Origin of the sequence: Rosenbergiella metrosideri, from assembly GCF_022602565.1 — a bacterium.
Taxonomy (GTDB): Bacteria; Pseudomonadota; Gammaproteobacteria; order Enterobacterales; family Enterobacteriaceae; genus Rosenbergiella; species Rosenbergiella metrosideri.
The window spans coordinates 181,193-238,863 of record NZ_JALBCV010000001.1; the positions used below are offsets into that span (position 1 = coordinate 181,193).

General features: G+C 48.0%; 53 protein-coding genes and 2 pseudogenes (1 of these 55 cut by a window edge). 32 read left to right on the forward strand and 23 right to left on the reverse strand.

Annotation, left to right across the window (positions count from 1 at the left end; translation table 11 throughout):
* Positions 1–131: 131 nt before the first annotated feature.
* Together MKR94_RS00875 and MKR94_RS00880 are read right to left on the reverse strand one after the other, a co-directional pair.
* Positions 132–1,073 (reverse strand): LysR substrate-binding domain-containing protein, encoded by a 942-nt coding sequence (locus tag MKR94_RS00875; RefSeq protein WP_241645030.1) that lies wholly within the window; start codon positions 1,071–1,073, stop codon positions 132–134.
* Positions 1,074–1,180: 107 nt separating this feature from the next.
* Positions 1,181–2,383, reverse strand: a complete 1,203-nt coding sequence (locus MKR94_RS00880; protein ID WP_241645031.1) for a sugar transporter — start codon at positions 2,381–2,383, stop codon at positions 1,181–1,183.
* Positions 2,384–2,725: 342 nt separating this feature from the next.
* Here MKR94_RS00880 and bioD point away from each other — a divergent pair, with 342 nt between their 5' ends.
* The gene (bioD, locus tag MKR94_RS00885; RefSeq protein WP_241645292.1) at positions 2,726–3,406 is read left to right on the forward strand and encodes a dethiobiotin synthase; all 681 of its coding nucleotides are present in this window, start codon (positions 2,726–2,728) and stop codon (positions 3,404–3,406) included.
* A 34-nt stretch (positions 3,407–3,440) separates the two neighbouring features.
* Here the strand turns inward: bioD and MKR94_RS00890 are convergent, their stop codons facing one another.
* From MKR94_RS00890 to ydfG, 3 genes are all read right to left on the reverse strand, one after another.
* Positions 3,441–3,716, reverse strand: a complete 276-nt coding sequence (locus MKR94_RS00890) for a DUF1161 domain-containing protein (RefSeq protein ID WP_241645032.1) — start codon at positions 3,714–3,716, stop codon at positions 3,441–3,443.
* A 15-nt stretch (positions 3,717–3,731) separates the two neighbouring features.
* Complete coding sequence (locus MKR94_RS00895) at positions 3,732–4,067, reverse strand: DUF1283 family protein (protein WP_241645033.1); 336 nt, start codon at positions 4,065–4,067, stop codon at positions 3,732–3,734.
* Positions 4,068–4,146: 79 nt separating this feature from the next.
* The gene (gene ydfG, locus MKR94_RS00900) at positions 4,147–4,893 is read right to left on the reverse strand and encodes a bifunctional NADP-dependent 3-hydroxy acid dehydrogenase/3-hydroxypropionate dehydrogenase YdfG (protein ID WP_241645034.1); all 747 of its coding nucleotides are present in this window, start codon (positions 4,891–4,893) and stop codon (positions 4,147–4,149) included.
* Between the two features lie 171 nt (positions 4,894–5,064).
* Between ydfG and guaD the strand changes: the two genes are divergently transcribed.
* Positions 5,065–6,381 carry a guanine deaminase gene (guaD, locus tag MKR94_RS00905; RefSeq protein WP_241645035.1) on the forward strand — a complete coding sequence of 439 codons (1,317 nt, stop codon included), beginning with the start codon at positions 5,065–5,067 and terminating at the stop codon, positions 6,379–6,381.
* Here guaD and hpxO read toward each other — a convergent pair.
* A complete protein-coding gene (gene hpxO, locus MKR94_RS00910; protein WP_241645036.1) occupies positions 6,378–7,535 on the reverse strand; it encodes an FAD-dependent urate hydroxylase HpxO in 1,158 nt (385 codons plus the stop codon). The genes guaD and hpxO overlap by 4 nt on opposite strands.
* A 177-nt stretch (positions 7,536–7,712) precedes the next feature.
* Between hpxO and eco the strand changes: the two genes are divergently transcribed.
* Entirely contained in the window at positions 7,713–8,198 is a 486-nt protein-coding gene (gene eco, locus MKR94_RS00915) for a serine protease inhibitor ecotin (protein ID WP_241645037.1), read from the forward strand.
* A 33-nt stretch (positions 8,199–8,231) separates the two neighbouring features.
* Here the strand turns inward: eco and MKR94_RS00920 are convergent, their stop codons facing one another.
* Together MKR94_RS00920 and MKR94_RS00925 are read right to left on the reverse strand one after the other, a co-directional pair.
* Positions 8,232–9,428, reverse strand: coding sequence for a cytochrome c (locus MKR94_RS00920; RefSeq protein ID WP_241645038.1), 1,197 nt, complete (start codon positions 9,426–9,428; stop codon positions 8,232–8,234).
* On the reverse strand, positions 9,425–11,320 hold the full coding sequence (locus MKR94_RS00925; RefSeq protein WP_241645039.1) for an NAD(P)-binding protein: 1,896 nt from the start codon (positions 11,318–11,320) through the stop codon (positions 9,425–9,427). Before MKR94_RS00925 ends, MKR94_RS00920 begins: the two co-directional genes overlap by 4 nt.
* A gap of 277 nt (positions 11,321–11,597) precedes the next feature.
* On the opposite strand from MKR94_RS00925, the gene MKR94_RS00930 reads away from it, so the two are divergent.
* Positions 11,598–12,329 carry an SDR family NAD(P)-dependent oxidoreductase gene (locus MKR94_RS00930; protein WP_241645040.1) on the forward strand — a complete coding sequence of 244 codons (732 nt, stop codon included), beginning with the start codon at positions 11,598–11,600 and terminating at the stop codon, positions 12,327–12,329.
* Positions 12,330–12,383: 54 nt separating this feature from the next.
* On the opposite strand, the gene MKR94_RS00935 is transcribed toward MKR94_RS00930, so the two are convergent.
* Both MKR94_RS00935 and MKR94_RS00940 read right to left on the reverse strand, forming a co-directional pair.
* The gene (locus MKR94_RS00935) at positions 12,384–13,082 is read right to left on the reverse strand and encodes an acetolactate decarboxylase (protein WP_277755561.1); all 699 of its coding nucleotides are present in this window, start codon (positions 13,080–13,082) and stop codon (positions 12,384–12,386) included.
* Between the two features lie 16 nt (positions 13,083–13,098).
* Positions 13,099–13,836, reverse strand: a complete 738-nt coding sequence (locus MKR94_RS00940; protein ID WP_241645042.1) for an SDR family NAD(P)-dependent oxidoreductase — start codon at positions 13,834–13,836, stop codon at positions 13,099–13,101.
* Positions 13,837–13,971: 135 nt separating this feature from the next.
* Here MKR94_RS00940 and MKR94_RS00945 point away from each other — a divergent pair, with 135 nt between their 5' ends.
* Together MKR94_RS00945 and MKR94_RS17095 are read left to right on the forward strand one after the other, a co-directional pair.
* Complete coding sequence (locus MKR94_RS00945) at positions 13,972–14,844, forward strand: LysR family transcriptional regulator (protein WP_241645043.1); 873 nt, start codon at positions 13,972–13,974, stop codon at positions 14,842–14,844.
* A gap of 155 nt (positions 14,845–14,999) precedes the next feature.
* Positions 15,000–15,074 (forward strand): annotated as a pseudogene (locus tag MKR94_RS17095) (STM2901 family protein); the annotation flags it as partial.
* A gap of 733 nt (positions 15,075–15,807) precedes the next feature.
* Here the strand turns inward: MKR94_RS17095 and yjjJ are convergent.
* The 4 genes from yjjJ to rutR all read right to left on the reverse strand — a co-directional run bounded on the left by yjjJ (position 15,808) and on the right by rutR (position 20,580).
* Positions 15,808–17,112 (reverse strand): type II toxin-antitoxin system HipA family toxin YjjJ, encoded by a 1,305-nt coding sequence (yjjJ, locus tag MKR94_RS00950; protein ID WP_241645044.1) that lies wholly within the window; start codon positions 17,110–17,112, stop codon positions 15,808–15,810.
* 603 nt (positions 17,113–17,715) lie between these two features.
* Positions 17,716–18,192 carry a tetratricopeptide repeat protein gene (locus tag MKR94_RS00955; RefSeq protein WP_241645045.1) on the reverse strand — a complete coding sequence of 159 codons (477 nt, stop codon included), beginning with the start codon at positions 18,190–18,192 and terminating at the stop codon, positions 17,716–17,718.
* 85 nt (positions 18,193–18,277) lie between these two features.
* Positions 18,278–19,327 carry a glycosyltransferase family 9 protein gene (locus tag MKR94_RS00960; RefSeq protein WP_241645046.1) on the reverse strand — a complete coding sequence of 350 codons (1,050 nt, stop codon included), beginning with the start codon at positions 19,325–19,327 and terminating at the stop codon, positions 18,278–18,280.
* Between the two features lie 620 nt (positions 19,328–19,947).
* Positions 19,948–20,580 (reverse strand): HTH-type transcriptional regulator RutR, encoded by a 633-nt coding sequence (rutR, locus tag MKR94_RS00965; RefSeq protein ID WP_241645047.1) that lies wholly within the window; start codon positions 20,578–20,580, stop codon positions 19,948–19,950.
* Positions 20,581–20,826: 246 nt separating this feature from the next.
* Between rutR and rutA the strand changes: the two genes are divergently transcribed.
* The 4 genes from rutA to rutD are packed head-to-tail and all read left to right on the forward strand — an operon-like array spanning position 20,827 to position 23,898.
* Positions 20,827–21,921 carry a pyrimidine utilization protein A gene (gene rutA, locus MKR94_RS00970; protein WP_241645048.1) on the forward strand — a complete coding sequence of 365 codons (1,095 nt, stop codon included), beginning with the start codon at positions 20,827–20,829 and terminating at the stop codon, positions 21,919–21,921.
* Positions 21,922–22,674, forward strand: coding sequence for a pyrimidine utilization protein B (gene rutB, locus MKR94_RS00975; RefSeq protein ID WP_277755562.1), 753 nt, complete (start codon positions 21,922–21,924; stop codon positions 22,672–22,674).
* A 10-nt stretch (positions 22,675–22,684) separates the two neighbouring features.
* Positions 22,685–23,098, forward strand: coding sequence for a pyrimidine utilization protein C (rutC, locus tag MKR94_RS00980; protein WP_241645049.1), 414 nt, complete (start codon positions 22,685–22,687; stop codon positions 23,096–23,098).
* Positions 23,095–23,898, forward strand: a complete 804-nt coding sequence (gene rutD / locus MKR94_RS00985) for a pyrimidine utilization protein D (RefSeq protein WP_241645050.1) — start codon at positions 23,095–23,097, stop codon at positions 23,896–23,898. The genes rutC and rutD overlap by 4 nt, the downstream gene beginning before the upstream one ends.
* Here the strand turns inward: rutD and MKR94_RS00990 are convergent.
* Positions 23,895–24,809, reverse strand: coding sequence for a bestrophin family protein (locus tag MKR94_RS00990; protein ID WP_241645051.1), 915 nt, complete (start codon positions 24,807–24,809; stop codon positions 23,895–23,897). The genes rutD and MKR94_RS00990 overlap by 4 nt on opposite strands.
* 410 nt (positions 24,810–25,219) lie before the next feature.
* Between MKR94_RS00990 and MKR94_RS00995 the strand changes: the two genes are divergently transcribed.
* From MKR94_RS00995 to MKR94_RS01005, 3 genes are read left to right on the forward strand one after another with little or no spacing between them, the layout of a single operon-like run.
* The gene (locus MKR94_RS00995) at positions 25,220–25,885 is read left to right on the forward strand and encodes a metal ABC transporter ATP-binding protein (protein WP_241645052.1); all 666 of its coding nucleotides are present in this window, start codon (positions 25,220–25,222) and stop codon (positions 25,883–25,885) included.
* On the forward strand, positions 25,885–26,751 hold the full coding sequence (locus tag MKR94_RS01000; protein ID WP_241645053.1) for a metal ABC transporter permease: 867 nt from the start codon (positions 25,885–25,887) through the stop codon (positions 26,749–26,751). Before MKR94_RS00995 ends, MKR94_RS01000 begins: the two co-directional genes overlap by 1 nt.
* Positions 26,748–27,623: a metal ABC transporter substrate-binding protein gene (locus MKR94_RS01005; RefSeq protein WP_241645054.1), complete on the forward strand. Its 876-nt coding sequence runs from the start codon at positions 26,748–26,750 to the stop codon at positions 27,621–27,623. The genes MKR94_RS01000 and MKR94_RS01005 overlap by 4 nt, the downstream gene beginning before the upstream one ends.
* Here MKR94_RS01005 and budC read toward each other — a convergent pair whose 3' ends face one another.
* The gene (budC, locus tag MKR94_RS01010; protein ID WP_241645055.1) at positions 27,624–28,388 is read right to left on the reverse strand and encodes a meso-2,3-butanediol dehydrogenase; all 765 of its coding nucleotides are present in this window, start codon (positions 28,386–28,388) and stop codon (positions 27,624–27,626) included.
* Between the two features lie 177 nt (positions 28,389–28,565).
* Here budC and gloA point away from each other — a divergent pair, with 177 nt between their 5' ends.
* From gloA to MKR94_RS01045, 8 genes are all read left to right on the forward strand, one after another.
* Positions 28,566–29,093, forward strand: coding sequence for a lactoylglutathione lyase (gloA, locus tag MKR94_RS01015; RefSeq protein ID WP_241645056.1), 528 nt, complete (start codon positions 28,566–28,568; stop codon positions 29,091–29,093).
* A 26-nt stretch (positions 29,094–29,119) separates the two neighbouring features.
* Complete coding sequence (locus MKR94_RS01020; protein WP_241645057.1) at positions 29,120–30,586, forward strand: aldehyde dehydrogenase family protein; 1,467 nt, start codon at positions 29,120–29,122, stop codon at positions 30,584–30,586.
* Between the two features lie 54 nt (positions 30,587–30,640).
* Positions 30,641–31,543 (forward strand): AEC family transporter, encoded by a 903-nt coding sequence (locus MKR94_RS01025; RefSeq protein WP_241645058.1) that lies wholly within the window; start codon positions 30,641–30,643, stop codon positions 31,541–31,543.
* A 10-nt stretch (positions 31,544–31,553) separates the two neighbouring features.
* Positions 31,554–32,423 carry a LysR family transcriptional regulator gene (locus MKR94_RS01030; RefSeq protein WP_241645059.1) on the forward strand — a complete coding sequence of 290 codons (870 nt, stop codon included), beginning with the start codon at positions 31,554–31,556 and terminating at the stop codon, positions 32,421–32,423.
* 101 nt (positions 32,424–32,524) lie between these two features.
* Positions 32,525–32,647 (forward strand): hypothetical protein, encoded by a 123-nt coding sequence (locus MKR94_RS16930; RefSeq protein ID WP_277755563.1) that lies wholly within the window; start codon positions 32,525–32,527, stop codon positions 32,645–32,647.
* Positions 32,648–32,735: 88 nt separating this feature from the next.
* Positions 32,736–32,924 carry a hypothetical protein gene (locus tag MKR94_RS01035; protein WP_241645060.1) on the forward strand — a complete coding sequence of 63 codons (189 nt, stop codon included), beginning with the start codon at positions 32,736–32,738 and terminating at the stop codon, positions 32,922–32,924.
* A gap of 216 nt (positions 32,925–33,140) precedes the next feature.
* Entirely contained in the window at positions 33,141–34,064 is a 924-nt protein-coding gene (gene glsB, locus MKR94_RS01040) for a glutaminase B (RefSeq protein WP_422047481.1), read from the forward strand.
* Positions 34,065–34,145: 81 nt separating this feature from the next.
* A complete protein-coding gene (locus MKR94_RS01045) occupies positions 34,146–34,781 on the forward strand; it encodes a carbonic anhydrase (protein WP_241645062.1) in 636 nt (211 codons plus the stop codon).
* A gap of 45 nt (positions 34,782–34,826) precedes the next feature.
* On the opposite strand, the gene MKR94_RS01050 is transcribed toward MKR94_RS01045, so the two are convergent.
* From MKR94_RS01050 to MKR94_RS01060, 3 genes are read right to left on the reverse strand one after another with little or no spacing between them, the layout of a single operon-like run.
* Positions 34,827–35,456 carry an alpha/beta hydrolase gene (locus MKR94_RS01050; RefSeq protein ID WP_241645063.1) on the reverse strand — a complete coding sequence of 210 codons (630 nt, stop codon included), beginning with the start codon at positions 35,454–35,456 and terminating at the stop codon, positions 34,827–34,829.
* A gap of 13 nt (positions 35,457–35,469) precedes the next feature.
* Positions 35,470–37,098: a multidrug ABC transporter permease/ATP-binding protein gene (locus MKR94_RS01055; RefSeq protein WP_241645064.1), complete on the reverse strand. Its 1,629-nt coding sequence runs from the start codon at positions 37,096–37,098 to the stop codon at positions 35,470–35,472.
* A gap of 48 nt (positions 37,099–37,146) precedes the next feature.
* Entirely contained in the window at positions 37,147–39,369 is a 2,223-nt protein-coding gene (locus MKR94_RS01060) for a TonB-dependent receptor (RefSeq protein WP_241645065.1), read from the reverse strand.
* A 128-nt stretch (positions 39,370–39,497) separates the two neighbouring features.
* Here MKR94_RS01060 and fhuF point away from each other — a divergent pair, with 128 nt between their 5' ends.
* Genes fhuF through MKR94_RS01080 form a run of 4 tightly spaced genes read left to right on the forward strand, consistent with a single transcriptional unit; the run spans position 39,498 to position 43,793 of the window.
* A complete protein-coding gene (gene fhuF, locus MKR94_RS01065; protein WP_241645066.1) occupies positions 39,498–40,172 on the forward strand; it encodes a siderophore-iron reductase FhuF in 675 nt (224 codons plus the stop codon).
* Between the two features lie 10 nt (positions 40,173–40,182).
* Entirely contained in the window at positions 40,183–40,983 is an 801-nt protein-coding gene (locus tag MKR94_RS01070; protein ID WP_422047482.1) for an ATP-binding cassette domain-containing protein, read from the forward strand.
* Complete coding sequence (locus tag MKR94_RS01075) at positions 40,973–41,875, forward strand: ABC transporter substrate-binding protein (RefSeq protein WP_241645067.1); 903 nt, start codon at positions 40,973–40,975, stop codon at positions 41,873–41,875. The genes MKR94_RS01070 and MKR94_RS01075 overlap by 11 nt, the downstream gene beginning before the upstream one ends.
* Positions 41,868–43,793, forward strand: a complete 1,926-nt coding sequence (locus tag MKR94_RS01080) for an iron ABC transporter permease (RefSeq protein WP_241645068.1) — start codon at positions 41,868–41,870, stop codon at positions 43,791–43,793. The genes MKR94_RS01075 and MKR94_RS01080 overlap by 8 nt, the downstream gene beginning before the upstream one ends.
* Positions 43,794–43,830: 37 nt before the next feature.
* Here the strand turns inward: MKR94_RS01080 and MKR94_RS01085 are convergent, their stop codons facing one another.
* Complete coding sequence (locus MKR94_RS01085) at positions 43,831–45,180, reverse strand: carbohydrate porin (RefSeq protein WP_241645069.1); 1,350 nt, start codon at positions 45,178–45,180, stop codon at positions 43,831–43,833.
* Between the two features lie 239 nt (positions 45,181–45,419).
* On the opposite strand from MKR94_RS01085, the gene MKR94_RS01090 reads away from it, so the two are divergent.
* Together MKR94_RS01090 and mqo are read left to right on the forward strand one after the other, a co-directional pair.
* Complete coding sequence (locus MKR94_RS01090; protein WP_241645070.1) at positions 45,420–46,634, forward strand: MFS transporter; 1,215 nt, start codon at positions 45,420–45,422, stop codon at positions 46,632–46,634.
* 257 nt (positions 46,635–46,891) lie between these two features.
* Positions 46,892–48,532: a malate dehydrogenase (quinone) gene (gene mqo, locus MKR94_RS01095; RefSeq protein ID WP_241645071.1), complete on the forward strand. Its 1,641-nt coding sequence runs from the start codon at positions 46,892–46,894 to the stop codon at positions 48,530–48,532.
* Between the two features lie 39 nt (positions 48,533–48,571).
* Here the strand turns inward: mqo and MKR94_RS01100 are convergent.
* Positions 48,572–49,800 (reverse strand): annotated as a pseudogene (locus tag MKR94_RS01100) (MFS transporter).
* Positions 49,801–49,972: 172 nt separating this feature from the next.
* Between MKR94_RS01100 and MKR94_RS01105 the strand changes: the two are divergent.
* Positions 49,973–51,430 (forward strand): catalase, encoded by a 1,458-nt coding sequence (locus MKR94_RS01105; protein ID WP_241645072.1) that lies wholly within the window; start codon positions 49,973–49,975, stop codon positions 51,428–51,430.
* 55 nt (positions 51,431–51,485) lie between these two features.
* Here the strand turns inward: MKR94_RS01105 and MKR94_RS01110 are convergent, their stop codons facing one another.
* On the reverse strand, positions 51,486–52,310 hold the full coding sequence (locus MKR94_RS01110) for a sugar phosphate isomerase/epimerase family protein (protein ID WP_241645073.1): 825 nt from the start codon (positions 52,308–52,310) through the stop codon (positions 51,486–51,488).
* A gap of 115 nt (positions 52,311–52,425) precedes the next feature.
* Here MKR94_RS01110 and eptA point away from each other — a divergent pair, with 115 nt between their 5' ends.
* Genes eptA through pmrB form a run of 3 tightly spaced genes read left to right on the forward strand, consistent with a single transcriptional unit; the run spans position 52,426 to position 55,816 of the window.
* Positions 52,426–54,057, forward strand: a complete 1,632-nt coding sequence (gene eptA, locus MKR94_RS01115; protein ID WP_241645074.1) for a phosphoethanolamine transferase EptA — start codon at positions 52,426–52,428, stop codon at positions 54,055–54,057.
* Entirely contained in the window at positions 54,054–54,722 is a 669-nt protein-coding gene (pmrA, locus tag MKR94_RS01120; RefSeq protein ID WP_241645075.1) for a two-component system response regulator PmrA, read from the forward strand. The genes eptA and pmrA overlap by 4 nt, the downstream gene beginning before the upstream one ends.
* Entirely contained in the window at positions 54,719–55,816 is a 1,098-nt protein-coding gene (gene pmrB, locus MKR94_RS01125) for a two-component system sensor histidine kinase PmrB (RefSeq protein ID WP_241645076.1), read from the forward strand. The genes pmrA and pmrB overlap by 4 nt, the downstream gene beginning before the upstream one ends.
* A gap of 2 nt (positions 55,817–55,818) precedes the next feature.
* On the opposite strand, the gene ada is transcribed toward pmrB, so the two are convergent.
* A complete protein-coding gene (gene ada / locus MKR94_RS01130; protein ID WP_241645077.1) occupies positions 55,819–56,886 on the reverse strand; it encodes a bifunctional DNA-binding transcriptional regulator/O6-methylguanine-DNA methyltransferase Ada in 1,068 nt (355 codons plus the stop codon).
* Positions 56,887–57,101: 215 nt separating this feature from the next.
* Between ada and MKR94_RS01135 the strand changes: the two genes are divergently transcribed.
* Positions 57,102–57,671, forward strand: the 5' portion of a protein-coding gene (locus tag MKR94_RS01135) for a shikimate 5-dehydrogenase (protein WP_241645295.1). Its footprint extends 240 nt past the window's final position; the window shows 570 of its 810 coding nt (coding positions 1–570); it begins with the start codon at positions 57,102–57,104; the stop codon falls past the right edge of the window.

A 57,671-nucleotide genomic window follows, 5' to 3' on the forward strand; every position in this document is an offset into this window, starting at 1 on the left:
CTAATAGAGTATCTTATAGTCATTTTGATTAGTTTTGGTTATGTCTTATTACTTAAAGTTATTTAACATATTCCAACAATCAATGTTTTTCTATAAGTACTTAATTATGAAAGATAAAAGATATTTTTCATTTATAAAAAAGTGTTTTCGTTTAAGGTTTGAGATTGCTCTCTTATCGTAGCCCGTAACCGTTCAATAGTGGTATTGAATAGGGCATCGGTAGGGGTAATGATACCAACGGTCTCACCCGGATCGGTGAACACTAACGGTAATGGGGAGAGGGCCTGGTGAACTAAGTCTTCACGAACTGCGCCGGAGGGAACAAACCAGACATAATTGTAGTGAAGGGCTAATTGACGGGCGAGAGAGGTGGATGAAGTTTCAATACGGGTTTCGGGTAACTGACAGTCTTGACTTTCTAAGATCCGTTGGGCGATTCGCCAAGGCGCTGTTCCTTCGGGTGCAATAACCAGCGGCCAGTTCATTGCTGCAGCAAGACTGACATTCCCTTTTAACAGAGGGTGAGCGGGATTAACCACGAGTTTAATTTTCTCCGTGAACAGTAGTTCATACTCTAGTCCATCCATGAACGTTTTTTCAGCGAGTCGGCCGATGCCAAGATCATACTCCCTTGCACGGAGTGAAGCGAGTAGAACGTTATTATGCAGTGTCGACACTTGAAGCTGAACGTTGGGGTTACGATGATGAAAGGCATCGATAATCCGAGGTAATATCCCCATAGCCACCGTCGTCAGTGCGGCTAAGCGAATAACTTGAACCGGCGAGGTTTCAAAGGCGAACAAACTGTCTGTGGCATGCTGCAACGTATTGAGAATTTGTAAAGCATGAGGGAGTAACTGCTGTGCCTCTTGGGTCAATATGACGCCTTGCCCCTGACGAATAATAATGTCGTAGCCACAGAGCAGCTTTAATTCTTTGAGGGTTTTCGATAAGGCTGGCTGACTAATGGATAATGTTTTCGCTGCAGCGCTGATCGATTTTTGTTGTGCGACCGCCGCGATAGCGTGGAAATGTCTAAGACGTATCTTTTGATTAAAACGATGAATATCCACCAGCCCATCCTATGTTACATGATTGTGTTTTGTCGGTAGGCTTAATGTTATGACAGAAAAAAACCCGCCTGTAAACGCGGGTTTGATATGAAGTGGTTAGTGCTAAATTATTGATTTGAACGTAAGATTGGGTAGCGTTTTAGGCTCCATGCACACCACAGTAGGCTCACTAAGCCAAAGGCTGCCCCGGCATAACCAATCACTGATAGCCCCAGCACATTACTGATTTGCCCGCCGAGCAATGCCCCCGCACCGATACCAATGTTATAAATACCTGACATCAGCGACATGGCAACATCGGTCGCGTCGGGCGCGAGGGATAGTACCCTGATTTGCAGTGCTAGGTTAATCATCATCATCGCGATACCCCAGACCACACAGAGCGCGATAGTTTCGATATCGTGGCCTGCGGCAATGTACAGCAGTGCCATACATAAGGTGATGAGGAAAATCGCACCAAGTAGCAGTCCCGACGGAAATTTTTTACCTAATGCGCTAAACAACGTACTACCAAAGATCCCTGCACCCCCAAACAATAACAGTAATAGTGTTGTAAAGTTGGCACTCTGCAAGGCCACCGCTTGAATAAACGGCTCGATATAACTATAGGCGGTATAGTGCGCCGTCACCACAATCGTTACCAATAGGTAAAGGCAGACCAGCGGTGGGCGGCGAAAAAGTTCTGGTACGCTTTTCAATGACCCAGTGTGCTCGCTTGGCAGTTTAGGTAGTAAACGCGCCAGCATGATCATTAATATAAAAGAAGAAACACCAATCAACCCAAAAGTCGCACGCCAACCGAGATATTGGCCGATGATTCGTCCAATGGGCACGCCCAAGACCATGGCTAATGCCGTACCGGTTGCTAACATACTCAGTGCTTGCGTACGTTTACCCATTGGGGCTATACGAATGACTAATGAGGCGTTAATCGACCAGAAAATTGCATGAGTAATGGCAATGCCGACTCGAGAAGCAATTAAGGCATTAAAATCCCACGCGAACGCAGACAGAACATGGCTAATGGTGAATAAAATAAGCAGTACCACCAATAGACAGCGTCGTTCAATATTACGCGTGACTAACATTAGCGGCAACGAGAGTAAGGCTACACACCATGCGTAGATAGTCAGCATTATCCCGACATCTGCCGTCTTCATCTGATAAGAAGTGGCGATATCCGAGAGTAAGCCAACCGGCACGAATTCCGTTGTATTGAAGATAAAAGCTGATATCGCCAGCAAAAGCACTCGCAGCCAGGCCACTTTACGTGTAACTGGTGGGATATCCTCTTGATGGGATGAAGTCATTGAAGGTTCTACTATCATAGAAATCTTATTTGCCCAAAATTAACGTGATATAGATCACAGTATAGTGTGAAGGATGCAGATTCAACATCTACTGCAATCAGTATAATCAATATGACAGCAGGCGCCATCTTTCTCCCTCCGCCTGCAATAGTGACTTGTGGTAATAAGCAGAGGATCTTAATCTTTTAATACGGTAATTTCCCCGAGAAAAGCGGAGGACGCCTTTCTACACTTACTACTCGCTATCTGCTAATCAACGTAAACTTTGCGTTAACGCAATTCTTGCTTAAGAAGAACTAATTAGACTAACACCCTCTTGATTGGCATTTAGGGAAAAACATCATAGTGAATAAAGTGTTTATCACGGGGACCGATACTGCCGTAGGAAAGACCGTCGTCTCACTCGCATTACTCCGCATGCTCCGTCAACAGGGGATAGTTTGTGCTGGTTATAAACCCTTATCGCAAAATGCTCAGCTGACTGAACAGGGTTTACAGTGTGTGGATGCTCAATTGCTTCAACAAGCATCAACCATTTCGTTGCAATATGACGATGTTAACCCTTATCCGTTCACCGGAAATGAGGTCAGTACTGGAGCGATTACTGCGGTTAACGAGCAACAACTTACCAAAGGGATGTGGTTTATTGAAGAGCAGGTAGAGCGTTTAGTTGTAGAGGGCACGGGAGGTTGGCATAGCCGAATCAATACTCAGAATCCTTTATCTGACTGGGTAATCAAACAGAAAATTCCGGTTATTTTAGTCGTAGGAATTAAGTTGGGCTGTATTAACCATGCCATTTTGACGGCGGAATCCATTTTACAGCAAGGTGGGGAGCTTGTAGGGTGGGTAGCGAATCGTATTAATCCTGGCTTGGAAGAGTATCAACAAATTATCGCCTTATTGTCACAACATATCGCTGCGCCTAAAATTGGCGAGATCCCTTATGTACCGCACGCTCATCAAAAAGATCTCGGCACTTATTTTACCTCTCAACCTCTGATTGACTTCTTTACTCGCTAAAAAAAACAGGGCATTACGCCCTGTTATCGTCAGACTAGGGGGAAACCGACTGGCTGGACGAGCCGGAGTTATCATCACTAGTACGCTTGTAAACAATCTTCTGTTGATCGTTTTCACAATGTCCGACAACGAGACCGCCTTGCTGTTCAGCTTGGTCATTAGGCACAACGTCTAATGAGAAGGCTGACTCTGCGACACCATTCTGGATAATTTTCTGCTGAATGTCCGCTTTCACTGACTCGCATGACGCATAAGAGAGCGTTGGCGCCAGCACCATTACCGTCAATAATGTTAAGCCTAGTTTTTTCATGACCTTTTCCTCAGATTAAGGTTGGACAGGGCGTCCAGTTTGGCGATCTAAACAACGTAGTGTTGTCGGTTCCCAATAAGCATTGAGATTAAGACTTTGCTGACAGGCTTCTTTGGAGTCAACGGCACGGTCTAAACGGTTAAAATCTTTTTCGTTGCGAGTATTAATTTTCTTACGCAGAGAGCGAGTGTCATCCCACTGTTCTTTGTGTTCGCGGGAAAGCTCGTTACTATAGTTTGTGTGGCCATCATCAATGATAAGGTGCTCTGTCTGAGCCAGCGCTGACGGAGCCACTGAGCCTAAGCAGCTTAATAATAACGCTGCGGATAACATCCTGGTTGCAATCTTCATTGTTTTACCTTTCAGTTAATACGTTCATGCTTAGTCAATAAGTTTAGCATAATTAGTCTCAATTAAAGATGGAGCTAACTCAAGATTTGTCAACGCGTAATCCTGCGTACGATTGACTTACTGGCATCATTTCGAGGGTATTAATATTGACATGCGCTGGCAGGGTGGCGACCCAATACACCGCTTCTGTCACATCTTCAGGGGTCAGTGCCTGAGTCCCCTGATACACGTTTGCCGCTTTTTCATCGTCACCCTTAAATCGAATGTTCGAAAATTCGGTGCCGCCGACGAGTCCTGGCTCAATATTGGTGACGCGTACGGCTGTGCCGTGTAAGTCCGTGCGTAAATTTAAGCTAAATTGGCGAACGAAAGCCTTCGTCGCCCCGTAGACATTGCCGCCTTCATATGGCCAATTACCAGCGGTCGAACCAATATTAATAATATGGCCCTTATTACGTTTCACCATGGCAGGCAACACGGCACGAGCAATATACATCACACCTTTGGTATTGGTATCTACCATTGTTTCCCAATCTTTAGGGTCTGCCTCTTGTGCGTGACCTAGCCCAAGTGCTAGCCCCGCATTATTTACCACAACATCAATTTCTTGCCACGTACTAGGCAGAGACGAAAGCTGTTTTTCGATGTCGTTATAATCTCTGACATCCAGTACGATAGGGTAAAAGTCGTCACCCAACTGTTTCTTTAAGACTTGCAAACGCTCTTCACGACGGCCAGTACCAATAACTTTGTGGCCCTGTTTAATGAAATGTTTAGTAATCGCTTCACCAAAACCGGATGTGACACCTGTAACCAAAATAATCATGTGAGCTTCCTTAATAAATGAGTGATGAACTTAACATAGCATTCCTTTTGTGGCGCCGCTCTATTTTTGCTTTACAAAATATAGCGATAACGCCATGTTTAAAGCATTACCTGAGGCAGTGCAAGTGGCATAGAGCTTGCTAGACAACGTTTTATTTAATAAGGAATTTTCATGCGTTATGCAATCAGAGCCTCTTTTTTTGATTTTGCGTCCCAACCAGAGGAGGCCAGTCAGGCCAGCCAGCACGCCCGCTATCTTGAAGAAGGGCTGTTACTGATCAATCAGGGGAAAATTGATGCGCTGATTGAATGGAAAAACCGTGACCAGTTTCCTGAATGGCAGGATTACACCTTTTATGACCTGCGCGATAAGCTCATTATGCCGGGATTTGTCGATACGCATATTCATTTCCCACAGATTGGTATGGTGGGTTCATGGGGCGAGCAACTCTTGGAGTGGCTTGAAGAGTATACCTTTCCTGCTGAGAGTGAATACCACGATACCGCCTTTGCCGAACAAATGGCGTCGACCTTTCTTGATCAGTGTTTAGAGAACGGTACGACCTCGGCGCTGATCTTTGGTTCGGTACATCAAGGTTCAACAGATGCTTTATTTGCTGCTGCGGAACAACGAGGAATGCGTATCATCGCGGGTAAAGTCATGATGGATCGTTTCGTGCCGAAGGCATTATGCGAGGAGGTGTCAGAAAGCTATCAACAGACTAAACAACTTATTGAGCGCTGGCATAATAAAGGCCGCCTTCATTATGCCTTAACGCCTCGGTTTGCACCGACCTCCACACCGGCATTACTGAGCGTTGTCAGTCAACTGAAACGTGAATATCCTGATGTATGGATACAGACGCATTTAAGTGAGAATCCTCAAGAGATTGCTTGGGTCAAAGAGTTGTTTCCCGAACACCCCCATTATCTTGGGGTCTATCACCATTATGGGTTAACCGGTCCGAAGAGTGTGTTTGCTCACTGCTTACATTTGCAGGAGTCTGAATGGCAATGCCTGGCTCAAACGCACTCTTCTATCAGCTTTTGTCCCACCTCCAATCTGTTCCTAGGTAGTGGCCTGTTTAATTTAGGTAAAGCGCATCAGCACAAGGTAAAAATAGGGATGGGGACTGATATCGGTGCAGGGACCAGTTTCTCACTGTTACGCACCCTGTCGGAAGCTTATAAAGTTCAACAATTGCAGCAATATTCCTTAACCGTAGCGGAAGCGTATTATCATGCCACTTTAGGGGGGGCAGCCTCGCTATCCTTGGAAGATAAAATTGGGAGTTTTAAGCCTGGTAAAGAAGCCGATTTTATCGTTATTGATTTAGCCGTCACGCCACTACAGACGTTACGGCAATCACGGTGTCGCGATATTTGGGAAAAGCTCTTTGTATTGATGACGCTGGGGGATGAGCGAAATATCCGCCAAACTTGGGTGAATGGGCGCTGTATTTTCCAGCGCCATAAGAGTCTAGCTTAGCCTAAAGGCCCCCCTTCAATGGTTTCACAGAGACCGGCGAGAATACGTTCGCCGGTTTCCGAACGAAGTTCCTGATACCAAGCCTCCGTCTGTTGGGGATTGACGGCGTGGGTCACTGCACAACGTTTACGGGCTTTGAGGACGAGATCCCGTGTCCGTACCGTACGGCGTTGCTGATAACGCTGTAAGCTATCTTCAATACCCAACGAGTGACTGGCTAAGATATCGGCCAACACCACGGCATCTTCAATGGCCGCGCAGCCTCCTTGGCCGATATCTGGCGTGGTACTGTGTGCGGCATCGCCGAGTAGGGCCACGCGTCCTTTGACAAACTGATCAAAGGGGTCGATATCATGGATTTCGACGCGATTAGTCGTTGATGCATCAAGGGTATCGATTAATGTCTGAACGGACGGACACCAGCCCGCAAAATACCGTTTTAGATCGGTTTTTAATGTCTCTCTATTTTCGGCTAACCCTAGGGGTAACGGGACATCAAAAAAGAAGTAAAAACGTTGACCACTGACCGGCATAAGTGATACTCGTTTGCCTTCGCCAACATAAGTTGTCCATTGTGATGCGGGGGCAATCGCTTCATCGATTGCCACTAGCCCATTCCAGTTCACATACCCAGCATAGCGGCGTGGGGGCGATTTTTCTAACACGTATGGACGGGCAACAGAGTGTGTACCATCAGCGGCTATCAGAAAATCCCCGTGGGCTTGCGTACCATCTTCAAAGGTCACCGTCACACCTTCACTATCTTGATCGATAGCCACGAGCCGCATACCAAACTGGATACGGCTTTTACCGTAATGGTCAATGAGCATATTTTGTAATTCAGCGCGTACCACGGGGTAAGGTTTTTCCCCTACACGCTGGACTAAAGGCGCCATACTAAACTGAGTGAGCGGGGCAGCATTACGATAATCAAAGTATGCCATGGTGCGCATATCGCCTCCAATTGCTTTGATTTTTTCTCCCATGCCGAGTGCATTAAGACACTTCACGCCATTTGGCCAGATAGAGATCGCCGCGCCGACCGGCTTCATCTCCTTCACCGCTTCGAACACCTGGGTTGTAAATCCTTTTTTTTCGAGGGCTATCGCACTCGACATCCCACCAATACCTGCACCAATGATAATTGCTTTCATAGTAAACCCCTTACAAACAGATACTGGGGCATTGCAACTTTTGTACCAAGATTGAGATTGACGTTTCAATGGTTTCAGCGGTAAATCAACGGCCCACCTTATAATAAATGAATGGCATACTTGCACCATAAAAGGACATTGCACTATTGTAGTGATAATAATTGAGGAGACCGCATAATGAATCGAGCAATGATAGCAAGATGGGTGTTAACCGGACTAAGTGGATTTTTTGCTATGTCCGCTAGCGCAAATGACCCTATACAAGCTTATCCGTCCACACTACCGGGATTACACCGTCACGTCATTCAACTTCCGGCCACCGCCAATGAACAGGATCAACAAGTTGAATTGATCATCGGAAAAGAAGAGCAGGTCGATTGTAACGCGAGATCACTATTAGGCACATTGACTACCGAAACGGTTAAGGGATGGGGCTATGACTATTATCAGGTGGCGATAAAGCCGGGTAGGCTGTCGACTAAGATGGCCTGTTTACCGAATAGCACGAAGAAAAGGTTTATTACTTTACCGCTGAACACGGCACAACGCTTTATTCGTTACAACAGTAAGCTACCGATTGTGGTTTACGCTCCGCAGGATATAGCGATCAACTATCGTGTTTGGCAGGCCAAGTCAGCCGTGATGACTGCAGAACAGAAGTAATTGAGCGCCCTATAGTAGGGCGCTGTGCTGCGATTACTGCGTAGATAAGATAGCCTTAACTTGTGACGCTGTCACTTTTTCTTGTTTACTCGCGAAACGTCCGCGAACATAATTAGTTAGGTCAGCAAGCTGTTGTTCATCAAGCGCATGCTGATAACCTGGCATCGACCACGAAAGTTGGCCTAAGGTCTGAGGCGTGTCGGCGCCATAAGCTATCACTCGGATCAGGCTTGCTGGATTATCGGCCGCCACGATCAGATTATTTTGCAGGGAAGGGATAACATTCGGCGTACCGCGCCCCTCCTTACCATGACAGGTAGAACAATAACGCAGATAATTTTTATCCGGATCGGTCATGGTAAGCTGTGGTGTGGTAATTTGCTGATTTTTCTCTATCCGTATCGAGGTGAGATAGAGACCAATTGCCTTAGCATCACTGTCGGTTAAATACTGACTACTATGTGTGATCACAGCAGACATCGGCCCAGTCACTGCGCTGGTGGCATTATGGCCCGTCTTGAGTATCTGAGCAGTTTGTGCGGCATCGTAAGGGAGTTGACGCAGTGAGGGCACATACCAACCTTCCACTTCAGCGCCAGAAAGGTAATGTTCACTCGCGGCCGTCAGGGCCTTCTCTTGCATCATCCAGCCGCGTGGCGTGTGGCAGGCACCGCAGTGACCAGGACCCTCTACTAACCAGGCACCACGCTTAATTGGATCGCTATCATCCGGTGATGAGGGGCTACTGACGGGATCTGGAGCATTAATTGCGTTCCATAGCCGCAATGGCCAGCGAGCGGCAAGATACCAGGGAATGTCATTGTCGCGGTTAGGTTGGTCGACAGGCTTAACACCCTGCATAAAATAGGTATACAGGGCGTGGAGATCCTGATCACTCAGCTTGGCATAAGCATTGTAAGGCATGGCGGGATAGAGGCGTTTTCCCCCTTTAGCAATCCCTTCACGCACTGCACGAGAAAATTCTGCTTCGCTGTAGTCGCCAATCCCCTGTTGCTTATCTGGGCTGATATTGGTTGAGTAGAGTGTGCCAACGGGTAATTCAAATTTTACACCGCCAGCAAAAGGTTTTGCACTGTCTTGAGTATGACAAGCCATGCAATCAGCCGCCCGAGCTAAGTATTCTCCTTGGGCAATTACATCACTGCTCGATGATGCATAACTTTGTAGGGAAAACAGAAATAACCCCGCTAAGCCTAATTGACGGTTCATGATGTCGCTCCTTGGGCTGCAGTTAACTCATTGACGGCTCTCCAAGCCTGATCGATGGCGGCATGGGCGTAAGGGCTCCAATCAGAATCCGAATTGGCAATGGCCACATGACCGAAGGGCTGACGTGCAGTCTTGATGGTTTTCTCTGCTTCTTCTTCATTATCGTATAAGGTGTTAACGATGTAAGAATAGCCATGAGCCCAACGATTGACGGTAATCCCTAGAATATCTTGTTGGTGATCAAACCCAGCCTCACCCAGCATGCCTTGAAGCTGTTCACGGATCCATGTCTCAAAAGTGCTGAAAGGCGTGCCTAATAACCAGGCACGGCCTTTGCGTGACTGTTCACGATTCGATAATCCACTTCCGGCAAGCGTCGGAACATGCACCATATGCAGGCAGATGGGTTTGTTAGGATCTCGAGGATGACGGTATTCACCCATATCTACGGGGAAGTCGAGTTTTACCATACTAAATGGTGCCGCTGGGGAGTAAACATCGTGGACGCCCAGTTTCTGAAACGCGCGCCACTGGCGGATAACCACATTACAATAGACTAAAGGTGCTTTGACATTTTGATGCAGGGCCGCTTTTTGCGCCTCAGGTAATTCGGGCATTAACCAAGGAATAATCATGTTGTAGCACGCCATGACCACCTTATTGGCAGTGACTTTGTGCAACTCGCCTTGTTCGAAATAGCTAACTTCAGCCAAGTTATCCTGATTTGTCACGTTCACGACCGTACTATTCAGGCGTAGTCGTACCAAGTGGTCTTCACGATCTAATTGCGAGTAATCGAATGTCGCTGTCACGCAATCGTGCATAGTATCACCGGGTGCGACATCAGGAATTAATCGACGCACCATAATCCGTGCTAAGCCAGCATTACCATCAGGGAAGTGATAAATATAGGGGTCGGTTAATTCAGCTTGATCTTCAGGGTCGAGTGGCGGCAATCCCATTGCCTCAAAACCAGGAAGACCACAAAGTTGAGCATCATTACAGGCTGTCGCATCGATCCCCACTGCTTGGAAGTCATTGGTCATCTGCTGGAAATAGGCAATCGCAGTCTGGGATAGGCCGACCTTATCTTTTAGAAAGGTTAAATAACTATTTTTAGCGAGCCAATCGACTTTTTGTTGAGTTTCCATCCCTGCTAAATAATCTTTAGGCAGGGTATGCAATAAAATCAAGGCCTGACGATCATCTGAGGACAGAGGGAAATCATTAATATAATCGGTAATAGGGCGGCCATTACGACGATTCGGGGGGATATCATCAGCGACCACACCATCAGGATCACCACTAACTAGCTTATTTTCCCCAAAATGCGCTTTGTCGAAGTAGACTCCGCGGCTAAGGTTAAGGTCAGGGTAGAAGTTAACGTCGAAATCCTTCGCCATCTGCTGGATATCAACGTTGAGCGATTGTAATAACGCTAAGACCACCGGGCTGTAGATATGTGTAGGTGATTGAAAGGATTCGCTACCACCGTAACCAATAATGGTACCTTCTGGTGTGGAGAACTCGTTGCGCTTCGCATGGCCGCCAAAGTCATCATGGTTATCCAGTAGCAAGATTCGTTGGTCTTTACCCATTTTCTGCTGCCAGAATAGTGCGCTCGCGAGCCCACTCAATCCTGCGCCGACGATGACCAGATCGTAGTGTTCTTTCGCGGACAGCTTCTTTACCGCGGGGATAAGTCCTTCACGGCCGATTTTATGAGCCATTTCGAAAGAACCCGGATGGTTCCCCCGCATCCCCATCAATGCTGGTGGATAATAGCGAGCGTTTCCAGCGGTCATTGCCGCATAACTCAATTTAAACGGGGTTAGGCCGGCAGCTAAGGTAATCGCTGAGCCATTTAAAAAATCACGCCGAGTAATGGGCATGTCGTTCTCCATTGCTTCTTATTGTAATCGATATATTATGCTGCCTAGGGTACCGATTTTCCCTCACATCTTCCATGCCCGTCGACGATAAACGTGATGGTTAAGGAAAATATCCAGTATAAAGGTAGGGTTAAAGGTTAAATGGGCTTTCTGAGAGTTAGATGGCACGAATTACCACTTTCTCGCCGCAAAATCCTACCTAAAAATGTTACCCTTCAAAGACTTGATGGGTCACTGTTGGTGACCTATCCCTGTCCCACTGAATAAGGAGTAAATCATGACACGTAAAGTTGCACTGATTACTGGCGGAAGCCGTGGTATTGGCGCAGCCATCGCTCGCCAATTAGCTGAGCAAGGATTCGATATTGCCATTTCCTTTGCACGTAATAAAACTAAAGCTGATGAAGTTGCTGCGCAAATCACTGCGCTGGGTCGGAAGGTGGCGCTAATTCAAGCAGACGGTTCATCGGTTGAGGGTAATCAATTAGTGATCAAGGAGACGGTGAAACAATTGGGTCGCCTTGATGCTTTGGTATGTAATGCAGGGATCGGCAATCATAAACCTATTACAGAAGTGACCAGTGATGATATTGATGCGGTGCTGAACCTCAATTTGCGCGGAATGATGATTGAAACCAGCGAAGCGGCGAAAGTGATGGGTGAGGGTGGCCGGATTATATTAATGGGATCTGCGTTCGCAGGACGTGTACCTTTTGGCGGTCTATCCGTTTATGCGGCGACCAAAGCAGGACTACGTGGGTTCGCACAAGGGGTTGCACGGGATCTTGGGAAGAAAGGGATTACTATCAACGTCTTGGAACCCGGCCCAATTGATACGGATTTAAATCCGGCTGATACCGAGGAAGCGAAATACCTAAGTAGCTTTGTTGCGACGGGTGCTTATGGCCAAGTTAATGATATTGCGAATGCGGTAGGATTCTTGGTAAGTGAGAAGGCTGGCTATATTACCGGCATTGCCATGCCGGTCGATGGCGGGTTACTCGCCTAATCTTGAGACTAGGCATCCGAAGATGCCTAGTTAATTATGTTTCGATAGGGCTAATTATTTTTCAATGTGGCTAATGAGTTCGTCCAATTGTGATACATCAATATCTAAATTGATAAAGGCATCACTATGAGAGTTCGTGATCTCAATACTGTGTTTGACTTGATAATCCACGACTGCTTTTGCGGTGGAAAACGACAGAACATGCCCACTCAACTGGCGATCATCACTAATGAAATGGAAGTGGAAGCCAGGCACTGAGATCCGACCAAACAGCTCTGGAGTCCAGAATCCTATAAGTTGTCCAGATACGTCATTAAGTGTGTCTACTTGTTGGGAATCAGACATCTCATTGACAGTACGGGTCTTCGATTCCTCTCGCTGAGGTCGACGAATAACTACTTCATCGAAGCAACTTTTTACATTTACCGCTAAAAAAATATTATTGATAGGAAATTGCTCTGCCAAAAGTTGTTCAATATTTTCATCATTGATATCAGTGGCTGCTAACGTATGTTCGGCAATAAAGTCGGTAACTTGTAAAAAAGGAACTACGTGGCTTTCAAACTGATGGAGTGATTCACCCGCAGTCGCTTCCCACAATTTTCCGTCACAGACAGTAAGTTCACCATTAATTCCGCAAGAGCACCCTAAGCCAAAGAGCGTCTGACTCTTTAGGGAATTGATGGAAAAGTCACCATCAAAGTGACCTGCCATTAGGGCGCCTATAGTCGAAAACTGTGTAATTTTGCTCATAAAACCTCTAATCTAATTAGTAGCGAATTAATCCGCCATCAACATTTAATGTTACACCATTGATGTAGCCATTCTTCTCACTCACTAAAAGTAGTATTGCTTCAGCGATATCGCTAGGTTTGCCCGCTCTCTTAGCAGGGATGGCCTGAACAATATTTTTGACTTGTGTTTCACTCAGAACTTCAGTGAGAGGGGTCTCCACATAACCTGGGCAGAGCGTATTGCAACTGATCCCATACTCGCCGTACTCGCGAGCAATTCCCTTAGAGAGCGAAAGGATTGCACCTTTACTGGCGGCGTAGCAGGTGTTGCCGAGAAAGCCGCCACCCGATTGCGCAGCCACTGATGCGATATTAACGATACGTCCTGATTTTTGCTGCTGCATGATTGGGATCACGGCACGACACAGTAAAAAAGGGCCTTCGACATTTATCTTAAATACTCTTTGCCAGGCCTCTTGACTCAAGGACGTTAATTCCCCCTGACACACCACGCCTGCATTATTAATGAGAACGTCTATGTGGCCATATTGCGCCTTCACACCTTCCACGAGAGCCTTCACGGATTGTGCATCAGAAACATCACACTGCTGATAATGAATATTAGCCTGTTGAGCCGCGTCAAATTGGACGGCTGGCGCATGTAAGTCGGCAATAACAACAAAGTAATTGGCGGCGATTAAGGTTTCGACGATAGCGAACCCGATACCTTGCGAACCACCTGTAACTATTGCTAGAGATTTTTCTGCTGTCATAATTTCCTCCTGGTATCCCATGATTTTAGAAGTTACTGTCATAGAGTCCATCGCGTGTTTTTAAATAGTTGTTAAGTAAAACTTAAGGTACATGTTATGCTATAAAGATTAATCAGTAGAATCAGGGCGTTATTAATGAAAAGCGATCCAATAATACTCAGTTGTTTACCCGCCTTTGTAGCCGTGGTCAACGCGAAATCGTTCACGGAGGCAGCGAATCAATTACATCTCACGGTCAGCGCGGTAAGTCAGGCGATAAAAAAACTCGAAGCACGGTTAGGGGTTAAGTTGTTCTTAAGGAAAGCCGCTGGCGTATCTTTGACCCCTCAAGGGGAAGTCTTCGCGGATTATGCAAAGAAAAGTCTACATATTCTCAACCAAGGTATTACCAAATTAAAAGAGCAGGGCAGTAAGATTCGTATTTATACTCCACCCGGAATTTCGTCCATATTACTTAACCAACGTCTTTTAGAAGAGCTAAGTTATCACTTTGATACGATTGAAATGGTCTCTGAAGAGCGACCATTTGATGGGGAGTTGAGCGACTGGGATATTGTTGTGTATTTTCATTCACTGGCACATACCGTACCGGGAAACCACTATTTAGGCGATGACATTTACTATCCCTTTGCCTTACCAGAGATTGCTAAAAAAATAAAAACTATTGATGATTTATCACAATATACTTTGCTTTATAACCAGCATGGTCTCGCTAATTGGGATGAATTTTTTAAGGTCAATAAATTAACTACTCCCGATCATCGAAAAATTTATTATAGCCGAGCCTCGCAGTTATTTACTGCAGTAGAAAGTGGTAAAGGCATAGCGTTCGAGTCATCACGCATAATTTCTAGCAAATTATCCCAAGGCAGCTTTGAACTCTGCCAACTCGAAGGATTACTGCCGGTCGTCAAGAAGTCAATGTGGCTATATATCAATCCTGAAACGGCAATTTATCGGTTCAAGAAAGAGATAAAGGATGAGTTGATGGCAGGATTAATGGGGTAGGAAGTATCGGAAATGATTAGCGATAAGCAGTTATCTACCGTCAACGCTTAGAATAAAAATAGTGAGTATATGGATGTATGCACTAATTGAGGCCTGAAATGGGATTACTTAGGTAATCCCGAGCATTAAACTCTTTTTACGTTAGCTGCTTAAATCTGACCGCCAGCCAGTTGCTGTTTATAATTTTCTGCGAAAATGTTGCTAGCCAGCCTGGTGAACAGGATTTTGGGCGGTGGTGTCCCAGGTTACGTACTGTACTGTCAGAGATTACCATCGAAGAGGCCCAGGAATTGTTTGATGAGATTTTTACTGAGCTTACTCTCAGGCATGCAGATCTTGATTTCAGTATTTATTTTTCTGTGAAAGTATGCAGGCCGAATCTGCAAAGGATAGCCGCTGGCTGTATGACTACTTATCCATTCCAGAGTGCTATTTTTCGCTATACGCTACCTTGGTGCGCATAATGTATATTATGTTAAATTAGGTATTAGGTATCGTTTTAGCGCTTCACTCATTACTCACTTGCGAAATTTTCTTTCTGCTCCGCCCCTTTTGTCTCATTAAATAATCTGAAAGTACAAACTCTCACAACAGAACTGCGGCATTTTGAGTATTACTATTTCAACAGCCTATTTTTAAATCTGTTTCTACTTCTAGAAGATACTCAGGTTATTTTTTGCGATATGCATCAGCCACTCATCAATCAAAGTATGACAATATCTCTTGGCGCGTTCGCCATAAATAATAGAGTTATGCGCTCATTTTCATCTTACGAAAAGTGCGGTCATAAACTCTCTTACTTTCGTCGGGTCAAGCGACAATAGCCGTTAGCTTGGAAAGCCACTTTTCAACGCCAAGTCTTTTCATCTATCGGCCTCATTAAGCAATGATCAACTGAACCTATTTTCCATCTTTGTCAAAGGACTGCTGCCATGGATATTAGGGATCTTATTCTCCCTCCCCCTACCCTAAACGTCCTATACGTTGTCGAGCATCCGCCAGATGTTGGCCTAATGCCTCGAGGCAAGGTGCAAAATTTGCCGAAAACTGAGTAGAAGCCTGCGCGAGACGATAAAATTCTTCAGCCATCTCTAATGCTTGACGCCAGCATTGTTCATCGATCACATCGGTTATCGTTGCCGGCCGCAACGTGTTAACTCTTTCGCCACCAGATTTTGGCGCAAAGCCCATCGGTAGCATATCGTAGGCGGGTGCTAACTGATAAGGCCGGCCTTTTTCACTGATAAAGGATAAATTACCGTGGTGCATATCAGTATTACCGATTAACACACCAAATCCCCATAGGATGGCTGCCTCTTGTACCGCTTCGGGAACGACATGCTGTTGATCAGCGAGCAATTTCACTAAGCTTGGCCAAGGTTCGCGAGCTTTACCGATAAACTCCGCTTCTAAGGCGCGCAATGAAAAAATACCAATCCGCCCCAAGGCATGTTGACGGTCAAAACGAGGAATTTCTAGAAAACGTTGGCTACCTAAATCAATTACCGTTGTATCAACGCCGAGTACTTGTAACGCTAAATGCTCTGCTAATAGCAAATCACGCCAACGTTCACTAACCGGATTATCTTCGTGTGTGGTGAATTTGACGAGTACATGGCCACGAGCACTGAAGGTACAAAATTTAGGTTGTTCTCCCCCTGCGGAGGAACCGGGTATTTCACCCAAACTGGAAGATAACGCGAGCTGCGGATAATGCTTATCGCGGTCTATAGGTGTCGGGGTTGGCATCGCTAAAAAGTGTTCTTTCGCCTTTTCACCAATAAGCAAGTTACCAACGCTATCATGTCCGTGGCTCAACAACGCTCTGATGACATCGTCGTCCTGCCAACTTTCCGGATTCGATGATATGCCTAACTCCGAAGAAAAGGCACTTGCAAACGCGCGGCCAAGATAGCCTTGCGGGCGCATATCAAAAAGCCACCAGGGTAACCCATCGCTATGGTGGATGACGCCATCGGTCTGGCACATCACAAAGCCTTGGGGATAGACCGGGATGAGTACGCCCAATAATTTAATTTTCCCTGTCTCTGATATCCGATAGATCGGTGCGTCACGAAAGCCACGGTGAGGGTGTTTCAGTGCATAATGAATAGAAGGCCCCGCACCTATTTTAACAATATCGCTTTCCATCGTTTTAAGCACACGTGAAAATGTCGGCTGACTAACTTTAAGTTTTTCAGTTAGTTGCTTAGCTGTCATCAGTGATTGTTGAAGTTGTAGGCGTATGGCTTCGGTACGATTTGCCATCGACAGACCCTCGTTTGAATAGATTTATGAATAGCTTTCTGAATAAATAACTTACCATGCGGAAGTGCTTATGTCATCCTGCTGGCTGACTTCTACACATAAGGCGCGTGACCAATGATGAGCAGGATCCTGATGGAGACGGGCACACATCCTTGGCTTAAATCTTCCACTAGCTAGGCATGTAACACCTCTACACAATCTACGCTTCCTTCTTCTCTTCCCCAACCCTGCCACGAAATACGTCCAGGAACAGCCAGCCTTCTGTGCAAGCCGAAGCTGTCGAAATAAAGACGATACTCTGCAGATAATGTGTCGCTATCCGTATCATGTAAACCGGATTCGCGGTGTTAATGTAGTAACTTGGCCACAATGAAGAGCTGATGAATAGCAGTCAAATGCCGCAGCGCCGGGTCCCGCAACAATAACCTCGTTAGAACAAAAATTATCGCTAAAACCTGGTAAGAATTTCTTAGGCCAGTGAATGGTATTTTGCATCGTAGTAGTTGTTTCTCTAAACGTAATACCAGATAACCAAAGGCTGTCAAAAACAAAGAAAAAAGAACAATCAGCATTGCTGATAACGACTCTTAGCGCTACGGCTTTTTAGATTTTTCGCCAATACTCTACTAGGGGCGATTGGTAATCGGCTATTGCGTCGGTAGGAGGATGCGTAATCACTAATCCCATTAATAAGCGACTTGCCAGCGCTGTATCCTGTAATGCTACGGCACATAATGCATAAAAAGGAATAATTTCGGTGCGTGCCGGGTAACGGATCACTAACCGTTCGAAGTGTCTTGCCGCCTCTGCGTATCGCCCTAAACAGCGAGCCGTACAGGCCAAGCCAAATGCGGCCTCAAATTCGTCATCGGCACAAAGGGAGTATTCTAGTGCTTGCTGATAAAAATTGAGCGCCTGCGCTTCTCTGCCTTGATTATCATACGACCAGGCAATATGGAGATAGATCGGCCCCTTATCCGCGGCAGTTGTTAATAGAGAAAACAGCCTTTTTCGGCTTTGGGAGTAATGTTTATTTTTTCGTAACGCTATCGCATAGGGAAATAAGTGGGTGTCAGTCATGCTATCGGCGACTCACATCAATGAGAGTGACCGATAGCTTAGCGCTTTTATTTCTTCTTTGTCCAACAGAGTAGAACAGTAGAAATCATGGAGCGATTCGCGTGATGAGTCGTTGCAGTTTATCGCTAAACTCCCCCGCATGAAACGCACTAATTTCTCTCCCCACCACCACCGTTTCAGCTAGGGTCTGCATCGGTGGCCAGCGTGTTTTGAAATTAGAGTAGACGGCAAGAACGGGAACTTGGTAAGCACTGGCCATATGGACAATGGACGTGTCGGGAGAAATCGTCAGAACCGCATTCCGTACTACCGCGGCGGTGCGAAGGATGGAAGGTTCAAGCGATAATCGATGGACATTATGCCATTCGGCTACGCGTTTTTTTGCTTGCTCACTCATTTTCGGACTATGCACAATTACGATGGGTAATGGGCTGACCTGTTGAATAAGGGTCAGCAACTGGTCGGCTGCCTCCGGTGAAAAGGTGCGCTCTGCCACGCTCCCTTCAAGGTTTAGTGCGATATAAGGCCCGAGTGAATTGAGCTCTGACGCGACCTCTTGCAACGTCACTTCAGGGATCGGCAGCTCGAAACCAGCGTTCACAACAGGAAACCCTGCATCACGCATGAGGATAGACCATGTCATTGGTACTGGTGCGCGAAATTTTTGATCCATGCGCGATGCCACACGACAAGAAGGAGAGAAACAACGCATCTTAAGTCCTACCGCTTGTAAATTCGCCCTTGCCCGCAGCGTTTTTACAAACAATAGGGTCTTGAGATTCTTTTTACGCATAGCTTCAATACAGAGATCGGGAACCCCATGTTCAGCGCGAATTAATTTGGCTAATGCCTTAATCTCTTGATAGCGAGCGACATCTTGAAATGACGTCGTCATCACCGTTAAGCGAGTATTTGTAAGAGTGAGTGCCTCAAATACATGATGATTAAGGGTCGAAGCGATGATAATGAGATGCGCAACCTGCTGCTTTTCTAATGACCTGATTAGGGGATAAGTCGCCATGGCATCTCCGATTTGATCCGGAATGTGTAACACTACGGTTTGAATAGTATCGGCAATCAATGGCTGCGTGCTGTAGTCGAAAAAACTATAGGCTAACTTTTGCAAAATGGACATTTTTTATGTTACCAAGCTATATCATTTATATTTTTAGTATTGGAATGCTGTAATTGACCCTATAAAGCATAGAATGTTCACGATCGTAAAAAGTATAATTTTTCAGTGAATGGCACTATTGTTTGTTAAGTCCTCAAGATATCCATAATAGGTTTAGGTAGACCACTTTATACCTGCGTCCTTGCAGGCCAAATGTGTTGATTGTACTGCGCCTTGCTAAGCAGGTTGGTTCATAAAGGGCAAATGGCATTGGGGCTTTCACGAGAAATCAGGGCTAAGTCGAGTTCTCCCTGTTTAACGCGCGGCAGTAACAAGGTTGATTGTCCCCACAGCCGTCAAGTGCGAGGCAAGCCGTTTAAGGGCGGGCGTCAGGTCCCGCTAACCGCATCGGAAGAGATTCCGCAAAGCACCTTAAAGGCATTCGCTGCATCGAGGCATTTAATCCCCCTTCTAACAACCGCAATTACTCGTGAAAATGATCATCGAGTGGGTAGAAGCCGGTACCTGTTCAAGCCCCTCTATCACGGGTTCGCGATTTAGATCCTGGCAAACCGTTAATTGCAAACCATGCAGACCCAGAACGTATTGCGTTTATCGGAACACGCCGTTTTGCGGCTTAATTAACAAGTGATACCTCGAATAATGATCTTTTTGACATTATCGAAGGTTTGTTGGAAAAAGGCCTTATCATCGAGGCTTTTACCGCTGATGGCGGCAACCTGCACGCCAAAGTCAGCATAATGCTGCGTTGTTGCCCATAAGGTAAAGAGTAAATGCAGCGGATTGATCGGGGCAAGTTGTCCAGCATCTATCCAGCCCTGAATAATTGCCGATTTCTCATCGACGAGCTGTTTTAATGCGGTGTTAAGGGTGTGCATAAGTAATGGCGCCCCCTGTAACATTTCTAAGCAAAACAGTTTTGAGGCTTGCGGGTGGTCCCGCGATACGGTCAACTTTAGTAGAATATAATGCTCAATGGCGGTTATCGCATCCTGCTCCGCCGAAAAGGCTTTTAACGGCGCCAGCCACACCTCTAATAAATCTTCCAGTAGTGCAATATAGAGTGCTTCTTTCGAGGGGAAATAGTAGAGAAGATTCGTTTTTGACACATCGGCGCTTTCTGCCACCCGTTCCAACGAGGTGCCATGCAGCCCGAATTGTGAGAATAGCGGCAATGCCGCAGAGAGAATGGTCCGGCGTTTTTGATTGGCGACGCGTGAACGTCGCGAAGAACTGGCCTTAGTTTCACTCACTGACACTCTCCTCTTAGATAATCAACTGACTGCACCGCCCTTGCCTATTACTGTTCAACGATTGTGCACCAAACGGTCTACTTTAGACCATTTGCTCTAGTGCATAGCAGTATAAAGGATTAACTCTCTCATCAATAAGGCTTTTTTAAAGTTGGCACCCTGTTTGCAAATTCCTGTATACGGGACCGCTTAGCGGATCGTCCAACACTCCGTGCTCCATTGACTAGTTTGAGAGAGGTGGCAAAGATGAAAATTGGTGTCTTTATTCCCATCGGCAATAATGGTTGGCTTATCTCAGAAAATGCTCCGCAATATAAACCGACCTTCGAGTTGAATAAAATGATCGTTCAACGGGCTGAGCACTACCATTTCGATTTTGCATTATCGATGATTAAGTTGCGAGGATTTGGCGGTAAAACCGAATTTTGGGACCATAATCTCGAATCTTTTACCCTTATGGCCGGACTGGCGGCGGTAACGGAACGGATAAAACTTTATGCGACGGCAGCAACCTTAGTCATGCCTCCAGCCATTGTCGCCAGAATGGCGGCTACTATCGACTCTATCGCACCCGGGCGCTTCGGGGTAAATGTGGTGACCGGGTGGCAAAAGCCGGAATATGCCCAGATGGGACTCTGGCCAGGTGACGAATACTTCAGTCAACGCTATGCCTACTTAACCGAATATGTCTCAGTGTTACGTGACCTCTGGTCCACTGGCCGCAGCGATTATAAAGGGCAATTCTTCATAATGGATGACTGCCGAGTAAGCCCTCAACCTGAATCAAGGATGGAGATTATCTGTGCGGGACAAAGCGATGCGGGCCTGAATTTTTCTGCGCACCATGCCGACTATAACTTCTGTTTTGGCAAGGGCGTGAATACCCCATGTGCCTTCAGTCAGACGGCTCAACGAATGAGCGCGGCTGCACAACAAGCGCAGCGCGATGTCCCTTCTTTTGTTTTATTTATGATAATTGCCGAAGAGAGCGAAGCCTTAGCCCGTGAGAAGTGGGAGCACTACAAGGCTGGCGCGGACCAAGCCGCACTTAGCTGGCTAACTGACCAAACGCGGCAAGATCAACGCGCCGATGCGACCACCAATGTGCATCAAATGGCGGACCCCACATCTGCGGTGAATATCAATATGGGGACCTTGGTCGGCTCCTATACACAGATCGCCACAATGCTCGATGAAATTGCCACTGTTCCAGGTACCGGAGGCGTGTTATTAACTTTCGATGATTTTGTGACCGGTATCGAGAAGTTTGGCGAATTTATCCAACCGCTAATGACTACCCGTCAACACCTCCTTTCAACCGCCAGTCGCGAGGTCGCTTAAATGACATCTTCTATCCCCACAGCTGTTCGCCGTGATAACAGGGTCTGTGACAATGAGCTATTACTCAACGCCCGGCCTGAGCAGCTGGCCATGCCCTGTGAACAGACGGCACTAATCGTTATTGATATGCAGAACGCCTACGCGAGCCAAGGCGGTTATTTAGATTTGGCTGGTTTCGATGTTAGCCATACTGGACCTGTGATTGCCAACATCAAACAGGCGGTTAAGGCGGCACGCGCCGCAGGAATTAAGGTGATCTTCTTCCAAAATGGCTGGGACCCCCACTATCTGGAAGCTGGCGGCCCCGGCTCGCCAAACTTTCATAAATCCAATGCCCTCAAAACGATGCGTCAGCAACCCGATCTGCAAGGCAAGCTCCTGTCAAAAGGCGGCTGGGACTACGCTCTGGTTGATGAACTAACGCCACAACCCGGCGATATTGTGTTAAGTAAACCGCGTTATAGCGGGTTCTTTAACACTCAGCTCGATAGCTTATTACGTAGCGCTGGCATCCATCACCTGATCTTTACGGGGATAGCCACCAATGTGTGCGTGGAATCGACGCTAAGAGATAGTTTTTTCCTCGAATATTTTAGTGTGGTCTTGGAAGACGCTACGCACCAAGCTGGGCCAGCTTATACCCAGCAAGCAGCGCTCTATAATATTGAAACTTTTTTCGGCTGGATATCGGATGTCGACGCATTCTGTCAGGCAGCGAGTGCTTGCACTCAACCGCTGAAACAGTCGGCTTAGGAGAGACTTTATGCCTAAACAGACGATTCATTTAGCGAATAGCAGCAAGCCGATAGCCCCTTTTGTACCGGGTACGCTCGCCGACGGGGTGGTGTATGTCTCGGGCACTTTACCTTTCGATAGCGAAAATAATGTGGTACATCCCGGCGACGCGGCAGCGCAAACTCGCCATGTCTTAGACATCATTAAACAGGTGATAGAAACGGCAGGCGGCACTCTGTCGGATATCACCTTCAATTCCATTTTTATTACAGATTGGGCGAATTATGCCGCCGTTAACCAAGTCTATGCCGAATACTTTCCAGCGGATCGGCCCGCGCGCTACTGTATTCAATGTGGCTTAGTCAAGCCTGAGGCATTGATTGAAATTGCCAGTATCGCGCATATCGGTCCACCGACACGGGACAAGGGAGGCGAATCATGACCTTTCCCCTCGCTTATCGTGTATCGGGCCGAGAAGGACCTGAGGTCGCAACGGTAGTGCTCTCATCAGGCTTAGGCGGTGTCGCCAGTTATTGGCAGCCGCAACGTGCTAGCCTTGAGCGACATTATCGTGTGGTGGTTTATGATCAGCGAGGTACCGGCGGCAGTCCTGCACAACTGCCCGATGAGTACAGCATGGTAATGATGGCGCAAGAGGTTGTGCAGTTGCTCGACCATTTGGCCATTGCATCCTGTCACTTCGTCGGTCATGCCCTAGGTGGGATAATTGGCTTGGTCCTAGCCGAGCGGTATCCGCAGCGTGTACAGAGTCTAGTCGTCGTCAATGGCTGGGCTGTGCTCAACACGCATACTCGACGCTGTTTCGCGGTACGGCGTAATCTCTTATCGATTAGCGAGGAGGCCTATCTTCAGGCCCAACCCTGTTTTCTTTACCCCGCTGATTGGCTTGCCCAGCATGAACAGCAGATAGCCGAGGAAGAAGTCTTTCAGCGGCAACATTTCCAAGGCGAGCATAATCTACTACGGCGTCTCAAAGCGTTGATGGCGGTAGATCTCACGGAAAGCTTGGGACAGATTACTCAGCCTTGCTTAATTATCTGCACAAAAGATGATTTGCTGGTGCCTTGGATGTGTTCGCAGCAGCTGGCAAAAGGCTTGGTCAATAGCTGTTACATTGCGTTGCACTACGGCGGTCATGCCATGAATGTGACTGACCCTTCCCCCTTCACTGATCACCTTATTCAATGGCTAGAGAGCGTGACAACGTCACGCGCAACTTAGGTGAGATTATAATACCGGTCGACCTGTTTTAACGGCGGGAGGGGTGATTGGTCGGTCATTTCTAAAAGATTACGCTCGATACCCGTACATATGGCATCGAGCGCCAAGTTATTCGCCCCCTCGCCGAAGGGATGCTCCATCTCTTCCGCTACCGCATCCCAGGATAAAAAGGTATAGGAAATAAATACCGAGACAAAAGGCGTGAGCCAATGCAAGTCGGCAACCAGCGCTAAAGGCAACAACGTACAAAATAGATAGACGGTACGTTGCAGAATCAGGGAGTAAGCAAAAGGCACCGGCGTGTTAGCAATACGTTCACAGCCCCCTAAACAGCGTGAAAGCTCATTAAGGTTCTCATCAATGTTGCGGTAATTGAGCTCGGAGAGCTTACCTTGACGCAGAAGGTCTGCATAGAACTTCCCTATCTTTAATAGCAGCATATTTGCCATCGACTGTCGTGTAAGCAGCGCTTCTGCCTCGAGAGGATCGATCAAGCGGGATAAATCCTGACGTGCTGAGGTACCACGTAAGCTGTGCTTAAGAGTCCAGGCATAGGCAATCAGTAAGTTCGCGGCTAATTTTGGGCTTTGCCCCTCATTTACGGCACAGAGTGTTTGACGGATCAGACTACGACTCGTAATCATCATGGAACCCCAGATTTTTCTGGCCTCCAGATAACGGCTGTAACTGGCGTTGTTACGAAATCCCAGGAAGATAGCGATGGCAATACCTAACAGGCTAAAAGGCGGTAAGGTTAGATGAGCGCTGTACTGACTAAACCAGGGATAGAGTGCTAACGCAATAAGTGACATACCGAGATTAAGCAATAAACGAAAAAGAATCTGTGGCATGACCGAACCATGCCAGGTGAAAAGCCGAACAAACCAATGTTGTGGGGGACGAACGATCATCACGGGTTCCTAACACTTAAAAATCGCTGAAGGATAAGCGCTAACCGCCCTAACGCTGATCCTTTATTATTGTGCCATTAGCTTAACTGATGGCGGGCTGGTATGAAATCGAAAGATCTTGCGAAATTTCCAGCGTAAAGATATGGGCTACAGTGCCTTAAACCCTCTACGGTGGGACTCACAGACGACAGCGACTTTCGTACTCTCCAGCCCAGTGTGCGATATTTTCCCGCGTTGATGGCTTTAGGGATAGGCTGACTGCTTATCATCACCAAACTACTTCTGGTCACGTTATTTTTAAATTGGTGACTGAGTGTGAGGCCCCTGTCGTAACATTTCTTTACACTCAGCGCTACGCAATCGCCTCACTTTCATGTAATGTTATATTATTACATTTAAAGAGTGCGCGAATGATCCAGTTTACCCATCTTTATGCAGGTTACGCCGGGCGAAGTATTACTCCGGCGATTACAGGCTCACTGCCGAAAGGAAGTCTGACCGCCCTCACCGGCGATAACGGCTGCGGCAAATCGACATTGCTCAAAACCCTAGCGGGACTTCTGCCTGCCTGTGGTGGCCGTTACCAGTGCGACTCGGCAAATATTGCATTACTGCCCCAGCAACAGAGCCTCGATCGCACCTTTCCGCTTACCGTCAAGGATATTGTCTGCATGGGCGGTTGGTCACAACGCACCTGGTATGGTCGCTTACCCCATGCGGTCAAGGTACGGATCGATGAAGCGTTAACCCTTACAGGGATGAGCGATCAGCTGAATACCCCACTTAACCAGCTCTCTGGCGGTCAGCTACAACGTACTCTTTTCGCCAGAATGTGGGTAGAAGATAGCGATATCTGGTTATTAGACGAACCTTTTACCGGTGTTGATGAGCCGACGATGGCTCGGTTAATGGAGCTTGTGGCTCAGGCCAGCGAACAAGGGAAGACTATCCTCGTAGTTCTGCATGACGAACAATTAGTTAGCCGTTATTTTACCCGTCAACTGGTCTTGACCCCTGACTCCGCACAGTGGGTGAATCCAACCGTTTCCACTCCTTCGCTATATCGAGTCAGTTAATGAATGTATTCCACCCCTTTATTGAATTCGATTTTATGCGCCATGCATTATTAAGCTGCATCTGTCTATCACTCAGCGCCACCCCGCTAGGGGTCCTACTCTCTCTACGCCGTTTGTCATTAGCGGGGGATGCGCTCTCCCATGCCGTATTGCCGGGTGCCGCGGTAGGTTACCTGTTTTTTGGAATGTCTACCTTAGCGATGGGTATTGGCGGTCTCTTGGCGGGTCTCATTGTCGCACTGCTCTCTGGGCTAATTAGCCGCACCACCTTACTTAAAGAGGATGCAAGTTTTTCTGGGCTCTATATGGGGGCGTTAGCGCTGGGTATCACCTTAATTTCGGTTAAGGGCTCAGGAATGGACTTATTAAATATCCTTTTTGGTTCATTACTTGCGGTCAGTTATCAAGCATTATGTTTCACTGCAATCATTTCCCTCTGCTCGTTGGCGGTGCTGGTGATCATCTATCGTCCACTGGTGATCGATACCTTTGATGGTGACTTTTTACGGGTGCGTCGTAAAGGACTCGCCGTGTCATTGCATGCCCTCTTTCTCTTTCTAGTGGTACTCAATTTAGTATCAGGTTTTCAAATCCTCGGCACCCTGATGTCGGTGGGACTGATGATGGTACCGGCGATCAGTGCCCGTTTTTGGGCCCAACGTTTATTACCAACGTTGGTGATAGCTGTAATAATTGCCCTCTTATCATCGGTTCTAGGCTTATTACTCTCGTGGTATAGCGCTTTGCCCGCAGGGCCTGCCGTGGTGCTGTGTAGCGCGGTAATTTTTCTTTTCTCATGTTTTGCCGGGCGCGCTAATGGCGGCTTGGCCCATTTTTACCGTCATCGTTCAGGAGCCTTACATTGAAACTTTTACCCTTAGCTACAGCATTATGCCTTGCGAGTCCTCTTACTTTCGCTGCCCCATTGCACGTTGTTGCCAGCTTTACCGTGCTCGCCGATATGGCGAAACAGATAGGTGGCGCGGATGTTGAAGTAAAAAGTCTGGTCGGCCCTAACGGTGATCCGCACAGTTTTGAACCTACTGCACAAGACAGCCGCGCATTGGCAAAAGCGCAAGTGGTGGTCATCAATGGCTTAGGTTTGGAGGGTTGGATGGATCGCTTAGTCACCGCCTCCGGTTATCGGGGCCAACTGACTGTCGCCTCACAAGGCATTAATCAGAACAGGATGCAGGAAGAGGGGAAAACGGTCGTCGACCCTCACGCGTGGAATAGCCTCGCAAACGGCGCAGTCTATGCAAGAAATATTATGCAGGCGCTTGAGAAAGCTGATCCTGCCCACGCTCGGCAGTATGCGCAACGCGGTGCAGACTACCTTGAGAAGATGCATGCACTTGATAGCTGGGCCGTTAAGCAGTATCAAACGATTCCGCAGACGAAACGTATCGTACTAACCAGTCATGATGCCTTTGGGTATTACGGCAAGCGTTACGGTGTCACGTTTAGTGCCCCGTTAGGCTTATCGACAGAATCGGAAGCTTCTGCCCAGCAGGTGGGTAGCTTAATCAAGGAACTGAAACAGCGGCATATTAAGCACTACTTTACTGAGAATCAGACTGATCCTCGATTAGTCACTCAAATTGCTCAGGCCAGCGGAGCAACGCCTGGTGGTGAGCTGTACCCGGAGGCCCTGTCTACACAACAAGGCCCTGCTGGCAGCTACTTAGCGGCGTTTCGTTATAACACCCAAAAACTGCTAGCCAGTATGCGAGAATAGTTAGGCTTGGCGAGGTTGACCGTTCGAGGCGTGAATGCCGCCGTCAACAGGTAAGTTAACCCCAGTAATATAACTGGCCTGATCACTGGCTAAGAAGAGCACTGCATGCGCAATATCTTCGGATTGTCCGGGGCGCTGCAGCGGCGTACGGTCCTTAAACTTATCCAAGGCTTGAGGTTCTGAGGTGATCCCAGCGGTCATCTCGGTTTCTGTCATGCCGGGGCATACTGCGTTAACTCTGACGCCATGCTGGCCATAGTCCATCGCCAGTGAGCGCGTAAAGTTGCTGATCGCCCCTTTCGAAGCATTATAGAAGCTCATTCCCCAATCGCCCCCGAGTCCGGATACCGATGAGATGTTAACGATATTTCCTTTCTGCTTTAAGATGCCGGGGACGAAGGCGCGTACCATATAGAATACACCATTTAAATTAGTGCCCATCTGCTTATCCCAATCGTCCACCGACAGTTCATGGGCTAACCCTTGCACCACTACGCCAGCGTTATTGACCAGTATATCGACATGTCCCCACTTCTGCTCGACATGGGCGGCTAATGCGGTGACCGCATGTGGGTCTGCGATATCGGTGGGGGCTATAAGTACCTGCGCGGCGGGCAGCTCTGCCGCAACTTTTTTTAATTTCTCGTCTGTTCGGCCGACTAGCACGACTCTCGCACCCTCGTTTACAAAGGCCTTCGCTGTTGCGGCACCCATACCAGATCCTGCGCCAGTAACTACCACCACTTTATCTGTAAAACGAGACATTATGTGCTCCTTATCGATGTAATCTAACAAAAGTGTGGCACAGAATCCTTGAAAGGCAATATTTGTCATTTCACAAATAGTGAATGTCTTTTCTCAAAAACTGTCACTTTCGTAAAACGAAATCCTGTCCTAAGCTTTGAGTCAGTAGATTTTCACAGCCTTACTTAAGGAGTCATTATGGCGTTAGCGACACTACTAGAAAAATTTTCTTTTGACCGTACGCGAAGTGCTGAGTCGGCTGGTTATCACTTTAATCACACGATGATCAGGGTCAAAAACCTCCAGGACTCAGTCGATTTTTACTGCAATGTTTTAGGTTTCGTTCCGGTCTGCGAACAAGTCAATAATGATGCAGCCTTTACTATCGTCTACCTGATACGTGCGCCACTTTCCGCCATCCCCGATGACGACGAAGCGCGTAAAGAGTGGGTGCTTAGCCAAACGGGCGTATTGGAGCTGACCTACAACCACGGTACCGAAACTCAGTCAGACTTCCATTATCACAACGGTAATGATGAGCCGCAAGGATTTGGCCATATTTGTATCTCTGTGCCAGATGTCCGCGAAGCCTGCGAACGCTTTGAAGCCTTGAATGTATCGTTTCAAAAACGTCTTAGCGATGGCCGTATGAAACATATCGCTTTTATTAAAGATCCCGATGGTTATTGGATCGAGATTCTACAACCGACTCCCCTTGATGCCTAATGTTGACGGACTCTATAGGAGAAGTTATGTCTACCGATTTTAAAAAATTACTGCCTGAAAATGCCGCTCACTTTATTAATAACCAATGGAGGGAGTGTAAGACTACGGATGTTGTACTGAACCCTGCTACCGGTGAAACCATCGCTAAGGTCGCAATGGGAAGTAAAACAGAGGCAAATCAGGCGGTTACTGCAGCTAAAAATGCGCAAAAACAGTGGGCTGCCCTGCCACAACCACAACGCGCAGAGTACCTGCAAGCTTTCGCACAGCAAATTGAAAAACATAAAAAAACCCTTGCTACACTGCTGACGACTGAGCAAGGTAAACCGCTCAGTGAGTCGATTGGCGAAGTGGAAATGGCGATGACAATGCTGCGCTACTACGCTGGTTTTGGGTGGAAACGTACCGGACATGTCTTGGCGTCAAACCATCCACAACAACAGGCCATTACTAAAGAAGCGCCGCTAGGCGTGGTCGCTGCCATCATTCCATGGAACTTTCCACTGGCGATTTTCGCACGTAAAACCGCTCCAGCGTTAGTCGCGGGTAATACTATTGTTGTCAAACCGAGTGAAAATACCCCACTTTGTTCATTAGCTCTCGCGACACTGAGTAAGGCCGCTGGCATTCCAGATGGCGTGATCAACGTTCTTTGCGGGGAAGGCAGCAAGGTCGGTGACGCATTAGTTAAACATCCTGATGTACAACTGGTGACTATGACCGGATCCACTCGCGCGGGTAAAATTATTGCTAAGAACGCCGCAGAAAAAGTGATTCCTGTCTCCCTTGAATTGGGGGGTAAAGCGCCCTTTATCGTACTGGCCGATGCCGATATCGAAAAAGCCGCTCAGGATGCTATCGATGCACGTATGGCTAACTGTGGGCAAGTGTGTATCTGTAATGAACGCACTTACGTTCAACGCGATGTTTATGACACCTTTATGAAAGCTTTGAAAAAAGCGGCAGATAAAGTTGTAGTAGGTGATCCGATGGCGTCTAAAACCACTATGGGTCCTAAGGTCTCTGCAGCAGAGAAATCTCACGTGGATGAGCTGTTAGCGAAAAGCCAAAAAGAAGGTGGGAAGATTTTCTGGCAAGGAAAGGTGCCTACCGACGCTAAGTTCAAAGAGGGTAACTGGGTTGCTCCGACGATCGTGACCGATCTTCCAGCGGATGCGACCATCCTGAAAGAAGAGGCCTTTGGTCCGATTCTTCCTGTCGTGGTCTTCGATACCTTGGATGAAGTGATTGCCCTGGCGAACGATTGTGAATACGGATTGAGCTCTTACCTGTATACCCGCGATCTGCACGCGGCTATGCAACTCAGCGACGCGCTTGAATATGGTGAAGTCTATATTAACCGCTACGGCCCTGAAGAGGTCAACGGCTTCCACGCCGGTTGGAAATTATCAGGCATCGGCGGTGATGATGGCGAACACGGTTATCAACTCTACGTGAAGCAAAAAACAGTGTACCTCAACTATAAGTCATAAGCCTTTTACCGGTGCTGCGGCACCGGTTATCTCTCATCCCGTTCGGTCCTTACCATGAATCCTTTACTCATTATCTGCCTAATAATGGGCATCGCAGCACGCCGCTACTTGTCCTATCCAGAACAATTAGTACCCTCAATCAACTGGTGGCTTATCACCGTCGCCCTTCCCTGTCTCATCTTAACGCTTATCCCGCATACCACCATAAATCGCGAATCCCTAGTACCTGTAGCAGGCATGTGGTGTGTTTTTCTCGGGGCGTTAGCGGTAGCTGTCATAATAGGCAAAATATTGTCTTGGCCGCGTGCGGTGACGGGTGTTGTAGCGTTAGTCGCAGGGATAGGTAATACCTCTTTCATGGGCTATCCCATCGTGCAGAGTTACTATGGTGCCGCCGGGCTGCAAGTTGCGGTTATCGCCGATCAAGTAGGCAGTTTTATCATTCTCTCCACCTTTGGCGTGATGGTGATGGCGCTTTGTTCTGGTCAAACCCCCACAGTTAAAATGATTACGCAGAAAGTGGTTACCTTTCCACCTTTTATTGCGCTCTGTCTCAGTCTGGCGATTAAACCCTTCGGCGGTTTACCAGAATTTCTCCAGATCCCATTCAGTCAGATAGGCGCAACGTTAACGCCTTTAGCCCTGTTCTGCGTTGGATTACAAATTGCCCTACGGCCACCACGTGGTGGGGTTTCGCCGCTGATTACGGGAGTGGTCTGGAAATTAGTCGCCGCACCGCTAGTCGTTTGGGCGTTTGCCGTCGTGAGCGGTGCCTCGTCTCTCACGCAACAGGTCACAGTGATTGAAGGCGCTATGGCACCGATGATCGCGGCGGCGATCATGGCAGAACGTGCGGGTTTACAACCTGTTTTGGCCAATGCTATTCAAGGATATGCTATTTTACTCTCTTTCATTACGATACCGATTTGGCACACACTGTTGTCAATGTACAAGTAGGAGAGTCGATATGTTGCTGAAACTGCCCCAATTGCGCATTTTCTGCGCATTGGTCGAAACAGGGAGTGTGGTACAAGCTGCGAAAAAAATGCACTGCGTCCCATCTAATATCTCAACGCGTATCCGTGAATTAGAAGAGAGTCTAGGCGTCGCGCTAGTAAATCGGGATAAACAGCGGTTAACCCTCACCCCAGAAGGTCGGGCATTTTACCCTCAAGCCCAGCAGTTACTCAAGCAAAGCGATGAGTGCCTTCACTTTTTTAAACCCGAATCCTTAAAGGGTCATTTACGCCTCGGTGCATTAGATGTTGCCTTGAACAGCCGCTTGCAACAGATAATGATAGGCTTTATGCAGCAATACCCTGACGTGACAGTGTCACTATCTAGTCACTCTTCCCTACCCTTAATGGACCGTTTACTGGCAGGGGAAGTGGATATGGTGGTTGTCGATGGTCCGGTTGAACACCCAGTACTGGAAAGCCGACTATTCGGCCCTGAAAGCTTATGCTTAGTCACCCATTGTGCAAGCTTAGAGTCTTTTATCGAGCACGTTTCGCAATTGACGCTCTATACCTTCGGTGAGCACTGCTTTTATCATGTTCTTATCGAGGATTGGCTTGCCGTACAACAACTGGAAGCGCGTCAGCAATGTGATATAGAGTCTTACTCACTGATTCTAGGGGCAATTCGTCAAAAACTTGGCTTTACCGTGATGCCGCGCAGTTTCATCGAAAATAATGATGAAGTGAAAGGCCTTTATTGCTATCCACTGGATACGCTCTCCTCTTGCGATATCTATTTAGTCTGGCACCGTTACTCCGCCTCTCCGGTTGAGAAAGCATTTATGTCAATGGTTGATGAGGTGATACCGGCGAAGTAGGCCCATTTGAAAGCCCTAAAATTATAACTTTGTTAAAGGGGGGGAGTTTGTAAAATTTTAGCCATGCTCAATAGACTCTCTTTGACGTTTAGGAGCCTGCTATGCCTCCTGTGACTCAACTTCGCTCACCCTCGCGGTTAGCAATTTTTCTGGTTAATCTTCTCGATCCCGCGGCTTATGGTGCCTTTGTCGCGGGGTTTGCTTTGATATTATCTATTTTGTGACGCAAGAGATCTTTTGGGTCAAAGGAGCCAGTAGGCTTAATTTGATCGCAGAGTCCAGCCCCCTGCTCCCGATAAGGTTGACAGCGCAGTGGCCCCAGATGACGCCCTCAGCTCTCATGTTGCGCCGCTTAGGTTACAGTTTGCACAAGGGAGTCACTTACCTGGGTTTGGCCAAGATGGCCTGTTTATTAGCGAACATGGTAGTTGGAACCGTAAGCCACTCAATGGTTACCGTGGCATTTATGTGCAATTCTCTCAAGGCAAACCCGTGGGTTAACCTAAGACAGTGGTGGACGGTTTTGTCTCTGACGATCAGAAAACGATCTACGGGGGCCCTATAGGGTTAACCCTTGATAATCAAGGTGCTTTGATCATCGCCGACGATGTGAGTAATCCAGTTTGGCGAGTCAGCGCCGCACCATGATTTAAGCTTGCAATTACTAAGTGAGCATCGCATCATGCTCACCTTTTTTATTTGTGTTGGGAGCGAGTCGTGCCGCGTTTAGATAATGCTTTTCTTGAATCCATCCTTGACGAGGTGCGTCCACTATTGGGGCAAGGCCAGGTTGCCTCCTATATCCCTGCACTTGCTCAAGTTCCGGCAAACCAATTAGGGGTCGCTGTCTGCACCCATGATGGCCAGCTATTAACGGCAGGTAATGCCTCACAGCGTTTCTCTATCCAATCAATCTCTAAAGTCCTTTCGCTCACCGTAGCGATGACTCGTTATTCAGAACATGACCTTTGGCAGCGAGTGGGGAAAGATCCCTCGGGTCAACCTTTTAACTCGTTAGTCCAGTTGGAAATGGAACAGGGTATTCCTCGTAACCCCTTTATCAATGCCGGGGCATTGGTAGTCTGCGATATGCTACAAAGCCGTTTATCGGCCCCACGCCAGCAGATGTTAACCTTGGTGCGCCGGCTAAGTGGCGTTGAAGATATTCATTACGATCGTCAGGTCGCCAGTTCAGAGCTTGCTCATTCAGCTCGCAACGCCGCTATTGCATGGTTAATGAAGTCTTTCGATAACTTTCATAATGATGTAAATACGGTCTTGGAGAATTATTTTCACTACTGTGCGCTCTCAATGAGTTGTGAAGAGCTGGCCCGCTGCTTCCGCTATCTGATCTCACCGGAGTTATGTAAGGTTTTGTTTAGACAGGAACTTAACCATAGACAAGTGAGTCATATCAATGCCTTAATGATGACAAGCGGGATGTATAATGCCGCGGGTGAATTTGCCTGGCGAGTAGGGTTACCTGCAAAATCAGGCGTCGGTGGTGGGATTGTTGCCATCGTGCCAGGAAAAATGAGTATTGCTGTGTGGTCACCTGCCCTTGACCAGTTTGGTAACTCATTAGCCGGTACGGCGGTGTTAGAGCATATTTCGGACCGATTGGCTTTTTCTGTTTTTTAACACAAACTTTTGTGGTTAAGCACGCGGATCCTGATAATGGGTTTCGTTTTTCCTTAATACCTGCACCTATGTGGAATAAGTATGAAAACAATTATTGATGGCTTCTTGAATTTCCAGAAAGACATTTATCCTGAAAGAGAAGAACTTTTTCGTAGTCTTGCTTCAAGTCAGAAACCGAAAGCGCTTTTCATTTCCTGTTCTGATAGCCGCTTAGTTCCTGAGTTGGTCACCCAACAGGAACCTGGGCAGTTATTCGTTATTCGTAATGCTGGTAATATTGTTCCCTCTTTCGGACCTGAACCGGGTGGCGTTTCAGCTACTATCGAATATGCAGTGATGGCACTTGGCGTCACTGATATTATCATTTGTGGTCACTCAAATTGTGGCGCCATGTCAGCGATTGCCAGCTGTGCCTGCTTAGATACCATGCCTGCCGTTGAGCACTGGCTACGGTATGCTGATGCCGCAAAAGCGGTCGTGGAAAAGCATGAGTATTCATCGCCTGAAGATAAACTGAACGCGATGGTCCGTGAAAACGTGATCGCTCAGCTAAATAACATCAAAACGCACCCTTCAGTCGCCGTTGCATTACGAAACAAAAAGATTAATCTTCATGGCTGGGTCTATGATATTGAAACCGGACAAATTCATGCGTTGGACAAACATGGTGAGCATTTTGTGAGCCTCGCGGAAAACCCTGAGACCTGTTTCGAATAATCCTACGCCCCAGGTCGTTTCTTCCATGACTTGGGGCGACTCTCATTACATATCTTCTTCTTCGTCCTCATCTTCCCAACCGAAACGCTCGATTAAGAATTGTGTCGCAGCTTCCACCCCCGCAGCAGAAATGGTATGCACCAGCTCTGGTTCGATTATCACTTGGCAGGAAATACCGTGTTGATTGAGTGTGACTTGCGCATTAAGTGTCTCTTGGGCCGGTACGACCTCATCCGCTTCACCATGCACTAATAAGACCTCAGCCGAGGTGGTGGGTACTTGGGTGGGCGCTTCAATTAACCGCCCAGAAAACCCAACTAAGCCGATAACGTTATACTGGCTGCGTAACAAGATATCGAGTGCAATCATCGTCCCTTGTGAAAAACCCACCAATACAATCTGATCCTGAGCGGCATCGATATCATGCTGTTGCATGATGGTATTAAGGATCTGATCAACGGCTCGACGTGCATCGTTCAAGCGTTGTTGCAGATTTTCTGGGGTAGTATCCGCCAGACTAAACCACTGATAGCCCATGCCCGCTTCGCAAAGTTGTGGCGCATTGGGCGAGGCATAGCGTAGTCCGGGTAAGGAGCCTGCCCAGAATTCGCCCAGCCCTTTTAAATCGTTGCCGTCACTACCATAACCGTGTAACAGAATGACTAATTTTTTCATTAAAAATCCTTTATTAAGATTGCGAGACCACTGCGCGAGCAGCCTGGCGACTCTCTTCTGCGCTTAATAAACGCAGGTGACCTTGTTGCATAGCATAGACACGATCGGCGACATCGAAATAGTCATCGTCATGGCTAATAATTAGTAATGTTTTCCCAAGTTGCTTCAACCAAGGGAGTAATTCGCGATAGAAATAGCGTCTGAACTGCGGATCTTGTTCTGCGGCCCATTCGTCAAGGAATAGGATATCGCGTTTCTCCGCCATGGCAAGCAGCAGCGCGACGCGTTTACTCTGCCCCGCCGACAATGACAAGGTGCTGAGCTGATGATTATTGATCGTGATTTTATTCGTAAGCTGCAGGCGTGCCAACCACTCCGCGGCTAAGGCATGGTCGCTTTCACTCGGCTCAATAAAGACAGTGTCGAAGAGATAGGGTTTGGTAAACACCACCGAAAACAGCGACAGTAAACTTTTACTGTCAATTACCTGATCGTCACAATAGGCATGTCCCTGTGCCATGGGATAAAGCCCAGTCAGTAATAAACTTAATGTCGATTTTCCCGAGCCGTTGGCTCCAATAATAAACAGAGTCTCGCCGCGGTTGACAGTCATCGACAGCGGCCCCACTTGAAATCCATTATCTGGGTATTGCCACGTCATATTGTCCCAGTGCAATTGTTGCCAGTTTTCTATTACTTTATGGCTTTCATCCAGTTGCGCTGGAGGCTTCGCTGGCAGCAGTTCATTGATTTTCTTAAAGGCTAACTCACCGGACAGTAAGGTCGGGTAGGCGCCAATAGCCTGTAATAGCGGGGTGCGCATAAAGAGAATCGTTAAGGAGAAAGAGGAGGCTACCGCCATCGAGACCCATCCTTGTGTCTCGGCAAGTAAAAATATTACGCCAATTAACCCAAGCATCATAATATTTGACCAGTTAATCGCGGAAAGATGGTAACTGTCGGCCTTAATGATATTTTGCTTATACCCCAACGCCGCGGTCTGATAGTGGCTTTCATAGAAGTGTTTAGCCCGTGCCGGGTTTAATGCTAGCTCTTTTCTGCCTTGGATCACGACCTGAAATGAGGATTGTAAATCGCTTTCATGATGCCTGACTTTCGCAATGTGCTGGTATACCTTACTGACCATCTTATAACCTAGCGTAAAGGTGACGACTAACCAACCTATCGTAATCAGTAACACCGGAATCGATAGATAGCCCAGATAGCCGATCGCAACGAGGGCCAGAACAATACCTTGGATCAATTCAGGTAACCTGACGAACGCTAAGGTAATATTACGAATATCAGGCCCCAATAGCGCGAGTAATTCCCCCTCGCCCTTCGCTTCAAGCGTGGCAATCGGAGTATTCATCATCTGCCAGACCATCGACGAACGTTTACGCCAGATAAATTGGTGACCCAGGGTGGTGAGGCTCCACTGCGCACCAAGGGTCGTCACCAATAATAAGATGAGTAGGCCCAGCATTTTGCTGATTCCTAATGCCAAAGAGTGTTCGGCCAATAGCCCATGATTGATCCATGAGATAATCGCGATTCCTAATCCGGCACTCAATAAGTTCAGTAAGATGATGGCGCTGAAAGCCAGCGTGTGCTGGCGGAGAATGGTTTTCAGTAGTTGCATAATTAGCTTATGTTAGTACTCGGGAGTTACCTCCCGAGTGGCGATGCCTTAAAAATCAAGGCTCATAGAGAGTTTGTAAGTACGGGGATCACCCTGTGTCAAATAACCATTATTAGTCCCGACGGTATCCCAATATTTTTCGTTGGTGACGTTTTCCACTCCAGCCCGCCATGTGATCGCACTGACCGTAGACGACTGGATCGGCATTTGATATTGCACGCCCATATCAAGGCGCGTCCAGCTTGGGATTCGTAGGGTATTCGCGCTGTTAACATATTGGCGACTGGTATGGAGTAAATTTGCCTGCACCATTAACCCCTCGACCCGTGGAATATCCCACTCGGTACCTAAAGTCCATTGGTTGCGCGGCACGCCCACCGCATCCTTGCCATCATAACTTACCCAGCGTTTATTTTCATAGCCATTGGCATTGGACATTTTAGGACGTAGCCAAGTAGAACCTGCATTGACACGCCAACCTAACACCGGCTCACCAAAGACATTCACCTCTACACCTTGGTTGCGCTGTTCACCTGCTAGACGATACACGTTATCACTGCCGGTTAAGCCGACCTGACGACGCATATCAAATAGCGCAATATTCCCGCCATAACGGCCCTTTTCAACCTTAACACCGACTTCGTTTTGGCGGGTACGTCCGAGCCCGACAATGTAACCCGAGTTAGCGGTTGATGAAGGTGCTGTGCCTGACGCCTGTAGCCCCTCAATATGGTTAGCATACAGTGATAACCAGTCCGTGGCTTTAAACACCACGCCATAGACCGGCGACCATCGGTGAGCTTTCAATGCGGCACTCTTATCTTCTACGCCTTGATAGCTGTAATTTTTTACATCGATATGTTGGTAACGCGCGCCAGCGGTAACCAGCAGGCGATCCTGCCAAAACCCTAAAGTATCGGATAACGCGACACCATTATTGATATTTTTGCTGCGGATATGGGGGTTAGCCATATTACCATCAGAAAAGGTCGTAGCTGGAGAGGACTGTGGACGGGGATCGTAGATCGTGCCGAAATTCTGCGCGCTCGACATCGTATAGGCGCTGGCACTGCGATTATAGATCCCTGAATAATTCATATTCAGTTGATGGCTAACTGGACCAGTATCGACTTTACCCCGTAGGCCGATCATTCCACTGGTGGTATCTGACTTATAATGTGTCGTTAAACGGGTTACCGTTGAACGTCCTGCCATATCGCTTACTAATGGCGCACCGCTTGCCGACCATTCATTATTATGACTGCTGCCAATCGCGCTATACACGACCCACTTATCGTTAAGATGATAATCGTTTTTCATCATCACATAACGGCTTTCTAAATCCGCATAGTTCCACGCTGAGCTGTAGTTGGTTCGATTACCAGGTACGCTTGGCACGCTGGGTAGCGTGATAACGTTATTCAAGGTGTTAAGGCGAATACCCACGCGGCCATGGTGGATGGTGGATTTGACATAACCCATGTCTAATGAGCTTTCTAGCTTGTCGCCATGATAGTCCAATCCTAAGAAGGCACCCGTGGTACGGTCACGTTCTTTGTGGATCTCGGTTTCGCCTTCACGATGGACAACGTTAGCCCTTACCCCAAATTGATCGTTATCACCGAAACGGCGTCCGACATCGGCACTGACTCCGGCTTGGCCTCGACCAGTGTAATCGACGCTAACACGCTGAGTCGGCTCTGAACCCGCCCGTTTAGGCTCAATATTAACGTTTCCACCTACACCACTGCCTGCGGCAGGCACGCCATTGAGGAAGGCGCTGGAGCCTTTAATCACCTCCACGCGCTCGACGGCTTCGAGAGGCAAAATTTGGCGCGGTAAAATTCCATAGAGGCCCCCCAAAGCAATATCGTCCGCTGACAGATCAAAGCCACGGATACGAAAGCCTTGAGAAAAGTTACCGTATCCTCTGACGTTCTGTACCGAGGCATCGTTTTTCATCACATCCGCAAGATTTCTCGCTTGCTGATGCTCGATGAGTTTAGCGGTATACCCAACCACGTTAAACGGTACATCCAGCGCCTTCTGTTCCCCCAACGCGCCCAAGCGTCCGCCGTTGGCAATGTTACCATCGAGAAAAGCCGGAATGAGGTGTTGGCCATTAGCATTATCGGTGGCTGCTGGCGTAGCCGTCACCACCAGGGTGTTGGGTGAGGTGGCCGCGAAAACACTATAGGTTAAGGGCAAAAGGCTTAACGAAATAGCCTGCGCAAGGCGTTTTTGTCGACCTGTAGGGGAAGTAAGAGGCATAAAGTATCCGTTTTTCATTAGGTTATGATTTGTTATTGTCACTAAACTTACAAAATGCCGACAATAGTAATGCAAATATCTCTCATTTGCATTACTATTGAGAAATTTCTCGTAGTGCGAGCGACAACATGTCTAGAGCAGCTCCTATCGCCCAGTCACTTCCTAAAACGTTTTCCCTAGCGACATTGCGCGCTTGCGAAAGTTTCCGAGCCTTACTCCCACAAGACTGGAATAGCTATCGGTCGCCTGAGCAATTAGCCTGGCTATCTAAATGGTCACAGTGGTTCTTCGCCGGTACGTTATTAACCTGGGGCGAGCAGTTATTGGTCGACCAGCGCGCTTATCCACTCTGGCAATGGGTTGGCAGTTTTTCGCTTAATGACCAGGGATTTCCTGATCCTATATCCGTCAGCCATCTCACGTTTGCGGCACAAAGCGAGACCGAACAGTACCAAGCTATTCAGCAATTGGTCTCTGGATTTATCGCGCCGGTCTGTTCGACCCTAGCGGGGATTGCGGGACATCCTCTCGCCCTTTTTTGGAGTAACGCGGCAGTACGCTTACATCAAAGTATGCGTCGAGCGGAACAAAAACAGGCTCCAACGCACCTGTTACATCACCTTTTTGCTACCAGACACCTACTTAATGGCGAGCGAAACCGTCTGTACCAACCTTTCACCACACTTGACCAGGCTGATAAGCCCGCGATAATACAACGACGTCATTGTTGTATGCGCTTTCACTTGGATAAAGAGTTGTGTGCCTCTTGCCCACTTGATCGTTGCCCAACGTCAAAACGCTAATGGAAAGCTTGTGAACAATGTGAGACAAAGCGAGTCGGTGCCGCTGTTTGAACTGCGCGATGCTGGGGTACAGATCGCCGGGCGTCAAATTTTGCAGCCAGTGACCCATACCTTTACCCCGGGCCGCGTGACCGGGCTAATCGGCCACAATGGTTCGGGTAAGTCGACCCTACTGAATCTACTTAGCCGTCAAAATACTCAGCATAGCGGTGATATTCTCTGGCAGAATCGGCCTATTGCGAAGTGGCCAGCGCGCGAATTTGCGCGTCATGTCGCCTATTTACCGCAGCAATTACCACCTGCTGAAGGCATGACAGTAAAAGAATTAGTGACTTTAGGCCGCTATGCCTGGCACGGTGCCTTAAAACGGGTCAGTAGCGAAGATATGTCCTTGGTTGAGGATGCAATCCGAAGTGTCGATTTGCACTGGGCGAGCGACACCCTCGTCGAACAACTCTCTGGTGGTGAACGGCAGCGAGCATGGCTTGCGATGTGCGTGGTGCAAGCGAGTCACTGTTTGTTATTGGATGAACCCACCTCAGCGCTGGATATCGCCCACCAAAAAGAGGTACTTCAGGTCATTCATGATCTGTCTCGTACTCGCCAGCTTACGGTTGTCATGGTATTGCATGATATCAATATGGCGGCACGATTTTGCGACGAGTTTGTGGCGTTACGGCAAGGTGCAACCGTGTTTAAAGGTGATGCACAAGCCTTGATGACCGCCGAACAACTCTCCGCGATTTACCATGTTCCAATGGGCGTGACCCATCCCGATCCTCTATTACCGCCTATTAGCTATGTCAAATAAGCCTATTCACCTTACCCGTCGGCGTTTACTGCAATATGGCCTTGGGATTGGCGTTGCATCGAGTCTTTCTCCCTCATTGCGCGCAGCGACTCTGCCGCAACCTCGCATAGCCGCACTGGATTGGACAGCTGTTGAGCTTATCAACGGTGTCGGATTAACCCCCTATGCGGTCAGTGATATCCCGAGCTATCGACAATGGGTTGTGACACCGTCACTTCCTGCCACGACTGTAGAATTAGGGCTACGTAATGAGCCAAATCTCGAGCTTCTTGCGCAGCTGCGCCCCGATATCATGATTTTGCCCTTCTATTCCCCTTTACCGGAAAGCAGGCTACGACAATTTGGTGAAGTCATCCGTTATCCTTTTACTCTGCCAGGTAAAAAAATTCTCAGCATTGCCCGCGACAATCTACAACAACTTGGCCGCCACCTTGGCCGTGAAGCCTACGCGCAGCGCAGTATAACGGCATGGCAGGCAAGCATGACGGCTGCTCACCAACAGCTGGCACCTTGGCAGGGCAAACGGCTATTGCTGTATAGTTTTTTGAGTCCGCGCCAAGTTTTAGTCATGTCACCCAGTAGCCTCTTTGGTGAGGTATTAGCGTATTTAGGGTTAGAGTGTGCGTGGCAAGGCAGTGCAAACATGTGGGGGAGCGCCGTTATCGGGGTCGAACAACTCTACCCTGTCGAAACAGATATCGCGATTGAGTTTATGCATGGCGAACGTGGAGCAACGCGGGCCGTGCCGCAGTCTGGCCTCTGGCAGAAAATGCCCTTTATGCAGCAGCACAACCACTATCAAGTAGAAGGTGCATGGATGTACGGCGGACTTCACGCCGCATTGCGTTTTACTGAGCAACTTCTTCATTTGTCAGGACAATGGCATGACTAAACTTCGGACAGGATTTGCTTTCACCTTGCTAGCATTACTGATCGTTCTGCTCATTGGCTGGAATCTGCATCATTTAGTCAACAGTAGTGCGACACAACCCGGTATGGCAGCACTGTTGTGGTCACAAAGCTATCTACCGCGGATAACGGTTGCCCTGTTGGCGGGGGCAGCATTAGGCCTTTGTGGGCTGTTAGCACAACTGGTGTTGAAAAATCCTCTTGCTGAGCCTGCAACGCTAGGTATTGCTTCCGGATCTCAATTGGGCACAACCCTTGCCTTATTCGCGGGTGTCACGCCTTGGGTCACGCAGAGTTTCGCGCTGGCGGGAGGTTTTGTCACTACTGCTATGATCTATGCTTTGAGCCGCCACCGAGGGATGTCGCCTTTAACCTTGTTGCTGACGGGAATGGTGATGGGGCTTTTTTGTTCCGCATTACAAAATGGCCTCGTGCTGTTCCATCATGAACAGATGCAATCCCTCTTTATCTGGAATAGCGGTAATTTAGCGCAGAACGATTGGTCGGTCGTCACGCAACTCTTGCCTATGTTAGTGGCCGTCACGGTGCTGATCTTGTTCAGCGCGCGCGCCCTGGCCTTACTCAAACTGTCTGATGAAGTTGTCGATAGTTTAGGCGGTGATAGCCGATGCTATCGTTTATTTGCCTTGGGACTGATGGCATTACTTGCCGCCTGGACCGTCAGTCAAGTTGGCTTAATCAGTTTTATCGGGTTATTTGCGCCGCAAATCACTCGGCTATTTCCGCGATTATCATTTAAAAGAGGCCTGCTATTGGGGATGGCGTTTGGCGCGGGCTTATTACTCTTTTGTGACCAATTGGCGCTGTTCGCCGAGGCCTTCAATTGGCAGATCAGTGCTGGGAACATCACGGCGATTATTGGTATTCCTTTGATGTTACTGATCATTGTTAAGGCGCGTTTCCCGCACCCGCCTGCTTTAGGCAGTACTGCCGTCAAAGTCCTTATCCTGCCCAACGTCGCTAAGGTGTTTCTATTGCTCACCCTACTTGGCGCAGCATTCTTAGCATTTACCTTGACGCACGCCTCCCACGGGTGGCTAATCAGTTTGGGCGACCCCTATGATTTACGCTGGCCAAGATCGTTGATGGCAGTCGGCTGTGGAGGGTTGCTCGCGAGCGCTGGGGTAATTTTACAGCGGTTAACCAGTAATCCCCTCGCTAGTCCAGAAGTGTTGGGAATTAATAGCGGTGCTGCTTGCGCCGTCGTGCTGTTACTGGTATTGATGCCAAGTGCAAGCGCCCTACTGCTATTTCATGTGGCGGCATTGGGCGCGATGATAAGCCTAGGTATCATTATCCTATTTGCGATCAATGCCAGTGATCAAACGCCAAAAATTCTCCTTGTCGGGACGGCGTTAGGCGCGTTTTCATTAGCCTTGATTACGCTGTTTTTAGCCTCAGGCGCACCGAATAGTAGCGTTATTATCAGTTGGTTATCAGGATCAACTTGGGGAGCGACACCGCAAAAGGCCCTTGCGGCGATAGTCGGCTTGGGAGTCAGCCTGCCGATCAGTTTGCTCTTCACACGCTGGTTAACCCTGCTACCGCTAGGAAAAACAGTGGCATCGTCACGCGGTTTATCCCTGCGCGTCAGCACCACACTATTGATTATTTGGTGTGCTGCCTTAAGTGCTGGTGCAACACTTCTGCTGGGACCGATGAGTTTTGTCGGTCTGTTAGCACCGCAAGCTGCGCGTTATTTGGGGATTTACCGTTTTGGACGCGCGCTATGGGTCAGCGTGATCTGTGGGGCACTGTTGATGTTAGCCGCCGATTTCATCGGTAGACTGGTCATGTGGCCATTCCAAGTGCCTGCAGGGATAGTAGCGGTTATTCTGGGTGCGCCAGCTTTGTTATGGTTGCTGTATCGGCGACCTTGAGTTGAAAGCTAGCCCTGTTTAAGGGCTAGCGGTAAGGTTAGAAAGTGACGGTGGTTTTCACTCCCATTACCCATGCATCTGGCGTATCACTGATTGCACCGGGATTATGCCAATATTGCAGGCTGGGCTGCAGTTGAAACCACGGTGTTAGCTGGAAACGGTAAAATAATTCCGTATTGATTGCTGAGCTGCCAGTCGGCCAATAGCCCGCTATATCTTGCTGTGCTGCCACCGCCTGTTGCTGCTGTTGGTCTCTATTCGCCCAACTCCCCACCTTGACATAGCTTACGCCTAAGCCTAGCCAATCGTTGGGACGAGCATCGAACATCCCCCGATACCGTGCAGAGACTGACCCGACTACCGGTAAGCGTATCGTGCGCTTATCACCTAACCCTAAACTCGCCGATAGGCTCATCCCTCGGAGCGGATCATTACTGTGACGGGTAACTTGTTGATTTGCCGCGGCCCAGAGATAATAAGAATTATGGGTTTTGTCATAACCATTTGGATCACTGGCTCCCCAGTATTGACTAACTCCCCGGGCTAAATGCGTTTGCTCAGCGTTTGTCCAACTCACCCCCAGTGTATAGATACCGGGAAGCTGATTGACCTGTGTTTTCCACTCTGCCTCGACCGGAACAATCACACCTTTACTGTGTTGGGTGGAAACACTCCACGCATGGGCACGACTCGCCGCTTGAGAGTTTTGCTCCATTAAGGCGACTTTTATCGCCAGTTCCGATGTGGCTTTCCATTCTACGCTAGTCCCCCATGTGTGAACATTCCAGTTATTCCACGTCATGGAATACGCAGACTTTCCGGCACACAAAGAGAGGATCTGGAAATCGCAAGGGATCGCCTGATCAAAGACCTGGACTTTATTCATTAGCCCAACGCGCCAGAACAGGTCTCCTCCTAAAAAGCTTCTTCCCGCGGTGAGCCAGCCCAAGCGAGTAATCGATTGACCACCCCAGCTCTCCTGCGCTAAATCGGTCATCGGTACAGACTTATTTTGCAAACGCTGTGTCGCTAAGTTCTGATTATGGTTACGATTGACGATATTTCCTTCAATAACGGCACCGGGGATCCCCGTTAAGGCTTCGAGATTCTGTGTGAAGGTCAATGCAAACTGATCGATATAAGCGGTTTTGTGCCGCGTATCAGCACCGCCATGTAAATTACTCGCCGTTTGCGATAAGTAACCAAAATTAAAGTTGAACCCTTCCTGCGTCAATCGTGGTCTTAACCCTAGCATATCCCCCAATAAACCTTGTTCAGGGGGTGGTTCGAAACCTAATACTGTTGGGGAGAACGGTGCAGCGGTGAGTGAGGTTGGGATAGACATACCGGCGATAAGCAACCAACCGTAAAGCGGTTTCGCATCCATGCAATTTCTCCAAGTCCATCATGGACTTTATGTTGTGAAATTCGGGTTATTTCAACCCGGTGAAAGAAAAGAAGACAGCTTTCTTTTATCGAAATGCCACGATCATGGCAATAGGTAATCGTACTTCGCGTGCTGACTTTTGATAAAGATCACCTTTGGTTAATGAAAAGTTCTTCCCGCTGCTATACTCTAGCCAGTAACTCAGAAAGTTACTGATTGACTCAGACAATGGCTGCTTCATGAACGCTTGGCAGAAAAATTTAGTCTCCCTGTGGCTGGGATGTTTTATTACTGGACTCGGTACCAGTCAATTACTCCCTTTTCTTCCCCTCTATATTTCGCAATTGGGACACTATACCACCGAGCAGCTTACCCTCTGGTCGGGCGTTGCCTTCGGTGTGACATTTCTCGTTTCGGCGGTCGTCTCGCCTCTATGGGGAAAAATTGCCGATAAACACGGCCGTAAGCTGATGCTGATTCGTGCCACGGTGGGGATGGCCATTGCCATTGTCTGTCAAGGCTTGGCGCAATCGGTATGGCAACTCTGTCTGTTCCGCGGCATCATGGGTTTGGCCTCCGGATACATTCCAAATGCGATGGCCTTAATTGCGAGTCAAGCGCCTAAAGGCCGCAGTGGATTCGCACTCAGTATGTTATCGACTGCGCAGATCAGTGGCTTTCTTTGTGGTCCATTACTAGGCGGCTACTTAGCGGATCACATTGGCTTACGTCCGGTCTTTTTTGTGACAACAGGCTTATTAGTAATCAGTACTTTTGTGACGCTATTTTTGGTTAAAGAGTCACCGAAGGACACGCTGCCGAAACGAGTCATGACCGATCTTCAGGGGCTTTGGGCGAAATTGCCTGCCAAACCCCTTATACTTTGTTTACTCTGCTCAACGCTGGTCGTGCAACTCTGCAACGGCTCGGTTAACCCTATTCTTTATCTCTATGTCGAACATCTGGCCCCGACTCGCGATAATCTCGCTTTTATGAGTGGATTTATCGCAGCGTTACCCGGCTTTTCGGCGTTGATAACCGCCCCACTTTGGGGGAGGATCAGTGATAGGTATGGTGCACAGTGGGTGATTATTATTGCTTCGTTATTGTTTACCCTTATCTTATTGGCGACGACCTGGGTGGCGACTGTCTGGCAGTTTTCCTTTACTCGGTTACTGATTGGCTTTGCAGATGGTGCAATGTTTCCCGCTATCCAATCGCTGATTATCGCCTGCTCTTCCACCGCCGTATCGGGAAGATTGTTCGGCTATAACCAATCCTTTATGAATTTGGGCAATGTACTAGGTCCACTGCTTGGCGCGGTGACCTCATCGTTGTTTGGCATGAAGTGGGTCTTTACGGTCTCTGCACTGTTCATGCTGGTTAATGTTCTGGTCTTTTATCGGGTTTTAAAACAGATACCTATTCAGACAGCGAACGAGTCATCTGAGTAAGATGTAGAGTACGTCGGTGAAAATACCTATAGGGACCGATTTCATAAGTGAAAATTTATTCATACAGTTCGGTTTTTTATCAATTAATAATGTCACCTCAACCAATGGAAATATTGTAATAACACTACGATAAGTAATAATATTTTTCTAAAATGAGTAAGATTGTTTGAGAAATATTGATTAATTGTTATTAACAATTATGAATAAATTGTTTAAAATCGGTCACACTATTGGTTAGTTCCTTATCAGGGTTTGTTATGCAACATATTAAAAAGACGGTATTCAGCTTATCGCTGATCGCCGCGTCGCTATTCACTCACACCGCACAAGCACGTACCGAAAATACTGATGTATTACTGATCGGTGGCGGCATCATGAGCGCATCATTAGGGACTTGGTTACATGAGCTACAACCAGAATGGAAACAAACCATGGTTGAGCGCCTTGATGGGGTAGCGGAAGAGTCTTCCAATGGTTGGAATAACGCGGGGACTGGCCACTCAGCCAATATGGAACTTAACTACACGCCTCAGCGTGAAGATGGATCCATTGATATTACTAAAGCGATCGAGATCAATGAAGCTTTCATGATTTCCCGCCAGTTTTGGGCTTCCCAAGTTCAGTTAGGGACCTTACAACAACCACGCAGCTTTATTAATTCCACGCCACACATGAGTTTCGTATGGGGCGATAAGAACGTCGATTATTTAACACGTCGTTATGAAGCGTTACAAAAAAGCCCTCTCTTCCAAGGTATGCAGTTTTCGACTGACCAACAGCAGATTAAAAAATGGGCACCATTGATTATTGAGGGTCGTGATCCCGCGCAGAAAGTTGCGGCGACATGGACGCCACTAGGCACCGATGTAAACTACGGCGAAATTACGCGCCAACTGGTCGGCACTTTGCAGAAACAACCCGGCTTTACATTAGAACTCTCGACGCAAGTGACAGAGTTTACTCGTCAAGATGATAATTCATGGTTAGTGACGGTCGAGAATCGTACTACCGGCGAGAAACACAGCATTCATGCTAAGTATGTCTTTATCGGTGCAGGTGGCGCGTCACTGAAATTATTACAAAAAACCGGTATCCCAGAAGCAGAGAACTATGGTGGATTCCCGGTTGGCGGATCATTCTTAGTCACCGAAAACCCGGCGATTACCGCTCAACATACTGCCAAGGTCTATGGACAAGCTTCAGTGGGTGCCCCACCGATGTCAGTCCCGCACTTAGACACACGCTATTTAGATGGTAAAAAAGTTGTTCTCTTTGGGCCTTTCGCTACCTTCTCAACCAAATACCTGAAGAATGGCTCATTATTAGATCTGTTCAGTGCGACCACGACCCATAATGTGATGCCTATGGCACATGTTGGTATCGATAATTTTGATTTGGTTAAATACCTTATCGGTCAAGTGATGTTATCTGATGAAGATCGTTTCAACGCGTTAAAAGAGTACTTCCCAGAGGCTAAACAGTCTGATTGGAAACTGTGGCAAGCGGGTCAACGTGTGCAGATCGTCAAAAAAGATGCTGACAAGGGTGGCGTCTTAAAATTAGGTACCGAGATTGTGACGGACCAACAAAAGACGATTGCTGCCTTATTAGGCGCTTCACCGGGTGCCTCAACCGCGGCGCCGATCATGTTAAATGTGATCGAAAAGTTATTCCCGCAACAGGTTAAAACTCCACAATGGCAAGCCCGTATTAAACAAGTGGTGCCAAGCTACGGCCAGAAGTTAAATAATAATCCGGCTTTAGCGCAACAGGTCTGGGACCATACGGCTGAAGTGTTAATGTTAACACCTCCCCCACGTATCCAGATGGCTGCACCGACGAATACGCAAGCACCTGCCTCGACGACTTCTACCCCGAATCGCGATATGGCGCTGTAAACCTTAACCCCTTCAGTTTGTTGGCTGGAGGGGTTCTCACTATTCCACCGACTGTGTCAATTGTTGACGTCGACGTAAACTCGGAAAGAGCTTCATCCAGATCGCGACAATCACTAAGGTTCCGACTCCCCCCACGACTGCTGCGGGAACCGTCCCTAACATGCTAGCCAATACACCTGTCTCAAATTCGCCGAATTGATTGGACGTATTAATAAAGATGGAGTTGACGGCATTGACTCTACCACGCATGGCATCGGGTGTATCCAGTTGAACCATCGCCCCTCTAATAACCATGCTCACCATATCAAAACCGCCGAGTGCCACCAGTGCGAGTAATGATAAAATGATAGTGTGAGACAGCGCGAAGACGAGAGTCGCTATGCCGAAACCAGCAACACAACCGAACATAATCAGCCCTGTGTGGCGGGTGATTACCCGACGGCTGATCCAAATCCCGGTTAACAAAGCCCCCACCGAGGGGGCGGCGCGCAGTGCCCCGAGCCCCCAAGGCCCGGTATGCAAAATATCTTGCGCAAAAATCGGTAATAACGCTGTGACACCGCCGAGTAACACCGCAAAAGATCTAATGAAATAACGCCTAAAACATCCTTCCGCTCAAAGATAAAATGGAGCCCCGCAAAGAGATTTTTCATCGTCATCGGTAGCCGTGTCAGTGCCACAGGCACATAGCGAACAGTCGCAATCATCACCAAGGCGAGTAAATAAGCCAATGCAGCGACCCCATAAGCGGCTTGCGGTGAATAGACATACAGTAGCCCGCCAATCATTGGTCCAGCAATTACCATCGCCTCGCGGAAAACTTGGTTAGTTGCCATGGCTTTGGAAAGCAGTTCTGGCGGTAATAGCGCAGGCAATAACGAGGTATTGGCCGGACCTTCCACCGCTTTGGCAATGGAGAAGAGTGCCACCAAGCCTAATAACGCCGAGGTAGAAAGCCAAGACATCAGCGGTAATGCAATAAGCCCGACGACCGCAATACATTCGACCACTTGTCCGGTAACAATCAACGTTTTGCGATTATATTGGTCCGCAAGGTGACCTGCCGGCAGTGCTAATAACACTGAGGGTAAAAATTGCATCAGACCAATCATCCCCAACATAAAGGCGCTGTGGGTGATGGCATATATTTGCCAACTGACAGCCAAAGAAACGATTTGAAAACTGAGCGATGAACAGGTTTGAGCAATCAGGTAATGCCGAAAGCCGCGGTGACTAAATGGAGAGGGTTGGGAGGCTGCGGGATTCAAGAATAGGCTCCAAGCTGAGCTTGCTGATAATAAGGATGCTTAGCATATCACGAACTTTGCCTAACCATTGACAACACTTATCACAGTAAAAGGCGAAATAATATGTCCTGATGGTGGATTTTTGTCTACGCTTAAACTGAGCAATGTAAAAATAAAAATCATGAGGGTAGTGATGAGCGATCAAAAAAGAAACATAACAACCACCGATGCTGGCATTCCCGTTGCAAGCGACGAACACTCCTTAACAGTTGGCCCTGATGGCCCGATTGTCCTGCACGACCATTATCTTATTGAGCAAATGGCGAATTTTAACCGCGAGCGGATTCCTGAGCGCCAGCCCCACGCCAAAGGTAGCGGTGCATTCGGCCATTTCCAAGTCACGGAAGATGTGAGTCAATACACTAAAGCTGCCCTCTTCCAACCCGGGGTTAAAACTGACGTACTGATGCGTTTTTCAACCGTAGCAGGTGAACGCGGTAGCCCAGATACTTGGCGTGATCCACGGGGTTTTTCAATCAAGTTTTATACCACCGAAGGAAATTACGATATGGTCGGCAACAATACGCCGGTCTTTTTCGTACGTGACCCGATGAAATTCCAGCATTTTATCCGCTCGCAAAAGCGTCGTGCCGATAACAATCTGCGTGATAATGATATGCAGTGGGACTTCTGGACCTTATCCCCTGAATCGGCTCACCAAGTCACTTGGCTGATGAGCGACCGCGGTATTCCTAAAAGCTGGCGCCATATGAATGGTTACTCCAGCCACACTTATATGTGGGTGAACGCCGAAGGCGAGAAATTCTGGGTGAAGTACCACTTCAAAACTGATCAAGGTGTCGAATGCTTGACTCAAGATGAAGCCGATAAATTAGCTGGCGCAGATGGCGACTTCCACGTCCGTGATCTGTATAACGCGATCTCCGAGGGGAATAACCCTAGCTGGACGCTGTATATGCAAATTATGCCGTTCGCCGAAGCGGATGATTACCGCTTCAACCCCTTCGACTTAACCAAAGTATGGCCGCATAAAGATTATCCGTTAATCAAGGTCGGCAAACTGACCCTCGATCAGAACCCTACCGATAACCATGCACAGATCGAACAGGCCGCTTTCGAACCGAATAACTTAGTGCCCGGCATCGGCCTAAGCCCAGATAAAATGCTAATGGGTCGTATCTTCGCCTATGCCGATGCTCACCGTGCGCGTTTAGGGGTAAACTACAAGCAAATTCCCGTTAATAGCCCGCGTTGTCCGGTCAATAGCTACAGCAAAGACGGTGCGATGCGCATGCAACCGGTCAGTGATCCAGTCTATGCTCCGAACAGCAAAGGGGGTCCGGCAGCGGATGGGGAGCGTTACCCTACCGACTCAACTTGGTCTGCACAGGGCGAACAACTGCGTGCGCCGTACTCTTTACATGCTGAGGATGACGATTATGGTCAAGCAAACGCGTTGGTCAATCAGGTACTGGATGATGCCGGTCGCGAACGGTTAGTCAACAACGTTGCAGGTCACCTGCTCAATGGCGTGAAAGAGCCGGTGCTCTCTCGTGCCTTCGACTATTGGCGCGCCATCGACCAAACCCTTGGCGACCGTATCGCCGAGAAAGTGAAGTCTTCGCAATAATTACGACAATGCCCCGCGCTGCGGGGCATTTTTCTGCCTAATCCCTTCTCTAATCTTAAGCGTCTGTACTGCCTTTCATTAAAATGTTCTCTAATGCCTCTTTGGCTCGTTGTGCGACCCCTGTGCAATCTTGTTCAGCCGCATGATCATTAAACACCTCTAACCCGACCGGACCGGTATAGCCGAGTTTATCTAAGTAGGCGATCAATCCTGTTAGCGGGAAATTACCTTCGCCGGGAAACAGACGGTGATGCCTAGCGATCTGTTTAAGCGCATCACTCTCTTTCGGCATCTCAATATCTGATAACTGTACTAAGAAGATTTTCTCTTTAGGAATACCTATTAAGTCTTGTAATGATCGACGTAGGGCAAAGATGTGGAAGGCATCAACCACTAAACCAAGGTTATCTGCATCGACCTGCTGAATGATCTGCCAAGCTTTATCGCACTGGTCGATCTCAGTGCTCCACGACATCGCTTCGTACGCCACCCGTAGATCTAACGCTTTGGCCTGCTGACAGAGCCACTTCATATCCGCAACAATTTTCTGCGGATCGCAGGCTGCCGTGTTCGCCGCCACCAAGATCATCGGGCTGCCTAATGCGCGCGCCGTCATCATCATTGTCAGCGCTTCTCGCCGTTTTTCATCCCGTTTCTCACCTACTGCGCCGTCGAAGTCTACTAATACCTGGTAATCAGTACGCGCAAGGGATAAAGCGTCTAGTTGCTGTTGTGTTTTCGCTACCGCTTTTTCAGCATCTTGTTGCCAGACTTCCACTCCGTTAAATCCGGCTTTCGCGATTGCCTCAAGTTTCTCTGTGAAGCTCCCGCCGAGTAGCACGGTGTTCAGGAAGCGCGGATTGGATTTTAAGTATGACATGTCTCTCTCCTATCAATGTCTTACTTATAAGTATAGACCTTAGGAGCAGGCTTAAGATTATCTTAAGGTCAGTCAGCGATAATCCAACATTCGATGCTAAGTCCGGATTTATGTTATGAAAAGTTGGTTTACGACGCGCTTAACGCACCCCGCTATCAATGCGTTGACGGCTGCTGCCATCACGCTATGTTTAAATATTCCTTTTTTTGAGCAGGCCTATCGGCTTGTTGACCCTAATACCCGTCATACATGGCTATTCTTGCTTAGCATGCCTTGGGTCTCTTTTTTTGTCCTGTTTAGCATTTTAATGTTGGCCGAAGTGGTGTGGCTGGCTTTTCCGGTCGCGATAATGTTTATCTTGCTCGCCAGTAGCGCCCAATATTTCATTAGTAGTTACAGTATTATCGTCGATAGGTCGATGGTCGCGAATATGGCGAATACTACCGCGGCGGAGAGTTTCGCGTTGGTCACGCCGCAGATGGTCGGCTATTTCATTACGACCGCTATTCTCCCCATTATTGTGCTGTGTATTGTCCGACGTTTGACACGCCAACCTTTTCTGCGGCGCATCAGCTGGGCATTGATCGCATTGTTGGTTTCCGGATCCGGTACCTATTTAATTTCGAACAGTTTTTATAAAGATTATGCTTCGCTGTTTCGTAATAACCGAGAACTGATCACTTACCTAAGCCCGTCAAACGGTATCGCGGCCGCGTTGTCTTGGTACAAACACGAGCGTACGGCGAATCTCCCCTTGATTCGTTTCGGCGAAGACGCTCACCAAATTGCGGCGCACCTTACTGGAAAACCCTCCCTCACTATCTTAGTGGTCGGTGAGACGACTCGTGCGCAAGATGTCGGGCTAGGGGGTTACGCACGTCAAACGACCCCTTTATTAGCTAAAGATAACGTGGTCTATTACCCGAATACACTGTCTTGTGGTACATCGACTGCCGTGTCTGTGCCCTGTATGTTCTCGGGGATGGGCCACGATCACTATAACGATGAGCTCGCGAATCATCGTGAGGGACTATTAGATATTGTGCAGCGTGCTGGCGTCAATGTACTGTGGCGAGAAAACGATGGCGGCTGTAAAGGGGCTTGCGCAAGGGTACCAACTGAAGAGATGACCGCGCAGAATCTGCCTGGCATGTGTATCGATGGTGAATGTTATGACCAAGTGCTGTTCCACAACTTACAGCGCTATATTGATAAACAAACCGGTAATACGTTGATCGTTTTGCATACTATTGGTAGCCACGGCCCAACCTATAACCATCGTTACCCGGATTCGTTTAAATACTATACCCCGACCTGCGATACCAATGAGGTCCAACACTGTTCTAACGAACAGCTGGTGAATACCTACGACAATACCATTCGCTATATGGATGCGATGGTGGATCAAGGTATCCAGTTACTCCAAGCTAATTCACAACGCTTTACCACAAGTTTAGTCTACCTCTCCGACCACGGTGAATCGCTTGGCGAAGATGGCGTTTATTTGCATGGCTTGCCTTATAGCGTGGCGCCAATTCAGCAGAAGCACGTGCCTTTGTTAATTTGGCTTTCCCAAGACTATCAGCAACGTTATGCTGTCGATAAGAAATGTATGGTTGAACAGGCCAAGCTTATGCAAACGTCGCAAGATAATTTGTTCCCCACGCTATTAGGTTTATTCGGTGTCCAAACTCGGGAATACGCACCACAACTCGACTTACTGACGCATTGTCGAGCCAAAGCGTGAGAGTCTTAATCATCGAAGATGATCCCCTGTTACAGCAGGGAATTTTGCTCGCGATGCAGAGTGAGAACTATCTATGTGATGCAGTGAATGGCATTAAGCCAGCCGAACAGTTTCTTCACTCCGCATCTTACAGCCTAATCCTGCTCGACCTCGGATTGCCCGATGGTAACGGCTTAACCTTATTGAAGCATTTACGTAGGCAAAAAAATGCTATACCGATTATCGTGTTGACCGCTCGCGATACTCTTGAGGATCGCGTGATAGGGCTTGATAGCGGTGCAGACGACTACTTAGTCAAGCCCTTTGCACTTGAAGAGTTGCTCGCACGAAGTCGAGCGCTGATCCGTCGTTTTCATCAACAATCGGATAATCTGCTACAAATTGATGATCTCACTATTGATATTGGTCGGCGCCAAGTCTTTGTACGCGAACAATTGCTCGAGTTAACTCCGAAGGAATACGCAATTTTATTACGATTGATGTTAAAGGCGAACCAACCAGTGCATCGTGATGTACTCTATAGCGACATCTATAGCTGGGATAACGAACCCTCAACCAATTCGCTGGAAGTGCATATCCACAATCTTCGGGATAAAGTCGGTAAACAGCGTATTCAGACTTTGCGGGGTTTTGGTTATTCTATTCGGACACAAAATACACCATGAAAAATCGTCTTCGCGTTTTAGCGCCGACTACGCTTCGCTGGAAGCTGATGCTGACGGTGGGAGCGATTATTGTTATTTGCCAAGCGATCAGTATCCTCTGGCTTTGGCATGAGAGCCGAGAACAGGTCACTTTGTTGGTGCAAAGTGCCATCAATCACCACGATCGTCATCGTCATTATGAAAAAGAGGTGCATGAAGCGGTGGCGAGTTTAGCTGTACCTTCGTTACTGATTATTATTGCCTGTTTAGTGCTCTGTTTTAATGCCATCAGACGAGTCACCAAGCCATTGGCTGACCTGAGTAATGTGCTGGTACAGCGTTCCGAAGATAATCTCGATCCCCTCTCTTCAACGAGTGAATACACTGAAATCAGCGCAGTCGTTGAAGCAATCAATACCATGATGGCGAGATTAACCGTAACCTTAGAGCGAGAGCGGCTGTTTACTGCTGACGTGGCCCATGAATTGCGAACCCCACTGGCTGGATTACGGCTACATCTTCAACTGATTGAGAAAAAACATCAGCTCAACTTGGGGGATCTGCTTTCACGTTTGGATCAAATGACCGACAGTGTTGCTCAACTACTCAAACTTGCTCGCGTGGGTCAATCTTTTGCCGCCGGAAGTTATCAATATTTCGATATTATGGCAGCGGTTATCACTCCCATGCTGCCGGAGTGTGAACGGCAGTTAGCCCAGCGCCAGCAATCGTTGGTGGTTGAGACCCCTGCTACAGCCTTACAGTTACGAGGGGATATTACGTTGTTACAGATGGTGATACAGAACCTTGTTCAGAATGCTCACCGTTACAGCCCGCCAAACTCAGCTATTACCTTACGAGTGTCTGCACAGGACTTAAATATCTGTATTGAGATCGATGATCAAGGCCCTGGTATTGATCTGAATAAGGCGACGGAATTAAGTAAAGCTTTTGTACGAATGGACCGCCGATATGATGGGATTGGCCTTGGGCTAAATATCGTGCAACGTATTTGTCAATTACACCGCAGCCAGTTTACCTTGACCAATTTGCAGCCTATCGGTTGCCGCGCCACCGTAACACTGCCCCAGCTGATACCGCACATCGAGGCGTAGTACTATGCCTTATTGAGTTTTTTTTCACGCAGTAAAAGTGCTTCTTTACGGGCCACGCCCCAGCGATAACCCGAGAGTTTTCCATCGCGCTTCACCACGCGATGACAAGGGATCACAATAGCGAGCCGGTTGGCCGCACAGGCTTGGGCAACGGCGCGAACGGCTTTAGGGGAACCGAGCTGCTCGGCAATATCGGTATAACTAACGGTTGAACCTAGGGGGATATCACGTAACGCCCGCCACACACGCTCTTGAAAGACAGTACCTTGAATATCCAAGGGCAAGTGCCAGATCGAGCCGGGGTGTTCAATGTAACCAATGACTTGGGCGACGATCTGTTCATAATGCGCATCCCCGCCCACCAAAATAGCGTGAGGATATTGTTGCTGAAATTGTTCAATTAACGATTCAGGCTCATCACCTAAGCTGATCGCACAGACCCCCTTCTCGCTTTGCGCTACCAGTACCGAGCCAAGGCTACACTGTCCGAGTGCAAAATAGATCGTCACTCCCGCAGCGCCCTGTCGATAGTGCTTCGCTGTCATCCCGAGGCGCAGCGAGGCATTTTCGTAAAATCGGCTATTTGCGTTAAAACCGGCTTGGTATATGGCCTCGCTGACCGATTGCTGTGGATTATTAAGCTGTTCTCGTAAGCGTATGGCACGCAATCCTTCACTATATGCTTTCGGCGTCAGTCCCGTTACCGATTTGAAAATACGGTGAAGATAGCCGCTGCTCACTGCACAATGATTGGCCAGTGTCGATAAATCCGGTGACTGTTCAGCATTCTCGATCAGATAACAGCTCTTTTTTACGATGGCGATCCACTTCGCAGGACAGTGCGGCATTGGTGTGCTAGCCTCGCTTAAGGTATAGCCTGCCGCCTCGGCCGACGCACTATCACGAAAAAATTCGACATTGTCTCGGGCAGGTAAAATCGTCACGGCACTGGGGGGGCAATATTGACCAGTAGAGCGAACGGCCACGACAAAGTAGTCATCGGCGGTGGTATCACGGGTCTTCACGGCTTGCCAACAGGCGTCATCATTCGGATAGCATGGGGTAACCATTGGGCGTTAACTCCTGACAGTGACTGAGTGGCATAGACGATAGAGGATTATACTGTTCATTAATATCCGTTTGTTAACCTGCTATCCTTTTACAGAAATATTCACTGGTATGATCACGCAATATGTTTCTGCGTCGCATTTTTTTAGCGTTTATCTTCCAATGGAATCGGTTCATTGATAATAATATCGCTATATATTATGACTAGGACTGAATGATGCTCAATAAAGATACTCAACTCTGTATTTCTCTTTCCGGCCGCCCCAGTAATATTGGCACCCGTTTTCATAATTATCTTTATCAGAAACTCGATATTGATTTTATTTATAAGGCTTTCTCGACGACCGATATAGAAGCGGCGATCAAAGGCGTGCGAGCATTAGGGATCCGCGGTTGTTCAGTTTCTATGCCCTTTAAAGAGAGCTGCATTCCTTTTATCGATCACTTGACAGATTCGGCTAAAGCGATCGATTCCGTCAATACCATCGTCAATGATAACGGTGTACTCACCGCTTATAACACCGATTTTTTAGCTATTCGCCAGTTGATCACCGACCATCTGCCAGACAACTCACAAACTGTGCTGGTACAGGGTGCAGGCGGTATGGCTAAGGCCGTGGTGGCTGCCTTTCATAATGCCGGATTCACTCAACTCAGCGTAATGGCGCGTAATGAGCAGAGCGGTAAAGCGCTTGCAGAGAAGTATCACTATCGCTATCAGTCGCCCGACGAGGCTACGACTGCCGATATTATCGTCAATGTCACCCCAATAGGCATGACCGGCGGC

What these genes read in the sequence shown, in the direction of transcription:
- MKR94_RS00880 (WP_241645031.1), bottom strand. Translation starts at nt 2,383, where the DNA reads ATGACTTCATCCCATCAAGAGGATATCCCACCAGTTACACGTAAAGTG.
- MKR94_RS00890 (WP_241645032.1), bottom strand. Translation starts at nt 3,716, where the DNA reads ATGAAAAAACTAGGCTTAACATTATTGACGGTAATGGTGCTGGCGCCA.
- MKR94_RS00895 (WP_241645033.1), bottom strand. Translation starts at nt 4,067, where the DNA reads ATGAAGATTGCAACCAGGATGTTATCCGCAGCGTTATTATTAAGCTGC.
- ydfG (WP_241645034.1), bottom strand. Translation starts at nt 4,893, where the DNA reads ATGATTATTTTGGTTACAGGTGTCACATCCGGTTTTGGTGAAGCGATT.
- guaD (WP_241645035.1), top strand. Translation starts at nt 5,065, where the DNA reads ATGCGTTATGCAATCAGAGCCTCTTTTTTTGATTTTGCGTCCCAACCA.
- hpxO (WP_241645036.1), bottom strand. Translation starts at nt 7,535, where the DNA reads ATGAAAGCAATTATCATTGGTGCAGGTATTGGTGGGATGTCGAGTGCG.
- eco (WP_241645037.1), top strand. Translation starts at nt 7,713, where the DNA reads ATGAATCGAGCAATGATAGCAAGATGGGTGTTAACCGGACTAAGTGGA.
- MKR94_RS00920 (WP_241645038.1), bottom strand. Translation starts at nt 9,428, where the DNA reads ATGAACCGTCAATTAGGCTTAGCGGGGTTATTTCTGTTTTCCCTACAA.
- MKR94_RS00925 (WP_241645039.1), bottom strand. Translation starts at nt 11,320, where the DNA reads ATGCCCATTACTCGGCGTGATTTTTTAAATGGCTCAGCGATTACCTTA.
- MKR94_RS00930 (WP_241645040.1), top strand. Translation starts at nt 11,598, where the DNA reads ATGACACGTAAAGTTGCACTGATTACTGGCGGAAGCCGTGGTATTGGC.
- MKR94_RS00935 (WP_277755561.1), bottom strand. Translation starts at nt 13,082, where the DNA reads ATGAGCAAAATTACACAGTTTTCGACTATAGGCGCCCTAATGGCAGGT.
- MKR94_RS00940 (WP_241645042.1), bottom strand. Translation starts at nt 13,836, where the DNA reads ATGACAGCAGAAAAATCTCTAGCAATAGTTACAGGTGGTTCGCAAGGT.
- MKR94_RS00945 (WP_241645043.1), top strand. Translation starts at nt 13,972, where the DNA reads ATGAAAAGCGATCCAATAATACTCAGTTGTTTACCCGCCTTTGTAGCC.
- yjjJ (WP_241645044.1), bottom strand. Translation starts at nt 17,112, where the DNA reads ATGGCAAATCGTACCGAAGCCATACGCCTACAACTTCAACAATCACTG.
- MKR94_RS00955 (WP_241645045.1), bottom strand. Translation starts at nt 18,192, where the DNA reads ATGACTGACACCCACTTATTTCCCTATGCGATAGCGTTACGAAAAAAT.
- MKR94_RS00960 (WP_241645046.1), bottom strand. Translation starts at nt 19,327, where the DNA reads ATGTCCATTTTGCAAAAGTTAGCCTATAGTTTTTTCGACTACAGCACG.
- rutA (WP_241645048.1), top strand. Translation starts at nt 20,827, where the DNA reads ATGAAAATTGGTGTCTTTATTCCCATCGGCAATAATGGTTGGCTTATC.
- rutB (WP_277755562.1), top strand. Translation starts at nt 21,922, where the DNA reads ATGACATCTTCTATCCCCACAGCTGTTCGCCGTGATAACAGGGTCTGT.
- rutC (WP_241645049.1), top strand. Translation starts at nt 22,685, where the DNA reads ATGCCTAAACAGACGATTCATTTAGCGAATAGCAGCAAGCCGATAGCC.
- rutD (WP_241645050.1), top strand. Translation starts at nt 23,095, where the DNA reads ATGACCTTTCCCCTCGCTTATCGTGTATCGGGCCGAGAAGGACCTGAG.
- MKR94_RS00990 (WP_241645051.1), bottom strand. Translation starts at nt 24,809, where the DNA reads ATGATCGTTCGTCCCCCACAACATTGGTTTGTTCGGCTTTTCACCTGG.
- MKR94_RS00995 (WP_241645052.1), top strand. Translation starts at nt 25,220, where the DNA reads ATGATCCAGTTTACCCATCTTTATGCAGGTTACGCCGGGCGAAGTATT.
- MKR94_RS01000 (WP_241645053.1), top strand. Translation starts at nt 25,885, where the DNA reads ATGAATGTATTCCACCCCTTTATTGAATTCGATTTTATGCGCCATGCA.
- budC (WP_241645055.1), bottom strand. Translation starts at nt 28,388, where the DNA reads ATGTCTCGTTTTACAGATAAAGTGGTGGTAGTTACTGGCGCAGGATCT.
- gloA (WP_241645056.1), top strand. Translation starts at nt 28,566, where the DNA reads ATGGCGTTAGCGACACTACTAGAAAAATTTTCTTTTGACCGTACGCGA.
- MKR94_RS01020 (WP_241645057.1), top strand. Translation starts at nt 29,120, where the DNA reads ATGTCTACCGATTTTAAAAAATTACTGCCTGAAAATGCCGCTCACTTT.
- MKR94_RS01025 (WP_241645058.1), top strand. Translation starts at nt 30,641, where the DNA reads ATGAATCCTTTACTCATTATCTGCCTAATAATGGGCATCGCAGCACGC.
- MKR94_RS01030 (WP_241645059.1), top strand. Translation starts at nt 31,554, where the DNA reads ATGTTGCTGAAACTGCCCCAATTGCGCATTTTCTGCGCATTGGTCGAA.
- MKR94_RS16930 (WP_277755563.1), top strand. Translation starts at nt 32,525, where the DNA reads ATGCCTCCTGTGACTCAACTTCGCTCACCCTCGCGGTTAGCAATTTTT.
- MKR94_RS01045 (WP_241645062.1), top strand. Translation starts at nt 34,146, where the DNA reads ATGAAAACAATTATTGATGGCTTCTTGAATTTCCAGAAAGACATTTAT.
- MKR94_RS01050 (WP_241645063.1), bottom strand. Translation starts at nt 35,456, where the DNA reads ATGAAAAAATTAGTCATTCTGTTACACGGTTATGGTAGTGACGGCAAC.
- MKR94_RS01055 (WP_241645064.1), bottom strand. Translation starts at nt 37,098, where the DNA reads ATGCAACTACTGAAAACCATTCTCCGCCAGCACACGCTGGCTTTCAGC.
- MKR94_RS01060 (WP_241645065.1), bottom strand. Translation starts at nt 39,369, where the DNA reads ATGCCTCTTACTTCCCCTACAGGTCGACAAAAACGCCTTGCGCAGGCT.
- fhuF (WP_241645066.1), top strand. Translation starts at nt 39,498, where the DNA reads ATGTCTAGAGCAGCTCCTATCGCCCAGTCACTTCCTAAAACGTTTTCC.
- MKR94_RS01075 (WP_241645067.1), top strand. Translation starts at nt 40,973, where the DNA reads ATGTCAAATAAGCCTATTCACCTTACCCGTCGGCGTTTACTGCAATAT.
- MKR94_RS01080 (WP_241645068.1), top strand. Translation starts at nt 41,868, where the DNA reads ATGACTAAACTTCGGACAGGATTTGCTTTCACCTTGCTAGCATTACTG.
- MKR94_RS01085 (WP_241645069.1), bottom strand. Translation starts at nt 45,180, where the DNA reads ATGGATGCGAAACCGCTTTACGGTTGGTTGCTTATCGCCGGTATGTCT.
- MKR94_RS01090 (WP_241645070.1), top strand. Translation starts at nt 45,420, where the DNA reads ATGAACGCTTGGCAGAAAAATTTAGTCTCCCTGTGGCTGGGATGTTTT.
- mqo (WP_241645071.1), top strand. Translation starts at nt 46,892, where the DNA reads ATGCAACATATTAAAAAGACGGTATTCAGCTTATCGCTGATCGCCGCG.
- MKR94_RS01105 (WP_241645072.1), top strand. Translation starts at nt 49,973, where the DNA reads ATGAGCGATCAAAAAAGAAACATAACAACCACCGATGCTGGCATTCCC.
- MKR94_RS01110 (WP_241645073.1), bottom strand. Translation starts at nt 52,310, where the DNA reads ATGTCATACTTAAAATCCAATCCGCGCTTCCTGAACACCGTGCTACTC.
- eptA (WP_241645074.1), top strand. Translation starts at nt 52,426, where the DNA reads ATGAAAAGTTGGTTTACGACGCGCTTAACGCACCCCGCTATCAATGCG.
- pmrB (WP_241645076.1), top strand. Translation starts at nt 54,719, where the DNA reads ATGAAAAATCGTCTTCGCGTTTTAGCGCCGACTACGCTTCGCTGGAAG.
- ada (WP_241645077.1), bottom strand. Translation starts at nt 56,886, where the DNA reads ATGGTTACCCCATGCTATCCGAATGATGACGCCTGTTGGCAAGCCGTG.